A 40794-nucleotide genomic window follows, 5' to 3' on the forward strand; every position below is an offset into this window, starting at 1 on the left:
CCTCAATCATCTCTTGAGTTATCCATGTATTATTAATTCGGCCAGGGTTGGTAGCACATGCCATAATGACTTGACTAAATGCAGTATCCATCGTGAACTTAAAAGGTTTCTTTAATGACTTTTGCAAACTATGCGATATATTGAATTCAGTAGGGAGTAATATAAGTCTTGGATTTGGAGACCACCAAAGAATAGGTGTTCCTGGTTCGTACCAGGGAAAAACTCCTTGGCTATAAGCCTGAAGTATACGTTGAGGAGTTAAATCACCTCCAATGAATAATAAACCTTGATTATCACTAGTTTCAGGATTTGGAAAGGAGTAGTTTTCATTATAACTCAATACAATCTCCTAGATTTATCTGGAATTTTTTCTCTCACAGAGCATTATTCTATTCTACAATTATTATAAACAAGATTTGGAGGAAGCAATTGGATTATTTGTATAGTTTGGGGAATATTTTAATCCTTCTCAGTCTGTGCTTCAGGAAAGTACTGTTTATTCGTACCATATTTGTATTATCTGATTTATCGTTTTTGCTTTATGGGGCATTAGCTAATGTTCCTCCTGTTGCTTATTGGGGAATTGCGTCATTAGTCATTAATTTCGTACAGATTGGTATTTTGTTAAGAGATATGATCCCTAGAGATTTGCCTTATGATTTGCAACAAATAAAAGATTTATTTTTTTCAAGTATGCAAACGAGTGATTTTGTACGTCTGATTAAATTAAGTTATCGAGGGACTTCCAGTAATCAAGAAATACTACTTAAGGGAAGTCCTGTAGAAAACCTAATGTTGATTACTAAAGGGAAGGTCTATATTGAAGTAGAGGGGGGAATTCTTGAGCTAGGTCCCTATCACTTTATTGGTGAGATGAGTTATTTTCGAGATGGGAAAGCAAGTACTACAATCCATGCACATGAGCCTGTAGATTATTTATATTGGCGTTATACTGATTTGCATCGCTTACAAGAAAAAAAACCGCCTTTATTTATGAAAATGGTTGAGGCTATGGGTAAGGATATTATGCTGAAAATGCTTAGCCAACAAAAAGCACCTCCAGAGTCATCGGCATCGCAACCCGAGGGATAAATTTTATTCTTGGCAGAACCTGGGTTTCGCTGTGCTTCACCCAGGCTACATACGTTGTTTCTATACTTTACCTAAATTCAAATCCAAATACTGTTCTGCATCAAGAGCAGCCATGCAACCAAAGCCGGCAGAGGTAATTGCTTGTCGATATACATGGTCAGCCACATCACCACAAGCAAAGACTCCTGGAATGGACGTGCTGGTTGCCATCCCCTCTAGCCCCGATTTAATCGAAATATAACCATTATTCATGAGAAGCTGGTCTTTAAATAAATCGGTATTAGGTGTATGTCCAATAGCAATGAATACGCCATCTACATCTAATAATTCTTTTGTATCATTTTGTACATTGCGAATTAAAGCACCAGTGACTTTTTTATCATCGCCAATCACTTCATCCAGAGTAGAGTTCCATATAACTTTAATGTTGCCATTGCGTGTTTTTTCAAACAGTTTATCCTGAAGGATTTTCTCTGCGCGTAGACTGTCTCGTCGATGTACTAAAGTCACAGTGGAGGCAAGATTTGATAAATAGAGTGCTTCTTCAACTGCAGTATTTCCTCCACCAATAACACAAACTGCTTTATTACGGTAAAAAAAGCCATCGCAGGTGGCACAGGCAGAAACGCCTCGACCTTGATAAGCTGATTCTGATTCCAATCCCAGGTAACGTGCAGAAGCGCCTGTTGCAATGATCAGCGCATCACAAGTATAAGTTTCGGTATCACCGTGAAGAGTAAATGGTGCTTGTTTTAAATTCGCTTTAACAATATGATCAAAAATGATTTGGGTTTCAAAGCGTTCTGCATGTTTTTGCATTCGCTCCATTAGGGCAGGGCCTTGTAACCCCTCAATGTCTCCAGGCCAGTTATCAACATCTGTGGTGGTCGTTAGTTGACCTCCAGGTTGCATTCCAGTAATTAAAACTGGATGAAGATTGGCTCTTGCGGCATAGACCGCAGCGGTGTAACCTGCTGGTCCTGAACCTAATATAATTAAGCGATGATGATTGCTTGAGCTCATTGTCTCTGCCTTCCTTAATATTTTAATATTTTGTGTTAAGATGGCGAATATTATGACAAAAACAAAGATATGAAAATACCTATGGAAAAACAACAGTCAGGAAAAAAAGCGAGAGGTTCTAAAAATCATATGCCTAACTATGTTGTAAAGCGGCTTAGTGAGGGTAGTTTTATACTCATTTTAACAAGTGCTCTTTTTGTGCTCTTGTCATTATTCACTTATAAAATCAGCGATCCTGGATTGTCACATGCTTCAAGAGCTGGGGCCATTATTGCGAATTCAGGGGGGCAAGTAGGTGCTTATATTGCGGATGCACTTTATTTTGTATTTGGATATTTTGCATATTTGGTACCGATGGCTTTTGTTTATATCTCCTGGGCGTTATTACAAGATTTACGTGCTTTAAAGAGCCTTGATCAACGTGTTTTACTGCTTCGTTCCGTTGGTTTAATGCTTATGTTTGCTGGAGGATGTGGCTTACTAAGTCTTGAGGCTGAAATGAATCAATTGGACTCCATCCATGGCGCCGGAGGATTTATTGGGCAAGCTGTTGGTGGGGGTTGGTACCAAATGCTCAATTTGCATGGCGCAAGCTTAGTTTTATTAGCGATGCTTTTGGTGGGTACTACCTGGCTGACTGGTTTGTCATGGATAAAGGCGACCGAGCTGATTGGTTATTATACTCTATTCGTAGTGAATTACATTTCTAAAGCAGTGCAGAAAACGGCCTTTTTGATTAAGGCATTTACTGAGCGAACTAAGTCAAATGAGGTTACACCCCCCCCCAAAATGCCTCGAGAAAAACCTGCCCCTAAATTATTTAAGTCAAGAGCAGAAAAAGAGCAGGAGGTGAGTATAGCCCCTCCTGCGTTAATTACTCATGAGATAAAACCTGAAATTGTCAAACCAGTTCCAGTTAAAGAAGTAAAAGAAATTCGTATTCCTAAAGTAAGCATCTCAGGTGATTTGCCCTCTTTAACTTTGCTAGACAAAGGTGAGCCGGGTAAACCTATGGGGGGATATACACACCAAGAGTTGGAGAATGTATCACGAGAGGTAGAGCAACACTTACTCGATTTTGGTATCCAAGCGGGTGTAGTAGCAGTGCATCCAGGACCTGTAGTAACCCGTTTCGAATTACAATTGGCTGCAGGTATCAAAGTGAGCAAGCTGACTGCTTTGGCTAAAGATCTAGCTCGTTCGTTATCTGTAATTTCAGTACGTGTTGTCGAAGTAATCCCAGGTAAGACTGTAGTGGGTTTGGAGCTGCCAAATCATTCACGAGAAGTTGTTCGACTTTCGGATGTTTTATTGGCCGATGTATATCAGCAGGCTCATTCGCCAATTACTTTGGCTCTGGGTGTGGACATTGCTGGCCATCCTGTAGTTGTTGACTTAGCAAAAATGCCTCATTTATTGGTCGCAGGGACAACTGGATCTGGTAAGTCAGTTGGTATTAATGCCATGATTTTAAGTATTTTGTTTAAGGCAACTCCTGACCAGGTACGCCTAATTATGGTTGACCCTAAGATGTTGGAATTATCTGTTTATGATGGCATTCCACATTTATTAACTCCTGTTGTTACCGATATGAAAGAGGCCGCCAGTGCTTTGCGTTGGTGTGTTGAAGAAATGGAGCGTCGTTATAAATTGATGGCTGCTTTAGGGGTAAGAAACTTGGCAGGTTTTAATAGCAAAATCGCCGAAGGGATCAGTAATGGTCAACCCATCGTTAATCCTTTATGGAAGCCCGTTGATTCAATGGATGAAACAGCTCCAGAGTTGGAACTATTACCATACATTGTCGTCGTCATTGATGAGCTGGCTGATATGATGATGGTTGTGGGCAAGAAGGTAGAGCAGTTAATCGCACGCATCGCTCAAAAGGCACGTGCTGCGGGAATTCATATGATTCTAGCGACCCAAAGACCTTCGGTAGATGTTTTGACTGGGTTAATTAAATCAAATATTCCGACACGAATTTCATTCCAAGTTTCGTCAAAAATTGATTCTCGTACTATATTAGATCAACAAGGTGCTGAACAATTATTAGGGCATGGAGACATGCTGTATTTGGCACCGGGAAGTGGGGCGCCTTTACGAGTTCATGGTGCTTTTGTTGATGATAAAGAAGTGCATCGCATTGCGGATGATTGGCGTGCTCGTGGAGCGCCTGATTATATTGATGATATTTTAAAGCTGACTGGGGATGGAAATGAGGGTGGTTCTGATGAGGATGGACAATCTGCCGAGGATGATGATCCTCTTTATGATCAAGCTGTAGAGTTCGTTATTCAAACACGTAAAGCCAGTATTTCTGCTGTACAGCGACGTCTAAAAATAGGCTACAACCGTGCAGCACGAATGGTTGAAGAAATGGAACGAACAGGAATTGTAGGTCCACTAGATGGTGGTTATCGAGATGTCTTAGTGTCATCTGTGACGGAGGATTAATTATGAAAAAAATATTAATCGCATTACTTTTAAGTGTTTCTACAGCTGTATTTAGTGAAACCCCTGATGTGTTACTGCAGGCTAAATTAAATGGAATTCGTTCCATGACAGCTGTTTTCAAGCAAACAGTAAAAGCAAAGCATCGGGTAATATCTACTTCATCAGGAACCATGGCATTACAAAGACCTGGTCGATTCCGTTGGCAAACTGCACAACCGATGGCGCAATTAATGGTTGCTGATGGTCAGAAAATTTGGGTCTATGATAAAGACTTAGAGCAAGTAACTGTTAAAACACAACGAAAAGGTTTGGGGGGGACGGCTGCTTTATTCTTAAGTGGTTATGATAACACCGTAACCCGAGATTTTAATGTGAGTCAGAGTACTGTAGGTAATAACCTGGTCTTTGATCTGAAGTCAAAATCATCTAAAGCAAATTTTCAACGTATAAAACTGGTATTTCGTCAAAATAATCTCACTGGGTTGGAGTTATACGATCAATTAGGCCAAGTGACTACCGTTCGATTATCAGAAATTAAATTAAACCCGAAATTGGCAACCAGTTTATTTCAATTCAAAACGCCAAAAGGGGTTGATGTGGTACAGCAATGAGTTTGTTTGAGACAATGCCCAATACGCCACTAGCAGAACTTTTAAGACCCAAAAGTCTGGATGAAGTGATTGGGCAAAGTCATTTATTGGGTGATGGTAAATCTTTGCGACTTAGTTTTGCGAGTAAAAAACTTCATTCGATGATTTTATGGGGGCCACCAGGAGTTGGTAAAACAACAATTGCCCGTATTGCTGCTGATGCATTTGATTGCGACTGGATTGCACTTTCTGCAGTTTTCTCAGGAGTTAAAGATATTCGTGCAGCGGTTGAGCAAGCTCAGGATAATTTAACCCACGGTAATCACACAATATTGTTTATCGATGAAATTCATCGTTTTAACAAAGCCCAACAAGATGCGCTATTGCCTTACACCGAATCAGGTTTGGTCACTTTTATAGGGGCTACAACAGAAAATCCTTCTTTTGAAGTGAATTCCGCTTTGTTATCGCGTGCTCAGGTTTATGTTTTAAAATCTTTGACTGATGAAGAGTTGAGACAATTGTTTCAAAAAGCATATCAAGCAGTTTTATCTCCTATTCAATTCGATGATGCTGCACTAGAAATAATCATTGGATTTGCTGATGGTGATGCACGACGATTATTGAATAGCCTTGAACAATTGCATGCTGCGTGTACTGCATTGAATAATGTGCATGTGACTAAAGAATTTGTAATGAATGCTCTGGCGGAACAAGTCAGGCGTTTTGATAAAAGTGGGGAAAATTTTTACGATCAAATTTCGGCGCTGCATAAGTCAGTGCGTGGTTCTAATCCGGATGCTGCACTTTATTGGCTCTGTCGTATGTTCGATGGGGGAGTAGACCCTCGTTATTTGGCGCGACGTATTGTGAGAATGGCTTGGGAAGATATTGGCCTAGCTGATCCCCGTGCCGCCCAAATTGCAAATGATGCAGCAGTGACTTATGAACGATTAGGTTCTCCTGAAGGAGAACTCGCATTGGCACAAGCGGTCATTTATTTGTCAATCGCTGCAAAAAGTAATGCGGGCTATGTTGCTTTTAACCAAGCGATGGATTTTGTAAAGCGAGATAAATCGCGAGAAGTTCCTGTTCATTTGCGCAATGCACCTACACGCTTAATGAAAGAGTTAGGATATGGAAAAAAATATCGTTATGCTCATGATGAGCCGCATGCGTATGCAGCTGGAGAACATTATTTACCAGAAGGAATGCAGGATCCTGGATGGTATAAACCCGTACCACGTGGTTTGGAACTAAAAATAGCAGAGAAACTTGCCTTTTTAAAATCACTGGATGAAAAGAATCAGAAGTCATAATCTGCAATGTAGCCTGGGTGCTTGCAACCGGAGGCGCTATTCATTATCAGTCCTGGCTGCAAGCAACCAGGTTAGCTCAGATCTCGTTTTATAATTTACAATCCACCACATTCCAATTTGACTCAACGATATTTGCTCCTGCTTCATGATATCGACTGTAGTTAAACATCAATGGTTTGTCATGACTAAAAAAAGGTGCGTATGAATTTCTATAGGTTATTGGGTTATCTGTTAGGAAGACAGAGCAAGTATTTGGCAACAATTGTGCAACGCTTTTTATATTTTTATAACGCGAACTCCCACTAATGTATCCGTGATCAAAACCTAAGAAAGCCAGATAAGGTTCTCCGTGACTTTCTTTTTCAATAATTTTTGCTGCAAAACCATTGAAGCTACGAATTCTGAATTGGTCATCTCCATCTAAGTATTTACTCTGAAAGCTTTTAATATAAGATAAAATTGCAGGATAAGAGTCTAGAGCAACTACGCGTATACCTGCTTTTTTGGCTGCCTTTACAATAGCAGTATAACCGGAAAAGCCACAATCACTAGCCAAGTCTTTACAATGTAAATAAGCCGCTAATTCAGTAGGAAGTTCTTCATGGGGGCTATTAAAATACTCATCAAGTAATTTTTGATGACGATCATAAAGGAGAAACTCAAAAAACAAAGTTTTTACACCTAATTGTTTAAAATATTCTAAATTTTCTGCGAGGAATTTTTTGGGAAATTTATGATGATGAATTTCACAAAGATAAATTCCCAAGGAAGTTGCGTTTTTATTTTTTAACTCATTGAATGATTTTTTTAAGGCTTCCTTTCTTTGCGGTACTGATAAATAAGAATGTGATGCTTGGGAGAAGCTCCAACAATTATGGGGATAATTTTTTTGCTGTGATAAGTCAACGGATAATTGACATAAAGATTTAATTTCAGAGACATATTCTTCTGCTGATTTATGATGCCAAAGCACATAGTGATTGCCTTCCCAGCTTGAACTAAAAGGCTGTTGTGTTAGATGGAGTTGCAGCTTGTTATCAAAATTTGTATACGTGATTAAAACATCCAGCTCATCTGGATGGTAATCAAAATGAATTTGTCGTTTCTCATCATCAAAATAAATTTTGATGTGTTCCAACGGAAAGCCTTTTATAACCAATGCAACAATTAAGTCCTGATAGCATTGTTTGATGATCGGATAATCGATTTCATCAATAGACTCGTTGTTTACCCCTTTTAAAATGCATATGCTCATAGATAAGCCCTCTAATGTGTAACAAGGGCGCTTTTTTTTAGAGTATATCCTGAACACTGGTATTGGGAATGCGAGGTTATAGCGCCATATTCGACAGCGCATGCCCAACCTGAAAAACAGTGTTCAGGTTGGGCATGTGCATAGTCATGTTAAGACGCATTAGTGTCATAAAATCACATTTATTGATTAATTTAATATCAATAGGAGTAACATGGTTATTATTTAATGTCAATAAAAAGAGGGAGCAAAGTTTAATATAATTAATTACATGATTTTAAATATATTTTCATTTTATCTTAAATTTGTTACAGTCTTCTTATTAATTATAATAATTTCATCCAGTATGCATTATTCTAATTACCAAACATGTGCTGTAAGACCACATATACCTCTTTCTGAGTGGGATATTTTATCTAGCTTACCAACGGCTTTGGTTATTATTAATTCCCAAGGGCGTATCGTATGGCTAAATCCACCAGCTGAAGCAATGCTAGGATATGGATTACTCGATTCCTTATGGTTAGATGTAATTTTACGCGCTTTTGTTCCTCGCGCAGATGACGGTCATGAAGTATCTCTTGCAGATGGTCGCCGCGCCCATGTAGCTATAGCAACTTTGGACAGTTTACCTGGAATATTAGTCAGTTTAACGGATATAACTGCTACAAGAGATTATGAAAAAGCTAAAGAAAATGAAAAGCGTTTAGTCTCAATTGGTACCATGACTGCACAGCTTGCACATCAAATTAGGACACCCCTGGCTTCGGCAATGTTGTATACAGAACATTTGAATAATCTCCCTGATCTAGATGTACGCACTCAAAGTTGGATTCATCGATTGCAAGAGTGTCATACCAGCATTGAGCAGCAAATTCAGGACTTATTACTGTTTGCACGAGGCACAACAATAGAGCCGACGAGAATGGATATGAGTTATTGGTGTTCTTTACTTGTACAACGTGCGCAACCTTATGTTTTGGCTCGTAATGTAACTTTCAATGTGAACAATCAGTTGTTTACTGGTGAGTCATTAATTCATTCAGAGTCATTAATTGGTGCTGTTTTAAACTTGGTGATCAATTCATTGCAATCTGATGCAACAGAAATTAATTTAACACTTGCATCTATGGATGATTCAGGTATACAAATATTAGTAGAGGACAATGGTAAGGGAATGACAGAAGAGGTGAAGAGCCAAGCGTTTTCACCTTTTTATACTACAAAGGCTCAAGGTAATGGTTTGGGTTTGGCAGTCGTTTATGCAGTAGTAAAAGCGCACGGCGGTCGTGTGAGCCTCGAATCTACAGAAGGAGTAGGTACACAAGTTAATTTGTTTTTGCCGTAATATGTTGAGTCGTCATCCTGAGCATGGCAGAGTACTTCTATTTAAATTCATGAAGCACTTTGTTACGCTCGGGATGATATCCTTTTTATAACACTTAGAAAAAGGACTTTTTTATGAGTCATGTTTTAATCGTTGAAGATGATCCAGTATTAAGGGAAGCGCTGGCTGAAACAATGACTATTGCTGGCCATACATATATTACCGCTAAAGATGGCAAGGAAGCTCTAGCCCTTCTTGAAATTCATAACCCATCTGTTGTTTTAACGGATATTCGCATGGATGAACTTGATGGCAATCAGTTACTCGCAGAGATCCAAAAAAGAAGACTTGGATTGCCTGTGATTTTGATGACGGCTTATGGATCCGTACAAGATGCAGTGAATGCGCTTCATCATGGCGCAGTAGATTATTTACAAAAGCCATTCAGTGCTCAGGTATTAACTGAAAAAATCAATCAATACATTAAAGTAGAGTTTGATGAAGACACTGGAGAACCCATTGCCAAAGATCCTAAAAGTCAGGCTTTACTGACTATGGCATTAAAAGTTGCACAATCGGATGTTGGTGTGATGATTAGTGGTGAAAGTGGGACCGGTAAAGAGGTTTTAGCTCACTTTATTCACGATCATTCGTCGCGTAAAAAGCAGCCTTTCATTGCAATTAATTGTGCAGCAATCCCTGAGCAAATGCTGGAGGCTACTTTATTTGGCTATGAAAAGGGCTCTTTTACTGGGGCTTATAAATCAACTCCTGGAAAGTTTGAGCAAGCACAAGGTGGGACTTTGCTTCTGGATGAAGTTAGTGAAATGCCCTTAAGTTTACAGGCTAAACTGCTTCGTGTTTTGCAAGAGAAAGAAGTGGAGCGAATTGGTGCTAATAAAACAATTAGCTTAGATGTACGCATATTAGCCACCACCAATAGACAACTTAAAGATGAAGTAAAGGCAGGACGTTTTAGGGAGGATTTGTTTTATCGTTTGAATGTTTTTCCCTTACAATGGCACCCCTTACGTGAGCGAAAGAATGATATTATTCCTTTAGCGAATTATTTGATACGTAAACATTGCCAACATAAACAGCCCGTGGTCCCAGTGATTTGTCCTGCTGCTCAGAAACTGATGCTGGCTTATCCTTGGCCAGGAAATGCGAGAGAGTTAGATAATGTGATTCAACGAGCATTAGTGTTACAAACGCAAGGCATTATAGAAGCAGAGCACTTGCAATTGTCATTAACTGCAACATTGATTCCTGAAACAACTCCAGCTGCTCACAGTAAAAATTTGCAAATTCATGAATTTGAATTGATTGAAAAAACTTTATTGGAGAATGAAGGGAATAGACAAAAAGTAGCTGCTTTATTAGGTGTGAGTGAACGAACATTACGTTATAAGCTAGCAAAAATGCGCGAAGAAGGGTATACAGTATAAAAGATTGTGTATGCCTGGGTAGATAGAAGGGACAATAAGCAAACAATTAAGAGGTAAATAGGGATATGAGTGATATTAATACAGTAAACCTGCTAAACCAGATAAAGACAATGTCTGCTAAGGCCGAGGGTGGAGTTATAGAAACAGAGACGAATCAATCTCCCTTTGGTACAGTATTCCAACAAGCATTAAACCAAGTTAATGATTTAAACCAAACCGCCGACGCTTTAAAAACCCGTTTTGAAATGGGCGATCCTAATATTAGTTTAGGGGAAGTGATGATAGCAACCCAAAAGTCCAACTTGGGGCTTGAGGCTACTGTTCGAGTTCGTAACAAAGTGGTACAAGCATATCAAGATATAATGAATATGCCAGTATAATTAGGAGCTTGATATGGCGTTGGCTGATAGTGCATCAACAGTAGCAGCAAAGTTTGCAAATCTATCTATTGCCCGACAAGTAGGCTTGTTAATAGGGATAGCAGCAAGCATAGCAATTGGTTTAGCAGTAGTTTTATGGTCTCGCGATCCAAATTATGTACCTTTATACACACAAATGAATGCACGTGACGCAGCCGAAGTGGTATCTGCACTCGAACGTAATGGTATAGATTTTAAGATTGACAGTAATAACAGCATGGTTATGGTGGCTGCAGAGAATCTGCAACATGTACGCCTCAAATTGGCAATGGAAGGATTACCTCGTGAACCAGCGGGTTCAGATGAACTTTTTTCCAACTCCAACGCATTTAATAGCAGTCAATTTATGGAAAATGCACGTTATAAACAGGCATTGGAAGCGGAGTTGGCACGCACTATAAGTAAATTCAATGATATTAAATCAGCCCGAGTGCATCTTGCAATTCCGCGTGAGTCAGCATTTGTTCGTGATGCACATGAGCCGAGTGCATCGGTTTTTCTTGATGTTTACTCCGGTTTAGAACTTAAAAAGCATACGATTGCTGCTATTGTGAATTTGGTTGCATCCAGTATTCCAAACCTATCAGCAAGTCGTGTTACTGTAGTTGATCAAGATGGGCAGTTATTAAATGAAGGTGGCGGGCAAACTCTTTTTTCAGATACCGAACGCTTTTTAGATTACAGGCAAAATTTAGAACGTCAGTATGCGCAAAAGATTCAAGATATCTTAACGCCAATACTTGGTTATGGTCGTGTTAGAGCAAAAGTTTCTGCTGATGTTGATTTTACAAGTTACGAGCAAACACAAGAACTGTTTAATCCGGAGCAACCTTCTTTGCGTAGTGAACAATCTATGGAAGAAAAGCGCAGCGCTTCAAATGAAGCAGTTGGAGTCCCTGGCACTTTATCCAATATTCCACAAAATAATCCTGCGCTTGCTCCCAAGAATACTCCTCCTAAAAATGCACCGCCACAAGCACAAACGCAAACTACATCCGATACAAATCAAGCCACTGATTCACGTACACAGAGTACTAAAAATTTCGAGTTGGATAAAACAGTAAGCCACACTAAAAATCAACCGGGAACAATTAAACGACTTAGTGTCGCTGTTTTGGTAGACAATCGAGCGGTGATGGATGAAAAAACTAAAAAAATGACTAAAACCCCGTTGACTCCAAAGGAAATAAAGCAAATCCAATTGTTAGTTGCTGATGCCATTGGATTAAATGCGCAGCGAGGCGATAGTTTGAACGTCATCAATACTGATTTTGTTAAGCCTGAACCTATAGCAGCTATTCCTGAGGAGCGTTTTTGGCAGAAAGATATTTTCTGGTCCATAGTCAAGCAAGCAGCAGGTGCCTTATTTGTTTTGGCATTAATTTTTGGTGTGCTAAGACCTATGCTTAAGACGTTGGCAAGTAATCGAAATGTTGGTAATGTTCCGACTGAGGAGCAACCTCTCGGTAATTTAACCTATGATGGGACAATCTCAATCAAAGATGCAAATGATTATGAGTCACAATTAAATTTATTACGCCAGGTTGTTGATAAGGAACCCAAAAGGGTAGCACAGGTTGTTAAAAATTGGGTTGATCGGGGGTAGTTATGGATGGAATAGAGCGCGCAGCCATTTTGCTATTAAGTATGGGTGAAAAAAATGCAGCTGAAGTATTAAGACATCTAGAGCCGAGACAGGTACAGAAGGTTGGTGTTGCAATGACGACACTCAGTAATGTAACTAAGGCGAAAATGGAAAATGTTTTGATCGAGTTTACGAACGCGATTGGAGAGCAGACAAGTTTAACAGTAGATACAGAGCATTATTTGCGTACTGTACTCATTGAAGCATTAGGATTGGAAAAAGCAACTCCATTTATTGACCGGATCTTAGTATCTGATAAAGACAGTGGGCTTAATCGCTTAAAATGGTTGGATGGTCGCTTAATCGCCGATGTTATTCGTAACGAACACCCGCAAATTATTGCAACCATATTAATTCATTTGGATAGTGAGCAAGCTGCTGAAGTAGTACGTTATTTTAGTATGGAAAAACGATCGGAAGTGTTATTGCGTATGTGTAATATCGATACCGTTAAACCAGAGGCCATTTCAGAGCTTGGGCAAGTCATCGAAAAACAACTCAGTGGACAGAAGATAAGTAAAAGCGCCTCCGTAGGAGGAATTAAGAGTGTTGCAGATGTGATTAACTATTTTGATGGCGCTATGGAAGAAGAGGTACTGAATAAAATTAAAGATTGGGATCAAGATCTAAGCGAAAAAATCCGCGACAAAATGTTTGTTTTTGAGAATTTGGTAGATATGGATGATCGAAGCATGCAAACATTATTACGTGATGTGACACCCGAACAATTAAAATTGGCATTAAAAGGTACTACTGAGCCAACTAAAGAAAAAATATTTTCCAATATGTCTAAGCGAGCTGCTGACTTATTGCGTGAGGATATTGAATTACAAGGACCGGTCAAGGTTGTTGATGTGGAGCGTGCACAACGTGATATTCTCGCCGTAGCCAAAAATCTTGCTGAAGATGGCAAAATTGCACTGGGTTCTAAAGGTGGCGATGAGATGATATAGGCTGTAGTCTGGTGTGAATACCTCGCCATCTTGAACGAAGCGAGGGCTCTCTAGGTTGTAGCACTGTGCTATGATAGGAGATTTGTTGTTGTAGCCGGGATGATGGTCAAAAGGCTACTTTTTTATGATGGAATATGATTTCAGGATGATAAGTATATGTCGAATGAATTTGAGCCCTACTTGAAGAAAAAAGGGAATAATCAGGGGTTTAGTGTTTGGGAATACGAATCGATTATTGATAAAGAAGCACAAGTAGAAATTAATGAGGAAGAGCGCTTTCTTGCTGAATGCGAGCGGTTAAAAAATGAAGCGATAGACAAAGGTTATGCAGAAGGGATGCAACGAGCCCAGGCTGAAATTACTGAAAAAAGACAACAGTTTGTACGTTGGTTTGATATATTAAAAAATCCTGTAAAACTTCTTGATGAACAAGTAACCCAAGAAATAATTCAAACTATAATTTGGTTAAGCCAACATTGTATCGGTGTTGAGCTATCTGTTCATCCGGACAAGTTAAAAAATTTATTCGACTCCATCAAATCAGAACTACCCTCCTTAAAAGCGTACAAAGTGCTTGCCATGCATCCAGAAGATGTGAACTGGGTTCAAAGTGAGTTTAATGAAAAGGGGATAGACGGCTTACAGGAAATTTTGGTAGCAGATCCTTCATTAAGTCGAGGTGATTTTTATCTAAAAGGTGAGTATAGTGAATTAGATGGTCGAATATACACCCGTTTAACGACCTTATTCGCGAAACATATAACTCAAGATAATCTGATTACACCTATGAAAGATCAGGATTGATCGATGAAAATTTATGAACCTCATTTGATTAAAATACTTCCTGAAATTCGTGAAAAAGAGCAACTAGGATTATTGCATTGTGGTCGCATAAGTCGTGCTGTAGGTCTCACTCTGGAGGCCAAGGGGTTCAATCAACCTGTTGGAGCACGTTGTTTTATTACCATTGATGCCTCACATACTATTGAAGCTGAGGTAGTTGGGTTTGGCCATGAACGGGCGTATTTGATGTCTATAGGTGCGATCCAGGGACTTGCGCCAGGGATGATTATTACGCCAACAGGACGTGTTGCACAAGTTGAGGTAGGAAGCCAATTATTGGGACGAATTGTAAATGGTTCAGGAACGCTTATAGATGAAGGAGCCCGTCTTGAGCTAAATGAAGCGTACCCTTTAATTAGCCCGGCTATTAATCCTTTAAAAAGAGCGGTTATTGATACTCCTTTAGATGTAGGAATACGTGCAATTAATGGACTACTTACTGTTGGACGTGGTCAGCGAATAGGACTATTTGCAGGTTCAGGAGTGGGGAAATCTGTTTTGTTAGGCATGATGACCCGGTTTACCAAAGCAGATGTTGTGGTTGTTGGATTGATTGGTGAGCGGGGTAGGGAAGTCAAAGAGTTCATTGAATTAAATTTAGGTACAGAGGGCTTAAAACGTGCGGTTGTCGTCGCCGCTCCTGCAGATGAAAGTCCACTAATGCGATTACATGGCGCTAAAGTTGCTACAAGTATTGCTGAATATTTCCGTGATCAAGGCAAACATGTCTTACTCCTTATGGACTCTTTAACTCGTTTTGCGCAGGCACAAAGAGAGATTGCTCTTTCTATAGGTGAAGCACCAGCAACTAAAGGTTATCCGCCCTCAGTTTTTGCTGAACTACCCAAACTCGTTGAACGTGCCGGTAATGGCGAACTAGGAAGTGGTTCGATTACTGCATTTTATACTGTTTTAACTGAGGGGGATGATTTGCAAGATCCCATCGCTGATTCTGCGCGGGCTATTTTGGATGGACATATCGTATTAAGTCGCTCTATTGCTGAAGAAGGACAATACCCTGCTATTGATTTGGAAGCGTCTATCAGTCGTGTAATGCAAACTATAGTATCTAAGCAACAAATGGATGATATGTTATTATTCAAAAAGAATTTATCGCTTTATGAAAAAAATAAAGACTTCATATTGCTTGGTGCTTATGCCAAAGGAAGTGATCCAAATCTTGATAAGGCGATTCAAGCGAGAGATAAAATTCGCGAATATATGGAACAAGGTATTAATGAGCGGTTTGATTATAAGGACAGTGTAGATATGTTAACCCATTTAGCATCATCTTTTGGAGCTAATGGATGAGCCAACGATTAGAACGTTTAAAGCAGCTTCTGCAGATTAAAAAGGATGCGACTCAAGCTGCATATCAAGAACTCTTAAAAGCGCAAGAGCAATTCAAGCAAAATAAAATAAAACATGAGCAATTAGTGATTTATCGTCAGGATTACCTAAAGCAAGTTGAGAAAATTGGTGAACAAGGAACGATAGTTGCCCGACTACGCAACCGCATCGATTTTATTAGCCATTTGGATACAGCTTTAATACAATTGAATGGGCATTTGGCTTATTTAGGAAAGGTAAAGGCTAAGGCCGAACTTAATTATAAGCAAGCGAAAATTTCTGAAGAAGGAGTCAGCCTTTTGATCGAGCGAGTTAATAAGAGCGAACAAGTCAAATTACAGCGCATTGAGCAAAAAGAAAATGATGAGTATGCGCAAAAGCAATGGTATAGTAAACACACCAATGAGTAATCGAACACTAAGCGTGAACAAAGTACTAAAAAGAATTTGGATGCTTTTAGCGGTCTTGATTATTTTTATGGCTGTATTATCCAGCATTTTTCGTTCTCTGACTCCCTGGGCAAAAGAATATAAGGGAGAAGTCGAGCATCATCTGTCAATTTTAATAGGACAACCGGTAACCATTCAAACCATGGAAACTGGATGGCATTGGTTTCAACCGATGCTTAAATTGAATCAAGTCACTTTGGGAGACGATTCAAAACATAACTTTCGTATCAATAAATTGTTAGTTGGCATTAATTTATTTAAATCCCTATGGAGTTGGCAGATACAACCCGGGGTTCTCTATATCGACGATATGCATCTGAATTTGAGAGAAATAGATAATCACTGGGCTATCGATGGTGTTGCAACTGACTCATTAAATACCAGCGATATGACCCCAGAGAAGACCAAGCAAATTTTGATTTGGCTATCACAACAAGAACATTTGATCATTAAACATGTTACCGCATATTTCCATTTTAGTGATGGAGGATTGATTCCTGTTAATGTGTTAAATATATCTGTGGCAAATAGAAGCGGGCATTATAAGTTTAAGGGCGAAGCACGGCTTGAACAAACAAATAGCACTGATTTTCGACTTTTAGGCGATGGATATTTTGATCCGGAACACTTTGAGGACATTGAAGGAAAATTTTATTTCTCAGCTAAAAATATAGTACCTGCTCAGTGGCAAAGTCTATTCCCAAAGACAACGGAGCATTTAGAAGGTGGCAAGGGTAATATTGATTTATGGCTCGATATGCATCATGGTGCAGTTTCTTCAGTACAAGCACAGGTATCATTTAAGCGACTTGCTTGGCGGTTGCTGAATAATCAACAGAGCCAATTGATTCAATCATTCTTTGCTAACCTTTCTTGGAAACCCGATAATTTAGGTTGGCAGCTCCATATTGATCCAATCAAATTACGTATCGGTGGTGTAACATGGCCTGAGAATCAATTATTGCTGAAATACAATAAGGAGCAACAAAGTTATCTATTATTTGTAAAATCAATCATTATTGAATCATTGTTGTCTAACGCCATTAACTGGCCAGAAAGTATCCAGGGCTTATTGGACATGAAACCAAAGGGAGCCTTAAAGGATACCCAGATTCTTGTTACATTGAATAACACTGTTTCAGTCATTCCTCCAATTCCATTTTTCGGTACCGTTGCAAACGAGCACTCACAGACACAATCTACAACTTCTTCAGCCACGGCACAAAACTCTATGGATCTAGTACAAAAAGGCGAGAAGTTTTCCATTAATGATTATTCAATAAATTATGTTTTAACACGATTTGAGCAGCTAGGATGGAATGCTAAAGACAATATACCCCAAGTAAAAAATCTTTCTGGTGTAATTAATTGGCAACCTGACCAGGGGCGTTTGGAGTTTGACTCTGAAAATACATCAATTAAAGTAAAAGGTTATCCAGAGCAAACATTGACATTACTCAATGGTGCTCTTGAGTGGAAAGAGTTGAGTGATGGTTTACGCATTAGTATGGAGCGATTTGTAATAAATCAGCCAGAGCTCACATTAAGTTTACAAGGTGCTGTAGATCAAGTGACTCGCCACTCTGTAGGCCATATTCGTCTTGGCCTAGAGTTTGCTGGTAAAAACTGGCAGCAATGGACTGTGTTTTTGCCTAAAAAATACATGAAACCCAAATTATATTTCTGGCTAAAAAATGATGTGAAACGTATTGCTGAGGCCAGTGGAAAAATAACACTCAATGGTTTAGCCAAAGATTTCCCTTTTGATAATAATACAGGCGAATTCTCTATAGAGAGTTATGCAAGCGGGGGAGAGATTGCGATTAACTCCAAATGGCAGGTCGTAAAAGAGATCGATGGATACATACATTTAAAAAATCGTAACCTCAATATTGATATAGTCCATGCTAATTTTCATGGTGTACCTGCAAAAGATATGCATTTACGTATAGATAGCATAGGGAATAACAAAGAGAATTTATTGGTAAATGGAACAATTGATGCATCAGTACAAAAAATGATGAATTATGTTATGGCTTCTCCTTTAAGGAAAAAGCTATCACTCTTGAAAATGCTTTCGGTGAAAGGTACAGCGTTAGTCAAATTAAGCGTACAAGTCCCTTTATATCCGGAAAATGATGATGTACTTGCGAAAGGTAATGTGACATTAAAAAAAAACACCCTGCTGGTGAATTATGAGTTAGCTCAATTTGCTGCACGAAATTTATCAGGTACGTTGATGTTTGATGAAGCAGGAGTAACAGACAGTTACCTTTTTGCTGATATCTTGGGACACCCAATGAACATCAAGATTCAATCGGTTAAATTACCCAAGCCTGCTACTACGATTGCTATTAATGGAAAATGTTCTGTTGATTCCTTGAAGAATCAATTTAAATTACCTTTGTTTGATTTAGTGGAAGGTTCTTTTAATGCAAATGCTTTATTAAAGTTAAGCGATAAACCTTCTGAAGCGGACAGCATTAGCTTTAATAGTACTTTGGAGGGCTTAGATGTCAACTTGCCTGCACCTTTAGGTAAAAAATCAGATACAAAGGCACCACTGGAGTTAAATCTTGAACTCAAATCAAAAAAATTAATTCGCTTGCGTGGTCGTTATGATAATCGTTTAAGTGCTGATTTGTTATTTAAAAACGCGAAGGAAGGTTATGCCTTTAATTCAGGCCAATTACGTTTAGGTAGCGAAAATGCTGTAAATCAGAATTTACCAGGATTGTCTGTTGTTGGCAGGTTACAAGGATTTGATCTACAAGAATGGAAAGACATATTTGATCAATTTCCTGCAGCGAAAACCAATACCTCTATGCTGTCAAATCTGCGAATTATCAATGTAACCATAGATAAGCTCGATTTTTTGAGGCAACAGTTTAATCAAATGGTTGTTAAAGCAAAAATATTGCCTAATAAAGACTGGTCTTTTAATTTACAACAAAAAAATATTGCAGCTGACTTAACCTATCGTCCTCTTGCGAATGAATTAAGTGGGCATGTGCGTTATTTGCATTTGGACAAGATTGATACCGCAAGTGATGAACTTGCTGAGACGACACAACTGCATCCGGATCAAATACCAAACCTTAATTTACGCATTGACAATTTATCTGTGGGTAAAATACAAGTTGGTGATTTAACTTTGAAAAGTCAATCGACTGCTGAAAAATGGAAAATGGAGTATTGTCAGATTAATTCTCCAGTATATCAGATCAATGCCCAGGGAGAATGGACTCAAAAAGAGAATATAAATCAGACCAATCTTGATGTAAAACTGAACATCACTAATTTAGCTAAAACTTTAGAGCGTTGGAATGTAATGCCTGCTGTTCATGCCAAAAAAGGATATATGGAGTTTCATGGCGGTTGGAAAAAAGGTATATATCAATTTTCTCTTGCCTCGCTGAAAGGTAATATGTATTTACAACTTAAAAATGGAAGAATTACGCATTTAAGCAAGGAAACTGAAGAAAAATTAGATCTTGGTAAGTTATTAAGCATCCTAAGCTTACAGACTATTCCACGACGCTTACAGTTAGATTTTAGTGATTTGGCGCATCAAGGATATAGTTTTGATATTTTTGAAGGTAACTTTGTTGTGAGTAAAGGAATTATGAGTACACAAGACAGTTATCTTGATGGCCCAGTTGCTTATGCAGGCATGAAAGGAGGCCTTGATTTGGTCAAACATACTTATGACCTGAATTTAAAAATATCGCCACATATAACTGCAAGTTTACCGGTCGTCGCGACGATTGCGGGAGGCCCTGTGGCTGGTGTCGCTGCTTGGGTGGCGAACAAAATTATTAATCAAAGCATGCAAAAAATTTCTGGATACAGTTATAAAATTTCAGGGCCATGGAATGAGCCTGTTGTACAGCAACTTAATATTGTAAAGAAGCTAATGAAAAAAGAAGCTCATAACTGAGAGGCCGTAGCTTTGTAGCTTGGGTGCAACGGCAGCCGACCCCGGAAGCTTAGCGTCACCCATTGTTGCGCTCGGAATGATTCCACGGTACCCAAGCTACAAAGTTATAAAAAAATCCGGGTTATAAAGCACTCTGCTACAATTAACAAAAAAAACGAAGACTTGAATGTTACATCTTATATTTGATCGTTATTGGGATATTTGCTTATTAAGAGATAGCCCAGAAAATACGCCTTATTCCGTTACTCGAATGGTTTTGAGCGGCATTTTGTTGGCGTTACTGATGACGGTTGAATGGAATTATTCTTATTTTAACTCTTCCGAAGATATGATAAATAATGCATTTATTTCGATATGCCTGGTCATTTCTTATGTTATTTATACTTATCTAATTTTGTATTTTAAAGGATTGACCACTCGGCTGGTACAAACCGTTACCTCATTATATTGTATCAATATTGTTATCCATATATTGGTCACTCCTTTATTGATCCTTGCACCTTATTTATCGCTTATTCATTTAAGGAATCCTTTATTTTTATTTGTTGGTATTGTCTATTTATTTTTAAGTTTAGGCTTATCTGTTTGGGAATTTGTTATCACTGCACATATTTATAAATTCGCATTAAACATAACAGCAATTCAATCCGTATTAGCGGCATTTGGTTTAATTGCAGTTAATGTTTTAACTGTTTCTTTATTACAATGAGATTAGGATTATTATGCACTTACATATTTTAGGTATAAGCGGAACTTTTATGAGCGCCCTGGCTTTACTGGCGCGTGATGCGGGATATAAGGTAACTGGAAGTGATGCTAATTGTTACCCGCCAGTAAGTGATTTGCTTGCAGCAAAAGGGATAGCTTGGACTGATGGTTATGATGATGCAACCTTAGCACTACAAGCCGATTTAATTATTGTGGGCAATGCAATAAAAAGAGGTATGCCTGTGCTTGAGGCAGTAATAGAAGCTGGAAAACAATACACTTCTGGGCCTCAATGGCTTGCTGAAAATATTCTATCCAAATACCAAGTCATCGCTGTTTCTGGTACCCACGGTAAAACGACGACTACTTCAATGATAGCTTGGATTTTACATCAAGCAGGACTTAATCCTGGTTTTTTAATTGGAGGGGTGTCATCTGATTTTAAAACAAGTGCATGCTTAGGATCAGGCAAATGGTTTGTGATTGAAGCAGACGAATATGATAGTGCTTTTTTCGACAAACGTCCAAAATTTATGCATTACCGACCCAGAATTGCTATTTTAAATAATCTGGAGTTTGACCATGCAGATATTTATCCTGATTTGGCTGCAATTCAATTACAATTTCATTATTTGTTAAGAACTATTCCGGCGAGTGGTGTTGCGATTAAGCCTCGAGATGATAAAGCATTGAATGAGGTCATTGCTCGTGGTCAATATTCCCGAATTGAAGAGCTGGCTTTGGATGGCGATGCCCAATGGTCAGCGCAATTGATAGAAGAAAATGGCTCCGCATTTAAAGTGTTGCATCATGGAAAAGAGGTCGCTGAGGTTAGATGGTCTTTGATCGGGCGTTTTAATGTGGAAAATGGTTTAGCTGCTCTTGCTGCAAGTGTTAATGCTGGCGTCAGTCCAAACGTAGCAGCGGAGGCTTTAGAGCGTTTTACCCCAGTAAAGCGTCGTTTGGAGGTGCGATCAAATCGACATGGCGTAACAGTTTATGATGATTTTGCGCATCATCCTACTGCCATTATGCGAACAGTTGACGCTTTACAACGAAGTAACCGCCATCAACGTATTTTTGCTGTATTAGAGTTTGCATCGTATACCATGCGTACTGGAGTTCATGCAGATGAAATGGCACATGCCTTGAAACCAGTTCAAGGTGCTTATGTTTTAGAACCACATGATTTTAATTTGAACGAAACGTTGGGGAATTGGACTTGTCCCTATAAAATTTGCAAAGACCATGATGAAATAATTCAAGAGGTATCGAATATAGTGCAAGAGGGGGATGCTGTTTTGGTCATGAGTAATCGAGGCTTTAATGGGATCCACCAGAAACTAATTAACTCCATAGATGAGCGTTTTTCTAGATAGATTGTAATCTGAGTGTAGCGCAGCGAACCCCGGAGTTAAAAGCCATCGCTTTCCCTGGGTTGCGCTTTGCTGCACCCAGGATCCAATACATAAAAAAGTACTTTTCCACCTGTTTCTCACTGAATTATCCTCGAGCGCATTGGACATAAAAAATCAGAAAAAGGACTTTCAATTCTTTTTATGCTCAATTAGTTAAATTAATAGTTGCAATATTTTTTATAGGTTGCTATAAAAAATGGAGGCGTTTAAATTTTTGGACGAATGACGCGTTGCAGTTATTGCGGGTCAATATTTGCAGGAGGGACGCAATGACAAAGTTTGCCGAATTTCAGCAAAAAGCAAAACAACTAGCAACGTGTTTAGCAAGAACTTATGGACAACATGTGGGATGCTTAAGTTTATTTTCTCTGTTTATACCTAGCCATGCTGCCATGGATGATGCGACTACAATAAGTACGCTGGCTCACAGTTTGGATGAGACATATGAGTTAATCCAATATGCTAGGCTCGTTAAAAAAGATCCTCTGTTAACCCTAGATGATTTCAATGAATTTAGAAGAAAAATTCTTATTGGAATATATTTGGTAAAGTGGGTTCAATATGATTCTGTAGTAAGTAATTGTCTTCATCAATCTCTGATTGATTTTTTTCGAACTCATTTAGGAGTTCAGTCTATTAAGGAAATAGATCAGGATTTTTTTGATTCATGTTTAAGTGACCTTAGCTATTATTGTACTTTTGTCTATGAACGGCGTGAAGAACAAACATATTTTGATCTTAACAAGCGATTAGGAGCAACAATTCAAAAAGACATTCATGAGTCAAGGCATTTTTTGTTTAACAAAAATGGTTCGTCTTTATCTGAGATTTATAGAGGAATCATGAATTCTTTGGGAAGTGTGTATTAAGGAGGATGTATGACTTTTATCCCACCAACATTTGCAAAACTTAGAGTCAATACGCTTAATTTGGAACCTAAATATTCTACTTTATTAGGACGATATACAATAACAGATAGCCAAGCTAGCAGTGGCTCCTCCCTGGAGGTATTAATCGCTAGAACAAATGATGTAATTCGATGTAAATCGGGCAGGGGGACGCAAATTGATGTATTCAATAAACTAGTAAATTATTTGCGAGATATTCCCAAAGAAAATAAAGAAAAAATCAAAGAAGGCGCGTTGTATTTGTTGGGGGCATTAATTCACCGCTATTTTCGCTTGATTAAAGAATACGAGAATCCTGATGGATATATCTCTTGGTCGCTCTTTGGATGTGATATAACCACTGTAAAGTTATTTTTAGCCATAAGAACTGCATTACAGTTTAAAGCGATGGAGGGGGTTAAGAAGAGATATAAATCGGAAGATTTAAAGATTCTTGATGCGGTTACCGCTGTAAAAGCTCTAGAGGCTTTTCGAAACAATATGTTTGAGAAGGACAAAGAGGATGTTCCTCTTTATAAGAGTTATCCTCATTTTGCTGAGGACAGTAATTTCGAGCAATATTTGTTGGATATTATTGAAGAACAAACAGATCGTGGCGAAGTTCTTCTAGAGCGATTTAAAGCAGTTGACTTTCTTCAATCTTTAGCGGAAAGAATTGATGAAGAACAGAAACAGATTGAAAAAGAAATCGAGAAATGGTGTAAGGGAGTAGCAAAAGATTATAAGGACTTTAATGCTTTTCGAACTTTAGGTGGCAAAGCCATCAATGAAAGTATCGTAAAACACGTTGAATCAGAGAAAGCAAGAAATATAATATTTAGAGTATTTTATACCGGGTTGGTTCAAGAAAATTTAGAATCTATGAATCACGGTATGTTCCAAACAAAAATGAAGGAATGTTATGACTTTACCTGCAGTTTTATTCTTTTTGGTGGCTATGCTTTAGTGTTGCAACATCAACCAAAGATGTTTGACAAACACTTTTCATTTATTATCCAACAAGCTTTAGGACTGGAGCGATCTCTCGAGCAACTGACCAATGAGGATATGTATGATGGGGCGAGGTTTCTCAAACAGTTTCTTGAAGCAGAGCCTAGTGTTGTCTTGGATTGTAGTTTCTTTTATGGAAGAGATATAAGGAATGCTATGGGAAGAGATAAAGTGAATGCCCTGGGCAGAGAGAAAATGAATACTGCACTCGCGAAGATGGAGTCAGAATTACATAGCGCTGTTTTGGCTTCTCAAAAACAGGATGAAGAAAAAGAAAAAGTTGTGGCGCTCGCACATTGATTTGAGGCTGTTTAGCCTGGATAAAGTATTTAATAGAGGGGTTAGTCCTATGTTGAACTCTATGTACTCGTCCAGGCTACACATTATAACTTTTTATTATGAAAAAATTCATTTTCTTGCTGGATGTAATCAAGATCCATGCGAAATAAATTAAATTTTGTTTTTTTATCATAAATATCAATTTGTTCTATTTTTTTAAGTTTATTAACCAAATTTATAGAGAGAGGAAGGCCACATAACTCCATAAATACTTTAATAAACCACATGGTACACATCATCGACACGAATACTGAATCAGGCAGTGTTTTGTAAAATGCAATCGTTGTAAAAATCACACTATCTAGACCTGATGCCAAAAATGAGGAAAGAACAAATCGACCAGCCATATATCGTCCCTGAACTCTAATCTTAGTTTTAGCAATAAGGTATGAGTTAAAGGACTCGGAAATTAGATAACTGATGAATGATGCTAAAATAATTCTGAAGTTAATGGTTAACAATGTATCAAAAATAGCATTATTTGTTGCAAAACTGGGATTGGGCATGTGGATTACGAGTTGACCATACAAAATGAAAAACAAATTAAATATGAACCCACACCAAATAGTACGACGTGCATATTTATAACCATACACCTCAGTGATCAAATCAGAAAGCAAAAAAGATAATGGAAAAATCAATGTTCCAGCATCTGTTGTTAAACCGCAAATACTAATTAGCCGAGGATCAAACCAATTGGCCAATACGATGATCATCGAATAAGTTAAAGTCAGATACCATAAATGATTCGAATGGATAATCACTGCGCTATTTTTAGATGTACTATTTATTACTGTATCCATTATTACAGCTTTAATGAAAACGGATTGAAATTAGTTGTTACATCATAATAATCGACATTATCTTTTCTTTTTAAATAGTTTGAGACTTGATATGTAATGGGCAGAGCACACATTTCATATGCTACTTTGAACAAATACATCGTCCCAATAATTTGCCAAATTGCCGCATAGGGCAGTATGAATAAAAAAGCAATATGAGTAAAAAGTAGGGTGTCAATGCCAACGCCAACCATCGTGCTGGTCATGGCGCGTAGCCAAAGTCGCTTGCCAGATGCCAGTACTTTAAGTTTGGCCAAAATTATCGAATTAGCAAACTCACCAAAAAAATAACTAATTACTGACGCCAAAAATACTCTGAGTGTACCTTGATATATTGTTGCATAGGCTTCTTGATGAGGCCAGTAGGGGGAGGGAGTCAGGTAGATGGTTAGCCATGTCCCTAGAAATATAATTGTATTTGCAAGGAGAGCCATCCATATAATCCGTCGACTTACTTTAAATCCATATACTTCGGTCAGGATATCATCGAAAACATAAGTTAAAGGAAAGAAAATTAAACCAGCAGCAAAATTAATTGGGCCAAAAGAGGCAACTTTAAATGCAGCTAAATTAGATAAAATTAAAAAAGTTGTAAACAGTATTCCTACACTGATGACACTGGATTTGTTTGCAGCTGTTTGTTTGGGAAATCTTTTAATTAAATCCAGGTTATTGGTTTGTTCCGCAGAGTATAATGCAGCGATATGCGCCACATCTTCATGCGAAAAACTATCTAACCATTTTTTTTGATACAGTTCGCTTACCGGTTTGTCAAAGGTTACCGCTTGACCAGTAACTTGGATTTTGACATAAACTTTTGCCGTTTTTTGATAGCTGTCATCAATTGAAATAATCCGGTATGCATTAGAAATAATTTTACCTGCTGGAACCTGAAACAGTTGTTTTATTCGATGAAATAATTTATTGATCATGTTTTTAGATTGGAAAATGTCAGACGACTTTATTATGCCTAAAAATAAAACAAAAGTCAGTAAGCTTATGCCAGAGATACTGATCGGCAAAACCATTCACATGGAACCACTTACCCTAAGTCATTATGAGTATTTACGGCAGCCGGCTAATGATGCACGAATTTGGACCTATATGCCAAATAAAGCGAATGGAGAGTTTTACGAGTCTTGGTTTCAAGATTGTTTACTAAAGCAGATGCAAGGGATACAACTGACATATGTAATAAGAAGAATAAAAGATAATCAATTAATTGGAACCCGTGCTTATTATGAAATCGAACTACAACATAAAAAGTTGGAAGTTGGATACGGTTGGCTTAATCCAGCGGCATGGGGAAAACGATATAATCATGAGTCTTTACTATTACTATTTCAAAACGCTTTTGAAACATGGGATATCAATCGTGTACAAATCGCAACCGATCCGCGTAATGTTAAGAATTACAATACCTTAAAAAAATTAGGGGCAACAAAAGAAGGTATTTTACGCCAACATATGATCCATCATAACGGCCAAGTCACAGACACTGCCTTGTTTAGTATTCTTGCTGAAGAATGGCTTGCAGTAAAAAGGAAGTTGATAGAACGTTTAGAGCATGTAGAAGGATAATGTGTTTGGTTGGTTATTGCACAAGCAGCGGGAATAAATAATTTGCAAAAGAAGCTCTTGTGAAAATAGGCAAATAGACTTATAACTGGATGCCTTTAGTTTTTTAACATATTGCCACGCCTAAAAATATTACAAGCTGATGTTGGTGATGAGTTTTCTAACGGGGTAAAAGCAAATTGGGAAGAGTATCAGGTTAGACTTTAGAGCGGCGAGTTGATAAACAACCATATGTACTAATGGTTTCATGTTGATACCTCACTTATATAGCATAGGATTTGCAATGGAAAAAAATAAATTATTTTTACGCTTGCTGGGTTTTTATTTCTTATTTACTATGGCCTTTGTTCATGCAACTTCAACGCCATTATTTACTCTTGAACCGATTACACCTACTTCAATCCCTGTACCTAGCAATGGAACCGCGGTCGTTCAATATACCGTCACCAATATGTCTTCTAAGCCCCATACATTAAAGATGGTTCCTATCACTGGTATGGCGCAAGTAACTAATGTAGGAAATTGTGCCGATTCTTTTGCCCTGACTTCTAAACAATCATGCACACTCACCTTGCAGGTGAATGGCGCTCAAATGTCACCTCATTATAAGGGAGGCCCTATAGTCTGTCAGCAAGGTCCAAATGGAAAACCCAATCCGAACCAATGTTATCAGCCTAGTGCTGCAAATGTCTTAAATGTCACGGTAGCAACACCGTCTGTACCCACTTTATATGTCGGAACACAAAATGGTGTTTATTATTCAATAGATGATGGTACTACTTGGGTTGGTACAAATCCACCTGCTGGTGGAAGCGCAATCAGTAGCGTTGTTGCGCTGAGCACCATATTGTATGCTGGATCCATCAACGGAACAGTTTATTCTTCATTTAATAACGGTACGACCTGGTCTCCTATTGTGTCTCCAGCACCAGGTTATGCTGTCAATGCCCTGTATGTTTCAGCAAATTATAAACTTTATATAGCAAGTGCTAATGGAAGTATTTTTATTTGCTCGCTTAATGGAAAAAATTGTACTACGACTACTCCACCTGCTACAGGTTTTGCGGTGAACGCCATTTTTGTAGCAACTAATGCGCTATATGCTGCAAGCGCCAACGGATTAGTTTATTACTCCAACAATAATGGAGTGACTTGGGTAGCTATTAATGGCCAACCTGATGGCAGTGCAGTCAGCTCAGTATATGTTGCTGCGAATACTCTATATGTAGGTACTGCAAATGAATATGTATATACAAGCACATCATTAACTGGTGGTGGCGCTTGGACTCCATATGCACAAACTGTCTACAGCTTATTTGTTAATGCAGCGGGTTCAGTAGTATATGCGGGTACACAAGGAGGTTTTATTTACTCATTAATTAGTGGCAATGAGGTCGGATTTGTAACTTATGGTCCGATTAATAGCCTATATCAGTTGGGATAAGAATTGCGAGTTAATCCTAATTTTTACCAGGGAGGTAATAAATGTTTGTAATGCGCCTTATAGTTTGTCTTTTTTCGCTAATGATATTTTTATCTACAGTGTGGGCTGGAGCTGAAATAAAACAAACCAATTTCTATAATATTGAGCTCCCTATCTTAAAGAACGCGAAATTGCTTGGGCCAATGAATCCACAACAAGAAATTACGTTTACAATTTGGCTTAAACTCAGGAATAAAGAGAAGCTTAATCACTTTATAGATGAATTATATGATCCACAAAGTTTTTATTATCAAAAATTTTTAACAAAAGAAGAATACGATGCAAACTATGCTCCAAGCGAAAGAGGGGTAAAAGAGGTTGAGAATTATTTTATTGCACATGGAATGAAGACAAAAAAAGTGTTTACTACAATACAGGTAACCGCGAAAGCAAGTGAAATTGAGAAAGTACTACAGATAAAACTTAATAATTATCTGTATAAAAATAAACTTTTTTATGGGAACGTTTCTAAACCAAAGATAAATTCTGAAATTGCGCAATACATATCAGGGATTAGTGATCTCAGTAATATTCCCAATGGACATCCTAAAATCCATCTGGAATCATCAAAAAAGTTTAAAACGCTTAAGGAGTCACAAGCTAATAAGCACGTTGAAATACTTAATTTCGCTTGGGATACCTTTTCGCCAACAGCAATACCTACAACCACTTCGTTACAAGGGTTTACAGGTTATCAAATGCGAGCGGCTTATAATATAAGTAGTATAGCTCCTGTTAATGGAGTGACCATCGATGGAACAGGACAAACTATCATTATTATCGATGGTTGTGGGACGCAGGGCTCTGCAGGCATTATGGATGACGTAAACACCTATAATATTGCAAACTCTTTGCCACAATTAAGCGCGAGTAACTTCGCTGTGGTCGATTATCACGGTAATCCATACACCCTGGGATCTCTAACGTGTGGCAGTGCTTCCAGCTGGGATGGTGAAATCGCGCTTGATATAGAGGCATCGCACACGATGGCTCCCGGAGCCAACATTGTTTTAGTTATGACAAATGATGTTAATAATGCCCAGGTAGCAACAGCGATTAATACCCTTATCAATAACCAATTTACTCTGGGTGGCTTTACCAATGCTTATGTGGTTTCCAACAGTTGGGGTAGTGCTTATGATTTGCAAAATGAGCCATTAGATGCCACTTTGCAGGTTGCTACGGGAATGGGGGCAAGTATTAATTTTGCAGCAGGCGACTGTGGGGATCAAACCTATCATAGCTCATGGCCTTGCGCTAAGATTGGCAACGATCCGTCGATAGGGTTCCCAGCCAGTTCAGCTTATGTTACATCGGTAGGAGGAAGCAGCTTATTTGTTGATAGTAATTATAATTATGCATTTGAATCCGGTTGGGGTACTTACAAGAATGGTAAACTTTATTCAGGTAGTATGGGAGGAGTTAGTAAATGGCGTTCTTTTCCATCCTGGCAAGCGCCGATAAGTAATTTTACTGCTGGTGGTTATGGCATTGTTGGTAGTACTAATCGAGCAATTCCTGATATAGCCATGGTAGCAGATTATTACACGGGGCTGCTTATTTTTCAGGGGGGGGCTTTTTATAAAACAGGTGGAGCCAGTCAATCTACGCCCTTATTTTCTGGTGTAGTGACCTTAGTGAATCAAGCTCGTGCTATCTTAAACGGCGGAGCGCAAAGACCAATTGGCTTAGTAGCACCTTATTTTTACACCTTTAACAGTCTGTTAACCAACAGCAAAGCGTTAAATCTCATTACACCACCACATCAAATAATAAGTGGTGCTACACCAGTTAACAATGCACCGGCTGGTTCTATTCCACCTGTTTCTGCATTTAATATTTCTGTAAATACGGATGTTATTACATTTAATTGGGATGGCGTTCTTAGCATTATTGAGAGCCAATTTTGGAACGATGTTGTAGGCGTTGGCTCGCCTAATCCGCCTAATTTTGTTAGTGTTATGGCGAGATTATAGTTATAACAGTTGATTTATTACAGTTAGTCCCAAATGTAATTTGTTACATTTGGGACTAACTGTTTCTTTAAAGTTAATGGCTTGTAAATTTCATGTCGCCATCTTTATAAGAGACTTTAATCGTTTCACCTGACTTAAATTTTCCTGTCAAAATATCTTGAGCCAGAGGATTTTCTAACTGTTGTTGAATGGTACGTTTTAAAGGTCTTGCACCATATACCGGATCAAAACCAGCCTCTGCTAAATGCGTTAAGGCTTCTTGAGTTACATCAAGATGCATATCTTGTTGTTTCAGACGTTTTTGCAAATAGGCAATTTGGATTGCAGCAATTTTTGCAATTTGCTCTTTTGCAAGAGAATGGAAGACCACCGTATCATCAATACGATTAATGAATTCAGGACGAAAGTGTTGTCGCACCATCTCCATTACTGCATCTTTAATTTGTTCGTATTTAAATTTATTACCCATTTCTTGAATTAAATTGGATCCAAGATTTGAGGTCATGACAATAATGGTGTTGCGAAAATCAACAGTACGTCCTTGACCATCTGTTAAACGACCATCATCCATAACTTGTAACAGTATATTGAACACATCGGTATGCGCTTTTTCTACTTCATCAAGTAAAATCACAGAATAAGGTCTGCGACGAACCGCTTCTGTTAAATATCCTCCTTCTTCATAACCTACATATCCTGGTGGTGCACCAATCAGACGGGCAACAGAATGTTTCTCCATAAATTCTGACATGTCGATGCGTACCATGGCTTCGTCAGTATCAAAGAGGAATGATGCCAGAGCCTTACATAACTCTGTCTTACCTACACCAGTAGGCCCAAGGAATAGAAATGATCCAATAGGGCGATTGGGGTCAGATAAACCTGCACGTGAACGGCGAATAGCATTAGATACGGCATCGATTGCTTCATTTTGTCCTATAAGACGATTATGTAGCACTTCTTCCATACGCAGTAATTTTTCTTTTTCACCTTCCATCATTTTGGCTACGGGTATACCGGTCCACTTTGAAACGACTTCTGCAACCTCATCTTCTGTCACTTTATTACGTACTAATTTATTCTCATGAGACTCAACTTCAGCTACTTGCGTTAGGCGTTTTTCAAGTTCTGGAATTCGGCCATATTGTAATTCAGACATACGACTCAGATCCCCAGCCCGACGAGCTGTTTCCATTTCAAGTTTGGCTTGCTCCAGGGACTCTTTAATTTGCGTGGCACCTTGCATGGTTGCTTTTTCAGCTTTCCAGACCTCCTCTAAATCAGAATAGTTATGTTCCAATTCATCAATAGTATGTTGTAAATCATCAAGCCGTTTTTTAGATGCCTCATCATGCTCTTTTTTAAGTGCTTCTCGTTCAATTTTTAGTTGAATTAAACGGCGTTCTAATTTATCCATACTTTCAGGTTTTGAATCGATTTCCATACGAATTAAGCTTCCTGCCTCATCAATTAAATCTATTGCTTTATCCGGTAGTTGCCTGTCTGTAATGTATCGATGCGATAGCGTAGCTGCTGCGACTATAGCTGGATCAGTAATTTCAACCCCATGATGTACCTCATAACGTTCTTTTAAACCACGCAGGATAGCAATTGTATCTTCAACGCTTGGTTCATCAACCAAAACTTTTTGGAAACGTCGCTCTAAAGCAGCGTCTTTTTCAATGTATTGTCGGTATTCATCTAAAGTGGTTGCACCGATGCAGTGAAGCTCGCCCCGTGCTAAAGCAGGTTTTAACATGTTGCCCGCATCCATTGCACCTTCAGCTTTTCCTGCACCAACCATGGTATGAATTTCATCAATAAAGAGAATAATCTGTCCTTCTTGTTTTGCTAAATCATTAAGAACGGCCTTGAGGCGCTCTTCGAATTCACCACGATATTTTGCGCCGGCAATTAGGGCGCCCATGTCTAAAGAAAGCAAGCGTTTGTTCTTTAAACCCTCTGGAACTTCACCATTAATAATACGTTGTGCCAATCCTTCAACAATCGCGGTTTTACCTACCCCGGGTTCACCGATTAAGACAGGATTATTTTTAGTGCGTCGTTGCAACACTTGGATGGTTCTACGTATTTCATCGTCACGACCAATTACAGGATCTAATTTACCTTGTTCCGCACGAGCGGTTAAGTCGAGCGTATATTTTTCCAAAGCTTGACGCTGTTCTTCGGCATTAGGATCGTTAATGCTTTCGCCACCACGTAACTCATTAATAGCACTTTCGATTGCTTTAGCCTCACCGCCTGCTTGTTTCAGCATACGAGAAAGACTGCCTTCTTCATTGATCGCCGCTAAAATAAAAAGCTCACTGGAGATAAAATTATCTTTCTTTTGTTGTGCTAATTTATCGGTTAGATTTAATAAACGATTTAAGCCGTTAGAAATGTGTATATCACCTCCAATTCCAGATACTTTAGGAAGTTTATCTAAGGCTTGATCTAAAAGGGTTCTTAATAAAGGGATATTAACACCTGCTTTACTGAGCAAAGGTCGGCAACTCCCTCCTTGTTGATCGAGCAGAGCCTTCATGAGGTGTTCTGGCTCTATAAAGCCATTATCTCTTCCTAAAGCTAATGATTGAGCATCTGCTAAGGCTATTTGAAACTTTGATGTTAGTTTATCCATTCTCATAATATATAACCTTATATATGGGGTTAATTTTCAGCAACTATTACCATGTTCACCGAAAAGCGATATCGGGTACATCTTGAACTTTTAATTCAAAAACATGTTCACATCCTGTTCAATCTATACTCAAATCTGTCTTTTCTCCAAAAGTACTCAAAATCTGGTGAATACTTACAATTTTCTTATATCTACCGTAAAATGAGGTTTAATTAAATTATTTCAAGTGACTCATTATGACAAATGACCATTCTTCTAATTCTACTCCGGATTCTCAAGCTTTGCTGAATCAAGTCATCATTGATTATATAAAAGAAGCAAAGAGGAAACGCAGATGGAAATGGTTTATGCGTGTTATTTATTTGCTAATTATTTTGTTTATAGCCTATCGCGTATTAGTGAGTACTAATGAAGACGTAGGTACTAATATCAAACCTCATGTGGGCGTAATCGATATTATCGGTGAAATGTCTGAAGCGAAAGCCAATGCAGATGATTTCGCCAAGGGCTTGGATTCAGCTTATAAAAACTCTGGGTTAAAGGCATTGATTGTACGTATTAATAGTCCTGGTGGTAGCCCAGTTCAGGCTGAATACATGTATAACATTATCAAATTTTATCAAAAAAAATATCCTGATGTGAAAATTTATTCAGTATGTGTGGATGCGTGTGCTTCTGCTGCTTACTATGTTGCTGTTGCTACAGAGAATATTTATGCTAGCCCTGCGAGTATGGTTGGCTCTATCGGTGTTTTGTATAATGGTTTTGGTTTTGTTGATCTAATGAACAAAATAGGTGTTGCACGTAGATTGCAAACATCAGGTGCAAATAAATCGTTCTTGGATCCATTTTCTCCTGAAACAGATTTTGCAAAACAAAAACTGCAAGTGATGTTGGATCAGGTTCATCAGCAATTTATTAATAGAGTAAAAGAGGGCCGAGGCAGCCGTTTACACATTGATGATGAAACATTCTCTGGACTTTTTTGGACTGGTGAGCAGGCTTTAACTATGGGGCTAATTGATGGTTTGGCGAGCAGCGGGCAAGTCGCTCGTGATGTAATCAAAGTTCCAGAGGTTGTTGATTATACACACAAGCAAAACCTTTTCGATCGTGTGACCAGAAACCTGGGAACTGCGCTGGCTGATGAACTGCCATTGAGTTTTGGAGCGAAACAAGGATTTAAATAATTTGTCGCTTCAATGCTTGATAACTGTATATTCTCACTATGTACCGCGCTTTATGCGTGGTATCTAAGAATCATGTAAAACTCAAGAAATGTGTAGGCTGGGCTGTTAAGCCCAGCATGTAACGCTAAATATCTTCAAAATTTGGATTAACTCAACAAGCGCTGGGCTTAACAGTCTAACCCACACGTTAATGTGGTTTATCTGGATGCATGCGTTCACGTAAAAGTTGTGCTCAAATTGTGTGGCGATTCATTAGCTTAATAAAATTATCTGGCATAGTACTATAATCAATTTAATACAGAGAGTTTGTTTAAAAATTGGGTCGGTGCCAAATGCTAAATAAATCTGCTCCAGAGAAAACAAGCACATTTGGCTTATCATTTGCGGCTCTAGGTGTTGTTTTTGGTGATATAGGTACAAGTCCTCTTTATGCATTCCATCAAGTTGTAGTTTATTTACCTATAACGGATCCTAACATTTATGGTCTTTTGTCACTGATTTTCTGGTCATTACTTATCATCGTTAGCTTTAAGTATCTAGTTGTTATTTTTCGAGCTGATAACGACGGTGAGGGTGGCATTATGGCGCTTGCAGGCATCTTAAGGCAGAAAATGAAAAATCCAGGGCCTTGGCTTTTATTTGTCACCTTTATTGGGATAGGACTTATTATTGGTGATGGTATGTTAACACCAGCAATCTCTATATTAAGCGCCATAGAAGGCCTCGAACCGTTATCGCCACATTTAATCAAGTATATTTTGCCGGCCACATTGATCATTTTATTACTGTTATTTTGGTTGCAACGGGTAGGCACTGGAAAAATTGGTGTTTTATTTGCCCCCATTATGCTTATTTGGTTTATCACCATAGGCATTTTAGGTTTTTTACAGATTATCCAGTATCCCAAAATACTTTTGGCGTTGAGTCCTCACTATGCCATTAATTTTTTTGTGATACATAAGCAATTTGCTGTTTTTCTATTGGGTGGAGTCTTCTTAGTGATGACCGGAGGTGAAGCATTATTCGCTGATTTAGGACACTTTGGCAAAAATCCTATTCGCATAGGGTGGTTTGCTGTAGCGCTTCCTGGATTGCTTCTATGCTATTTTGGACAAGGGGCACTCATATTAATGCATCCAGAAAAAGCAGCATACCCATTTTACAGCCTATCACCACATTGGTTTCTTTCTATTATGATTTTTTTGGCCACGGCGGCAACTATTGTTGCGTCACAAGCAATTATTTCTGCGGCCTTTTCCATTTTAAAACAAGCATCATTGCTTCATTTGACACCACGACTCAAAATTATATACACATCCAAAGTTGAAAAAGGGCAAGTGTATCTGCCTCTTATCAATTTTCTTTTAGCTGTAGGTACCTGTGTACTTGTTGTAACGTTTAAAACATCATCTAATCTTGCAGCTGCTTTTGGTATTGCTGTTAATTTAGATATGCTCATCACCACCACTTTAGTTGGGATCATTGCATATTATTGCTGGGGGTGGGGACTTATTAAGCTGATGATTTTTCCTTTAATATTCATTATTGAGCTTGCATTTTTAGCTGGAAATATTCCCAAATTTTTAACCGGAGGTTGGATTCCTATTTTTATCGCATTTCTTGGAATTATAGTGATGTACACCTGGTATTGTGGCTTTGAAAAATTACGTAAATTGCATCACAGGGATGCTTTGATGGATGCGTTTATCATTGATGAATTAAATCAAAATAAGATTTCAAGACAACCTGGATTGAGGCTGTATATTATTGATCCATATGATGATGAGGGTGAAGGGCTTCTTCATCATCTGCGGATTAACCGTTTTTTTTCTGAAAATATGATTTTTCTCAGTATCAAAATAGACAATAGCCCCTACATTCCCCTTGAAAATAAATTTGAGCTCATCAAAAAAGCGGATGGATTGTACTTAATCCAAATTCATTATGGTTTTACAGAAGATATTAATTTGCCTTGTACTGTAGATGAAATGTTTAAAAGAATACAATTGCCGTTTGCAATAAATAGAAATCAATTAAATTATTTTATTGAAATTGTTTTTGTTGAAATGACTAGAGAAAGAGCAAAAGACATATGGCTTTGGCAAAAGCATTTGTTTTCTCTTATGTTACGTACTGCAGTTCCAGATATTCAGTTTTATCGGTTACCCTATAATAAAACAATTGCACTAGGTACTTATTATCAATTTTAGATTAAATAAAAAAGTTGATGTGGGAGGTTAGTGAGAAACTAAGGATTGTACGATGAGCGAATTTAATTTGCATAATTGCCTGTTATTTACAGGAGTTGACGAACAATATATCGACGAGTTTTTGGCGAGTTGTGAGTTTGTTGAATTGCATCAAGGAGAGTTTCTTTTTCATCAAAATGAAATTGGTGATGCAATGTATGTTGTTGAGTCCGGTGTGCTAGAGGTTATATTAAATCAGGCAGAGTCTCAGGAGAGTCAGGTGATTGGTACGCGTGAAAGTGGTGCGTTGATTGGCGAGTTCTGCGTATTTGGTCAAAGGAAGCGCTCTGCATCAATTCGTGCTTTAGTGGATTCTAGATTATTAAAAATCGAAGGCGAAGATTTTAGAACTCGCATTTACTCAAAAGATCTGGATGCATTGTTAATTTGCTATAATATCGCGAAACTATTGAGTGAACGCTTAATTTCAACAAATGCACTTTTAGCTTTGGATAACCCATTAAAAGTATAGATTTGTGGATGAATCGAAGCGAAGCCCGGGTTACGGCTTTTGCCTTCGCCCAGGCTACACCTAATTTCTATTGCTTTAAAACAGGAGAAATAGTTTGTAATAATGATTTAAATACCTTAGGCGTGCCTGCAACAACGTCTCCGTGGTTGAGAAAATCATCGCCACCTTGTAGATCGCTAATCAATCCACCTGCTTCTCTAATTAATAATGAGCCTGCTGCAATATCCCAAGGACGTAAGCCAAACTCCCAAAATCCGTCAAGTCGTCCGCTGGCAACATAGGCCAAATCAAGTGCCGCTGAACCCGTTCTTCTAACCCCAGCACATTTACCTAATAAGGCTTCGAAAGTAGGTAAGTATTTTTGAGTTATATTGATGTCGCGGGATGAAAAACCAGTACCTAAAAGGGAGGCTAAGAGTTGGGTTTGCTTGGAAACACGTATTCTTCTATCATTTAATCGAGCTCCACGACCTCGACTTGCAGCAAAACATTCATGTCGTAAGGGGTCGTAAATCACGCCATGCTCTATTCTTCCTTTAACCTTCACTGCTATAGAAACAGAGAAAAAAGGAAATCCATGCAAGTAATTGGATGTGCCATCTAAGGGATCAATAATCCAAATTGACTCGCCATCTCCTTCTTGCACACCGCTTTCTTCAGCAAGAATTCCATGCTCTGGATATGCCTTATGAATTGTATGAATAATGGACTGTTCGGCTTTAATGTCTACTTCGCTAAAAAAATCATGGTTGTTCTTAGCGGTAATTTTCAGGCGGTCCACTTGTTCCATATGTCGAATTATAATTTCACCGGCTTGTCGTGCTGCGTTAATTGCTATATTTAAAAGTGGTTCCATGAATATACTCTTTAATCTACAAAACCGGTGATTCTATCATATTTTTTTTGAACAAAGAGAGTGAAATATGAAAAAAGCAAAAATCGTAAAAAAGGGGGTTCAGTGATATGATATATAGCTCGAATGTTTTAATTAAAAGGTTTTATGAATTTAAGTTCAATCCGTATTATTTTAGTAGCAACATCTCATCCCGGCAATATAGGCTCAACGGCCAGAGCAATGAAAACAATGGGATTAAGTTCGCTTTATTTGGTAAAGCCTAAATCTTTTCCTGATTATAAGGCCAAAGAAATGGCGGCTGGTGCCGATGATCTTTTAGACTCTGCCATTGTCACTGAAACTTTAGAGGAAGCCTTAGTTGGTTGTCAGCTTATTTTGGGCACTAGTGCGCGACCTAGAGGACTTTCCTTACCCGGATTGCTTCCTACTTCTTGTGCAGATTTAATTAGTAAACACGCAGATGATACCCAAATTGCTATTGTATTTGGAAGGGAACATGCAGGCCTTACTAATGAAGAACTGCTAAAATGTCATTATCATATCCATATCCCCAGCAATCCAGAATATGGTTCGCTTAATCTGGCACAGGCTGTACAGATTATTGCTTATGAATTGCGTATGAAATTATTAGCGCCTAAAGCAGAGGTGGCATTACGTCAGGATGAATATGCTACTGCAGATGAAATTGAACAATTTTATGAGCATTTAAGAGAAGTCTTTATTGAAATTCAATTTTTAAAAGCGTCAAATCCCCGACGCTTGATGCAGCGAGTGCGACGATTATTTAATCGTGTAAACTTAGAGAAAATGGAAGTTAATTTGTTACGAGGAATGTTGAGTCAGGTACAAAAATCGTTGGAATGGGCAAGTAAAAGAGGCTGAAATGAATGGGATAATTAAAATACCAATTTATTTTGATTATATGGCAACAACGCCTGTTGATCCACGTGTAGTGGAGCGCATGGTCCACTATTTGGGACCAGATGGCGATTTTGCTAATCCTTCCTCTATAACCCACGAATATGGACGAGTTGCAGCTCTGGCTGTGGAGCATGCACGTACACAAGTTGCTGATTCAATTCATGCATCGACACAGGAAATAGTATTTACTTCAGGCGCTACAGAAGCAAATAATTTGGCAATCATCGGCGCAGCGCATTTTTACCAAAATAAAGGCAAGCATTTAGTGACTATGAGTACTGAGCATAAAGCCGTGCTCGATAGTTTTAACCGTTTGGAAAAGGATGGATTTGAGGTCACATACCTGCATCCAGATCCCAATGGCTTACTCGATTTGGAACAATTGGCTCAAGCATTAAGACAGGATACCATTTTGGTTTCCATCATGCATGTAAACAATGAAATTGGCGTGATACAGGATATTGAGTCCATTGGTGCTTTATTACGCAATAAAGGAATCATATTTCATGTGGATGCCGCACAAAGTGCGGGGAGAATACCCATCGATCTGACTTGCCTTTCGGTAGATTTAATGGCGTTTTCTGCGCATAAAAATTATGGCCCCAAGGGTATTGGCGCACTTTATGTCAGGAGCAAACCGCGAATTCGCCTTCAGCCCCAAAGTTTTGGTGGTGGTCATGAAGGAGGGTTACGTTCGGGAACCTTAGCCACGCATCAAATTGTTGGTATGGGGGAGGCCTTTGCCTTAGCAGAAAGTGTGCGAGAAGAAGAGCAATCACGATTTTTAAAATATCGTCAGCATCTGTGGGATGGCATTAAACATTTACCTGGTATTCAACTTAATGGAGATCAACAAAAGCGAATAGCAGGTAATCTGAATATCAGCTTTGCAGGCTTGGATGGAGATTCTTTGTTGTTGGCTTTGAATGAGCTTGCAGTATCAACTACTTCTGCATGCAGTTCTGCCAGTATTCAACCCTCTTATGTGCTGAGAGAAATAGGTCTAAGTGATGATTTAGCACAAAGTACTATACGATTATCAATAGGACGTTTTACTAAGAAAGAAGAAGTGGAGCATGCGATTAACGTTATTTGTACGCAGGTGACTAGATTGCGTGAAATGTCGCCATCATGATGTATAATAGAACTGTGCAGGATTGTTTTTTTTCACCCAGACATGTGGGGGTTGTTGATTTGACCGAGCGTTTTGCAAACGTTGTTAAAAACAACCAAAAAGGTCAGGGCATTATTGAGTTTTATACGCAGTGTAATGCAGATGGTATAATTGTACGAGCTTGCTTTAAAACCAATGGTAATCCTTATGTCATTGCAAGCTTAGAATGGTTATGCAGGCAGTTGGAAGGGCAGACTATAAATACTGTCCCACAAATTGATTATCAGTTGATTGTTAAAGAGTTGAATATCCCTGTTACTCAGTACCCAATAGCGGTAAGGGTTATGGATGTTTATAAAGAAGCATTACTTTTAATAAAAAGAAGATAAATCGAATTGAGAGGTTAATATAATGAGTGTCGTAATGCATCATGTAGAAAGTACAGTGCCTGAAATCAGTTTTACTGAAGCAGCGATAAAACACGTGGTAGCTTATTTACAGAAAAATTCTGAATATACTGGGATTCGTTTATCAGTAAAGAAAACGGGCTGTTCTGGTTTATCTTATGTTGTTGATTATGTGCTCTCCCCTCAGAGTGCTGATTTGATACTCCCTTTGACTGAAAATTATGTTGTATGCATTGATAAGTCCAGTTATCCCTTCTTGAAAAATATAAGTGTTGATTACATAAAACAGGGATTAAATTATAAGTTTGTATTCAATAATCCTAATCAGACAGGGCAATGTGGATGTGGTGAGAGTTTTACAGTGGGTTAGAAATAATATGGGTTTTCGGAGAGCCCAGTAACCGTAGGCTGGGCGGCTAAGCCTGTAACAATGCGCTGAAGTATTTCTTACTAGGATAAGATACGTGTTAATTTGGCTTCATAATGGAATTTTGGAGCGTACGAGTTAACCCAGTAGATGTTGGGCTTAACAGTGTATAGACCGGGGACATCCCTGACATATGTTCGGGGACATAGTTGACACTTTACAATGGCA

General features: G+C 38.5%; 34 protein-coding genes (1 of these 34 running past the window's edge). 27 read left to right on the forward strand and 7 right to left on the reverse strand.

Annotation, left to right across the window (positions count from 1 at the left end; all coding sequences use genetic code 11):
- Positions 1-340, reverse strand: partial view of a leucyl/phenylalanyl-tRNA--protein transferase gene (gene aat / locus Lste_RS18350; protein ID WP_058512416.1) — the 5' portion only. 329 nt of this gene lie to the left of the window's left edge; 340 of the gene's 669 nt are visible here — the first part of the coding sequence; its start codon is at positions 338-340; its stop codon lies beyond the left edge, outside the window.
- A gap of 89 nt (positions 341-429) precedes the next feature.
- On the opposite strand from aat, the gene Lste_RS18355 reads away from it, so the two are divergent.
- Positions 430-1092 (forward strand): cyclic nucleotide-binding domain-containing protein, encoded by a 663-nt coding sequence (locus Lste_RS18355; RefSeq protein WP_058512417.1) that lies wholly within the window; start codon positions 430-432, stop codon positions 1090-1092.
- Positions 1093-1152: 60 nt separating this feature from the next.
- Here Lste_RS18355 and trxB read toward each other — a convergent pair whose 3' ends face one another.
- The gene (gene trxB / locus Lste_RS18360) at positions 1153-2115 is read right to left on the reverse strand and encodes a thioredoxin-disulfide reductase (RefSeq protein ID WP_058512418.1); all 963 of its coding nucleotides are present in this window, start codon (positions 2113-2115) and stop codon (positions 1153-1155) included.
- Between the two features lie 81 nt (positions 2116-2196).
- On the opposite strand from trxB, the gene Lste_RS18365 reads away from it, so the two are divergent.
- From Lste_RS18365 to Lste_RS18375, 3 genes are read left to right on the forward strand one after another with little or no spacing between them, the layout of a single operon-like run.
- Complete coding sequence (locus tag Lste_RS18365) at positions 2197-4569, forward strand: DNA translocase FtsK (RefSeq protein ID WP_058512419.1); 2373 nt, start codon at positions 2197-2199, stop codon at positions 4567-4569.
- A gap of 2 nt (positions 4570-4571) precedes the next feature.
- Positions 4572-5180, forward strand: a complete 609-nt coding sequence (lolA, locus tag Lste_RS18370; RefSeq protein WP_058512420.1) for an outer membrane lipoprotein periplasmic chaperone LolA — start codon at positions 4572-4574, stop codon at positions 5178-5180.
- On the forward strand, positions 5177-6478 hold the full coding sequence (locus Lste_RS18375) for a replication-associated recombination protein A (RefSeq protein ID WP_058512421.1): 1302 nt from the start codon (positions 5177-5179) through the stop codon (positions 6476-6478). Before lolA ends, Lste_RS18375 begins: the two co-directional genes overlap by 4 nt.
- 88 nt (positions 6479-6566) lie before the next feature.
- On the opposite strand, the gene Lste_RS18380 is transcribed toward Lste_RS18375, so the two are convergent.
- Complete coding sequence (locus Lste_RS18380) at positions 6567-7733, reverse strand: TraB/GumN family protein (protein WP_058512422.1); 1167 nt, start codon at positions 7731-7733, stop codon at positions 6567-6569.
- A gap of 343 nt (positions 7734-8076) precedes the next feature.
- Here Lste_RS18380 and Lste_RS18385 point away from each other — a divergent pair, with 343 nt between their 5' ends.
- From Lste_RS18385 to Lste_RS18445, 13 genes are all read left to right on the forward strand, one after another.
- Positions 8077-9078 carry a sensor histidine kinase gene (locus Lste_RS18385; protein WP_058512492.1) on the forward strand — a complete coding sequence of 334 codons (1002 nt, stop codon included), beginning with the start codon at positions 8077-8079 and terminating at the stop codon, positions 9076-9078.
- A gap of 113 nt (positions 9079-9191) precedes the next feature.
- Entirely contained in the window at positions 9192-10505 is a 1314-nt protein-coding gene (locus tag Lste_RS18390; RefSeq protein WP_058512423.1) for a sigma-54-dependent transcriptional regulator, read from the forward strand.
- Positions 10506-10570: 65 nt separating this feature from the next.
- Complete coding sequence (gene fliE / locus Lste_RS18395) at positions 10571-10885, forward strand: flagellar hook-basal body complex protein FliE (protein WP_058512424.1); 315 nt, start codon at positions 10571-10573, stop codon at positions 10883-10885.
- Between the two features lie 13 nt (positions 10886-10898).
- The gene (gene fliF, locus Lste_RS18400) at positions 10899-12530 is read left to right on the forward strand and encodes a flagellar basal-body MS-ring/collar protein FliF (RefSeq protein ID WP_058512425.1); all 1632 of its coding nucleotides are present in this window, start codon (positions 10899-10901) and stop codon (positions 12528-12530) included.
- Positions 12531-12532: 2 nt separating this feature from the next.
- Positions 12533-13522 carry a flagellar motor switch protein FliG gene (fliG, locus tag Lste_RS18405; RefSeq protein WP_058512426.1) on the forward strand — a complete coding sequence of 330 codons (990 nt, stop codon included), beginning with the start codon at positions 12533-12535 and terminating at the stop codon, positions 13520-13522.
- Positions 13523-13678: 156 nt separating this feature from the next.
- The gene (locus tag Lste_RS18410) at positions 13679-14326 is read left to right on the forward strand and encodes a flagellar assembly protein FliH (RefSeq protein WP_058512427.1); all 648 of its coding nucleotides are present in this window, start codon (positions 13679-13681) and stop codon (positions 14324-14326) included.
- A gap of 3 nt (positions 14327-14329) precedes the next feature.
- A complete protein-coding gene (fliI, locus tag Lste_RS18415; protein WP_058512428.1) occupies positions 14330-15676 on the forward strand; it encodes a flagellar protein export ATPase FliI in 1347 nt (448 codons plus the stop codon).
- Positions 15673-16125: a flagellar export protein FliJ gene (fliJ, locus tag Lste_RS18420; RefSeq protein WP_058512429.1), complete on the forward strand. Its 453-nt coding sequence runs from the start codon at positions 15673-15675 to the stop codon at positions 16123-16125. Before fliI ends, fliJ begins: the two co-directional genes overlap by 4 nt.
- Entirely contained in the window at positions 16085-20104 is a 4020-nt protein-coding gene (locus Lste_RS18425) for a YhdP family protein (protein ID WP_272947128.1), read from the forward strand. Before fliJ ends, Lste_RS18425 begins: the two co-directional genes overlap by 41 nt.
- A gap of 166 nt (positions 20105-20270) precedes the next feature.
- Positions 20271-20813 (forward strand): hypothetical protein, encoded by a 543-nt coding sequence (locus Lste_RS18430; protein ID WP_058512431.1) that lies wholly within the window; start codon positions 20271-20273, stop codon positions 20811-20813.
- Between the two features lie 13 nt (positions 20814-20826).
- On the forward strand, positions 20827-22191 hold the full coding sequence (mpl, locus tag Lste_RS18435; RefSeq protein WP_058512432.1) for a UDP-N-acetylmuramate:L-alanyl-gamma-D-glutamyl-meso-diaminopimelate ligase: 1365 nt from the start codon (positions 20827-20829) through the stop codon (positions 22189-22191).
- Between the two features lie 308 nt (positions 22192-22499).
- Complete coding sequence (locus Lste_RS18440) at positions 22500-23099, forward strand: hypothetical protein (protein WP_058512433.1); 600 nt, start codon at positions 22500-22502, stop codon at positions 23097-23099.
- A 9-nt stretch (positions 23100-23108) separates the two neighbouring features.
- The gene (locus Lste_RS18445) at positions 23109-24428 is read left to right on the forward strand and encodes a hypothetical protein (RefSeq protein ID WP_058512434.1); all 1320 of its coding nucleotides are present in this window, start codon (positions 23109-23111) and stop codon (positions 24426-24428) included.
- An 83-nt stretch (positions 24429-24511) separates the two neighbouring features.
- Here the strand turns inward: Lste_RS18445 and Lste_RS18450 are convergent, their stop codons facing one another.
- Complete coding sequence (locus Lste_RS18450; RefSeq protein WP_058512435.1) at positions 24512-25270, reverse strand: queuosine precursor transporter; 759 nt, start codon at positions 25268-25270, stop codon at positions 24512-24514.
- A 2-nt stretch (positions 25271-25272) separates the two neighbouring features.
- Positions 25273-26241 (reverse strand): queuosine precursor transporter, encoded by a 969-nt coding sequence (locus tag Lste_RS18455; protein ID WP_058512436.1) that lies wholly within the window; start codon positions 26239-26241, stop codon positions 25273-25275.
- 16 nt (positions 26242-26257) lie between these two features.
- Here Lste_RS18455 and Lste_RS18460 point away from each other — a divergent pair, with 16 nt between their 5' ends.
- The 3 genes from Lste_RS18460 to Lste_RS18470 all read left to right on the forward strand — a co-directional run bounded on the left by Lste_RS18460 (position 26258) and on the right by Lste_RS18470 (position 30346).
- Positions 26258-26890, forward strand: a complete 633-nt coding sequence (locus tag Lste_RS18460) for a GNAT family N-acetyltransferase (protein ID WP_058512493.1) — start codon at positions 26258-26260, stop codon at positions 26888-26890.
- A gap of 280 nt (positions 26891-27170) precedes the next feature.
- Complete coding sequence (locus Lste_RS18465; RefSeq protein WP_058512437.1) at positions 27171-28331, forward strand: WD40/YVTN/BNR-like repeat-containing protein; 1161 nt, start codon at positions 27171-27173, stop codon at positions 28329-28331.
- A 41-nt stretch (positions 28332-28372) separates the two neighbouring features.
- A complete protein-coding gene (locus Lste_RS18470; protein ID WP_058512438.1) occupies positions 28373-30346 on the forward strand; it encodes a S53 family peptidase in 1974 nt (657 codons plus the stop codon).
- A 73-nt stretch (positions 30347-30419) separates the two neighbouring features.
- Here Lste_RS18470 and clpB read toward each other — a convergent pair whose 3' ends face one another.
- Positions 30420-32996 carry an ATP-dependent chaperone ClpB gene (gene clpB / locus Lste_RS18475; protein ID WP_058512439.1) on the reverse strand — a complete coding sequence of 859 codons (2577 nt, stop codon included), beginning with the start codon at positions 32994-32996 and terminating at the stop codon, positions 30420-30422.
- A gap of 230 nt (positions 32997-33226) precedes the next feature.
- Here clpB and Lste_RS18480 point away from each other — a divergent pair, with 230 nt between their 5' ends.
- From Lste_RS18480 to Lste_RS18490, 3 genes are all read left to right on the forward strand, one after another.
- A complete protein-coding gene (locus Lste_RS18480; protein WP_058512440.1) occupies positions 33227-34180 on the forward strand; it encodes a S49 family peptidase in 954 nt (317 codons plus the stop codon).
- 332 nt (positions 34181-34512) lie between these two features.
- Positions 34513-36390, forward strand: coding sequence for a KUP/HAK/KT family potassium transporter (locus Lste_RS18485; protein WP_058512441.1), 1878 nt, complete (start codon positions 34513-34515; stop codon positions 36388-36390).
- A 52-nt stretch (positions 36391-36442) separates the two neighbouring features.
- Positions 36443-36901 (forward strand): Crp/Fnr family transcriptional regulator, encoded by a 459-nt coding sequence (locus Lste_RS18490; RefSeq protein ID WP_058512442.1) that lies wholly within the window; start codon positions 36443-36445, stop codon positions 36899-36901.
- Positions 36902-36968: 67 nt separating this feature from the next.
- On the opposite strand, the gene Lste_RS18495 is transcribed toward Lste_RS18490, so the two are convergent.
- On the reverse strand, positions 36969-37757 hold the full coding sequence (locus Lste_RS18495) for an inositol monophosphatase family protein (protein ID WP_058512443.1): 789 nt from the start codon (positions 37755-37757) through the stop codon (positions 36969-36971).
- A 144-nt stretch (positions 37758-37901) separates the two neighbouring features.
- Here Lste_RS18495 and trmJ point away from each other — a divergent pair, with 144 nt between their 5' ends.
- Genes trmJ through Lste_RS18515 form a run of 4 tightly spaced genes read left to right on the forward strand, consistent with a single transcriptional unit; the run spans position 37902 to position 40569 of the window.
- Entirely contained in the window at positions 37902-38639 is a 738-nt protein-coding gene (gene trmJ / locus Lste_RS18500) for a tRNA (cytosine(32)/uridine(32)-2'-O)-methyltransferase TrmJ (protein WP_058512444.1), read from the forward strand.
- 1 nt (position 38640) lies between these two features.
- Complete coding sequence (locus Lste_RS18505; RefSeq protein WP_058512445.1) at positions 38641-39813, forward strand: IscS subfamily cysteine desulfurase; 1173 nt, start codon at positions 38641-38643, stop codon at positions 39811-39813.
- Positions 39810-40181 (forward strand): iron-sulfur cluster assembly scaffold protein, encoded by a 372-nt coding sequence (locus Lste_RS18510; RefSeq protein ID WP_237760529.1) that lies wholly within the window; start codon positions 39810-39812, stop codon positions 40179-40181. The genes Lste_RS18505 and Lste_RS18510 overlap by 4 nt, the downstream gene beginning before the upstream one ends.
- Before the next feature lie 22 nt (positions 40182-40203).
- Positions 40204-40569: a HesB/IscA family protein gene (locus Lste_RS18515; RefSeq protein WP_058512447.1), complete on the forward strand. Its 366-nt coding sequence runs from the start codon at positions 40204-40206 to the stop codon at positions 40567-40569.
- Positions 40570-40794 lie beyond the last annotated feature (225 nt).

This window comes from Legionella steelei, assembly GCF_001468005.1.
Taxonomy (GTDB): Bacteria; Pseudomonadota; Gammaproteobacteria; order Legionellales; family Legionellaceae; genus Legionella; species Legionella steelei.

Bases quoted from the DNA above. Each gene is read 5' to 3' on its own strand.
- Lste_RS18410 (WP_058512427.1), top strand. From the start codon at position 13,679: ATGTCGAATGAATTTGAGCCCTACTTGAAGAAAAAAGGGAATAATCAG.
- Lste_RS18460 (WP_058512493.1), top strand. From the start codon at position 26,258: ATGTCAGACGACTTTATTATGCCTAAAAATAAAACAAAAGTCAGTAAG.
- Lste_RS18445 (WP_058512434.1), top strand. From the start codon at position 23,109: ATGACTTTTATCCCACCAACATTTGCAAAACTTAGAGTCAATACGCTT.
- mpl (WP_058512432.1), top strand. From the start codon at position 20,827: ATGCACTTACATATTTTAGGTATAAGCGGAACTTTTATGAGCGCCCTG.
- fliG (WP_058512426.1), top strand. From the start codon at position 12,533: ATGGATGGAATAGAGCGCGCAGCCATTTTGCTATTAAGTATGGGTGAA.
- Lste_RS18470 (WP_058512438.1), top strand. From the start codon at position 28,373: ATGTTTGTAATGCGCCTTATAGTTTGTCTTTTTTCGCTAATGATATTT.
- Lste_RS18430 (WP_058512431.1), top strand. From the start codon at position 20,271: ATGTTACATCTTATATTTGATCGTTATTGGGATATTTGCTTATTAAGA.
- Lste_RS18365 (WP_058512419.1), top strand. From the start codon at position 2,197: ATGGAAAAACAACAGTCAGGAAAAAAAGCGAGAGGTTCTAAAAATCAT.
- Lste_RS18505 (WP_058512445.1), top strand. From the start codon at position 38,641: ATGAATGGGATAATTAAAATACCAATTTATTTTGATTATATGGCAACA.
- trxB (WP_058512418.1), bottom strand. From the start codon at position 2,115: ATGAGCTCAAGCAATCATCATCGCTTAATTATATTAGGTTCAGGACCA.
- Lste_RS18385 (WP_058512492.1), top strand. From the start codon at position 8,077: ATGCATTATTCTAATTACCAAACATGTGCTGTAAGACCACATATACCT.
- Lste_RS18440 (WP_058512433.1), top strand. From the start codon at position 22,500: ATGACAAAGTTTGCCGAATTTCAGCAAAAAGCAAAACAACTAGCAACG.
- fliE (WP_058512424.1), top strand. From the start codon at position 10,571: ATGAGTGATATTAATACAGTAAACCTGCTAAACCAGATAAAGACAATG.
- Lste_RS18380 (WP_058512422.1), bottom strand. From the start codon at position 7,733: ATGAGCATATGCATTTTAAAAGGGGTAAACAACGAGTCTATTGATGAA.
- Lste_RS18425 (WP_272947128.1), top strand. From the start codon at position 16,085: ATGCGCAAAAGCAATGGTATAGTAAACACACCAATGAGTAATCGAACA.
- Lste_RS18450 (WP_058512435.1), bottom strand. From the start codon at position 25,270: ATGGATACAGTAATAAATAGTACATCTAAAAATAGCGCAGTGATTATC.
- Lste_RS18485 (WP_058512441.1), top strand. From the start codon at position 34,513: ATGCTAAATAAATCTGCTCCAGAGAAAACAAGCACATTTGGCTTATCA.
- clpB (WP_058512439.1), bottom strand. From the start codon at position 32,996: ATGAGAATGGATAAACTAACATCAAAGTTTCAAATAGCCTTAGCAGAT.
- fliI (WP_058512428.1), top strand. From the start codon at position 14,330: ATGAAAATTTATGAACCTCATTTGATTAAAATACTTCCTGAAATTCGT.
- fliJ (WP_058512429.1), top strand. From the start codon at position 15,673: ATGAGCCAACGATTAGAACGTTTAAAGCAGCTTCTGCAGATTAAAAAG.
- trmJ (WP_058512444.1), top strand. From the start codon at position 37,902: ATGAATTTAAGTTCAATCCGTATTATTTTAGTAGCAACATCTCATCCC.
- Lste_RS18510 (WP_237760529.1), top strand. From the start codon at position 39,810: ATGATGTATAATAGAACTGTGCAGGATTGTTTTTTTTCACCCAGACAT.
- Lste_RS18495 (WP_058512443.1), bottom strand. From the start codon at position 37,757: ATGGAACCACTTTTAAATATAGCAATTAACGCAGCACGACAAGCCGGT.
- Lste_RS18375 (WP_058512421.1), top strand. From the start codon at position 5,177: ATGAGTTTGTTTGAGACAATGCCCAATACGCCACTAGCAGAACTTTTA.
- Lste_RS18480 (WP_058512440.1), top strand. From the start codon at position 33,227: ATGACAAATGACCATTCTTCTAATTCTACTCCGGATTCTCAAGCTTTG.
- Lste_RS18515 (WP_058512447.1), top strand. From the start codon at position 40,204: ATGAGTGTCGTAATGCATCATGTAGAAAGTACAGTGCCTGAAATCAGT.
- Lste_RS18465 (WP_058512437.1), top strand. From the start codon at position 27,171: ATGGAAAAAAATAAATTATTTTTACGCTTGCTGGGTTTTTATTTCTTA.
- Lste_RS18455 (WP_058512436.1), bottom strand. From the start codon at position 26,241: ATGATCAATAAATTATTTCATCGAATAAAACAACTGTTTCAGGTTCCA.
- fliF (WP_058512425.1), top strand. From the start codon at position 10,899: ATGGCGTTGGCTGATAGTGCATCAACAGTAGCAGCAAAGTTTGCAAAT.
- lolA (WP_058512420.1), top strand. From the start codon at position 4,572: ATGAAAAAAATATTAATCGCATTACTTTTAAGTGTTTCTACAGCTGTA.
- Lste_RS18390 (WP_058512423.1), top strand. From the start codon at position 9,192: ATGAGTCATGTTTTAATCGTTGAAGATGATCCAGTATTAAGGGAAGCG.
- Lste_RS18490 (WP_058512442.1), top strand. From the start codon at position 36,443: ATGAGCGAATTTAATTTGCATAATTGCCTGTTATTTACAGGAGTTGAC.